Source organism: Leisingera sp. ABD4_442, assembly GCF_056160905.1.
This window is the reverse complement of the sequence record NZ_JBSWYB010000027.1, coordinates 1-55,570: the sequence shown is the minus strand read 5'-3', so window position 1 is coordinate 55,570 and position 55,570 is coordinate 1. Positions and strand designations below refer to the sequence as shown.

At 58.5% G+C, this 55,570-nt stretch carries 54 protein-coding genes and 1 tRNA gene; 24 read left to right on the top strand and 31 right to left on the bottom strand.

The annotated features are described in order from the left end of the window. Positions 1 to 35: 35 nt before the first annotated feature. Entirely contained in the window at positions 36 to 299 is a 264-nt protein-coding gene (locus ACXAHG_RS17275) for a spike base protein, RCAP_Rcc01079 family (protein ID WP_475043607.1), read from the bottom strand. 140 nt (positions 300 to 439) lie between these two features. After that, the gene (locus ACXAHG_RS17270) at positions 440 to 1,759 is read right to left on the bottom strand and encodes an ATP-binding protein (protein ID WP_475059286.1); all 1,320 of its coding nucleotides are present in this window, start codon (positions 1,757 to 1,759) and stop codon (positions 440 to 442) included. A gap of 97 nt (positions 1,760 to 1,856) precedes the next feature. Here ACXAHG_RS17270 and ACXAHG_RS17265 point away from each other — a divergent pair, with 97 nt between their 5' ends. From ACXAHG_RS17265 to ACXAHG_RS17250, 4 genes are all read left to right on the top strand, one after another. Next, positions 1,857 to 2,774: an MBL fold metallo-hydrolase gene (locus ACXAHG_RS17265; RefSeq protein ID WP_475059284.1), complete on the top strand. Its 918-nt coding sequence runs from the start codon at positions 1,857 to 1,859 to the stop codon at positions 2,772 to 2,774. A gap of 70 nt (positions 2,775 to 2,844) precedes the next feature. Next, positions 2,845 to 2,919 (top strand) — tRNA-Asn (locus ACXAHG_RS17260). 1,164 nt (positions 2,920 to 4,083) lie between these two features. Then, positions 4,084 to 4,791, top strand: a complete 708-nt coding sequence (locus ACXAHG_RS17255) for an AAA family ATPase (RefSeq protein WP_475059282.1) — start codon at positions 4,084 to 4,086, stop codon at positions 4,789 to 4,791. After that, on the top strand, positions 4,791 to 5,045 hold the full coding sequence (locus ACXAHG_RS17250; RefSeq protein WP_475059279.1) for a hypothetical protein: 255 nt from the start codon (positions 4,791 to 4,793) through the stop codon (positions 5,043 to 5,045). The genes ACXAHG_RS17255 and ACXAHG_RS17250 overlap by 1 nt, the downstream gene beginning before the upstream one ends. Positions 5,046 to 5,072: 27 nt before the next feature. Here the strand turns inward: ACXAHG_RS17250 and ACXAHG_RS17245 are convergent, their stop codons facing one another. From ACXAHG_RS17245 to ACXAHG_RS17215, 7 genes are all read right to left on the bottom strand, one after another. After that, a complete protein-coding gene (locus ACXAHG_RS17245; RefSeq protein ID WP_475059277.1) occupies positions 5,073 to 5,624 on the bottom strand; it encodes a recombinase family protein in 552 nt (183 codons plus the stop codon). Between the two features lie 245 nt (positions 5,625 to 5,869). Next, entirely contained in the window at positions 5,870 to 6,946 is a 1,077-nt protein-coding gene (locus ACXAHG_RS17240; protein WP_475059274.1) for a hypothetical protein, read from the bottom strand. 6 nt (positions 6,947 to 6,952) lie between these two features. Further along, entirely contained in the window at positions 6,953 to 8,560 is a 1,608-nt protein-coding gene (locus ACXAHG_RS17235; RefSeq protein ID WP_475059272.1) for a restriction system-associated AAA family ATPase, read from the bottom strand. Then, the gene (locus ACXAHG_RS17230) at positions 8,557 to 10,071 is read right to left on the bottom strand and encodes a restriction endonuclease subunit S (RefSeq protein ID WP_475059269.1); all 1,515 of its coding nucleotides are present in this window, start codon (positions 10,069 to 10,071) and stop codon (positions 8,557 to 8,559) included. The genes ACXAHG_RS17235 and ACXAHG_RS17230 overlap by 4 nt, the downstream gene beginning before the upstream one ends. Before the next feature lie 67 nt (positions 10,072 to 10,138). Beyond that, positions 10,139 to 11,569, bottom strand: coding sequence for a class I SAM-dependent DNA methyltransferase (locus ACXAHG_RS17225; RefSeq protein WP_475059266.1), 1,431 nt, complete (start codon positions 11,567 to 11,569; stop codon positions 10,139 to 10,141). Positions 11,570 to 11,976: 407 nt separating this feature from the next. After that, positions 11,977 to 13,671 carry a relaxase/mobilization nuclease domain-containing protein gene (locus ACXAHG_RS17220; RefSeq protein ID WP_475059264.1) on the bottom strand — a complete coding sequence of 565 codons (1,695 nt, stop codon included), beginning with the start codon at positions 13,669 to 13,671 and terminating at the stop codon, positions 11,977 to 11,979. Next, the gene (locus ACXAHG_RS17215) at positions 13,668 to 14,174 is read right to left on the bottom strand and encodes a plasmid mobilization protein (protein WP_475059261.1); all 507 of its coding nucleotides are present in this window, start codon (positions 14,172 to 14,174) and stop codon (positions 13,668 to 13,670) included. Before ACXAHG_RS17215 ends, ACXAHG_RS17220 begins: the two co-directional genes overlap by 4 nt. A gap of 558 nt (positions 14,175 to 14,732) precedes the next feature. On the opposite strand from ACXAHG_RS17215, the gene ACXAHG_RS17210 reads away from it, so the two are divergent. From ACXAHG_RS17210 to ACXAHG_RS17200, 3 genes are all read left to right on the top strand, one after another. After that, positions 14,733 to 15,161 (top strand): hypothetical protein, encoded by a 429-nt coding sequence (locus ACXAHG_RS17210; protein WP_475059259.1) that lies wholly within the window; start codon positions 14,733 to 14,735, stop codon positions 15,159 to 15,161. A gap of 161 nt (positions 15,162 to 15,322) precedes the next feature. Next, entirely contained in the window at positions 15,323 to 17,020 is a 1,698-nt protein-coding gene (locus ACXAHG_RS17205; protein ID WP_475059256.1) for a type IV secretory system conjugative DNA transfer family protein, read from the top strand. After that, on the top strand, positions 17,007 to 17,891 hold the full coding sequence (locus ACXAHG_RS17200; RefSeq protein ID WP_475059254.1) for a hypothetical protein: 885 nt from the start codon (positions 17,007 to 17,009) through the stop codon (positions 17,889 to 17,891). The genes ACXAHG_RS17205 and ACXAHG_RS17200 overlap by 14 nt, the downstream gene beginning before the upstream one ends. Here the strand turns inward: ACXAHG_RS17200 and ACXAHG_RS17195 are convergent. The 3 genes from ACXAHG_RS17195 to ACXAHG_RS17185 form a co-directional block, all read right to left on the bottom strand. Next, positions 17,888 to 18,655: a LuxR C-terminal-related transcriptional regulator gene (locus ACXAHG_RS17195; protein ID WP_475059251.1), complete on the bottom strand. Its 768-nt coding sequence runs from the start codon at positions 18,653 to 18,655 to the stop codon at positions 17,888 to 17,890. The genes ACXAHG_RS17200 and ACXAHG_RS17195 overlap by 4 nt on opposite strands. A 90-nt stretch (positions 18,656 to 18,745) precedes the next feature. Continuing rightward, a complete protein-coding gene (locus tag ACXAHG_RS17190) occupies positions 18,746 to 20,071 on the bottom strand; it encodes a hypothetical protein (protein ID WP_475059248.1) in 1,326 nt (441 codons plus the stop codon). Between the two features lie 49 nt (positions 20,072 to 20,120). Next, positions 20,121 to 20,522: a hypothetical protein gene (locus ACXAHG_RS17185; RefSeq protein WP_271308392.1), complete on the bottom strand. Its 402-nt coding sequence runs from the start codon at positions 20,520 to 20,522 to the stop codon at positions 20,121 to 20,123. 318 nt (positions 20,523 to 20,840) lie between these two features. Between ACXAHG_RS17185 and ACXAHG_RS17180 the strand changes: the two genes are divergently transcribed. Beyond that, a complete protein-coding gene (locus ACXAHG_RS17180; protein ID WP_475059245.1) occupies positions 20,841 to 21,485 on the top strand; it encodes a recombinase family protein in 645 nt (214 codons plus the stop codon). Here the strand turns inward: ACXAHG_RS17180 and ACXAHG_RS17175 are convergent. After that, positions 21,482 to 21,997 carry an antirestriction protein ArdA gene (locus ACXAHG_RS17175; protein ID WP_475059241.1) on the bottom strand — a complete coding sequence of 172 codons (516 nt, stop codon included), beginning with the start codon at positions 21,995 to 21,997 and terminating at the stop codon, positions 21,482 to 21,484. The genes ACXAHG_RS17180 and ACXAHG_RS17175 overlap by 4 nt on opposite strands. Positions 21,998 to 22,264: 267 nt before the next feature. On the opposite strand from ACXAHG_RS17175, the gene ACXAHG_RS17170 reads away from it, so the two are divergent. Further along, positions 22,265 to 23,491, top strand: coding sequence for a replication initiator protein A (locus tag ACXAHG_RS17170; RefSeq protein WP_475059238.1), 1,227 nt, complete (start codon positions 22,265 to 22,267; stop codon positions 23,489 to 23,491). 613 nt (positions 23,492 to 24,104) lie between these two features. On the opposite strand, the gene ACXAHG_RS17165 is transcribed toward ACXAHG_RS17170, so the two are convergent. The 9 genes from ACXAHG_RS17165 to ACXAHG_RS17125 all read right to left on the bottom strand — a co-directional run bounded on the left by ACXAHG_RS17165 (position 24,105) and on the right by ACXAHG_RS17125 (position 32,849). Then, positions 24,105 to 25,205: a tyrosine-type recombinase/integrase gene (locus ACXAHG_RS17165; protein WP_475059236.1), complete on the bottom strand. Its 1,101-nt coding sequence runs from the start codon at positions 25,203 to 25,205 to the stop codon at positions 24,105 to 24,107. A 438-nt stretch (positions 25,206 to 25,643) separates the two neighbouring features. Continuing rightward, complete coding sequence (locus ACXAHG_RS17160; protein WP_475043611.1) at positions 25,644 to 26,039, bottom strand: response regulator; 396 nt, start codon at positions 26,037 to 26,039, stop codon at positions 25,644 to 25,646. After that, positions 26,036 to 27,283: a sensor histidine kinase gene (locus ACXAHG_RS17155; RefSeq protein ID WP_475043612.1), complete on the bottom strand. Its 1,248-nt coding sequence runs from the start codon at positions 27,281 to 27,283 to the stop codon at positions 26,036 to 26,038. Before ACXAHG_RS17155 ends, ACXAHG_RS17160 begins: the two co-directional genes overlap by 4 nt. Then, positions 27,280 to 27,921, bottom strand: a complete 642-nt coding sequence (locus tag ACXAHG_RS17150; RefSeq protein WP_475043614.1) for a SpoIIE family protein phosphatase — start codon at positions 27,919 to 27,921, stop codon at positions 27,280 to 27,282. The genes ACXAHG_RS17155 and ACXAHG_RS17150 overlap by 4 nt, the downstream gene beginning before the upstream one ends. Then, on the bottom strand, positions 27,918 to 28,334 hold the full coding sequence (locus ACXAHG_RS17145; RefSeq protein WP_475043616.1) for an anti-sigma regulatory factor: 417 nt from the start codon (positions 28,332 to 28,334) through the stop codon (positions 27,918 to 27,920). Before ACXAHG_RS17145 ends, ACXAHG_RS17150 begins: the two co-directional genes overlap by 4 nt. After that, positions 28,331 to 28,687 (bottom strand): STAS domain-containing protein, encoded by a 357-nt coding sequence (locus ACXAHG_RS17140; protein ID WP_475043617.1) that lies wholly within the window; start codon positions 28,685 to 28,687, stop codon positions 28,331 to 28,333. Before ACXAHG_RS17140 ends, ACXAHG_RS17145 begins: the two co-directional genes overlap by 4 nt. A gap of 1 nt (position 28,688) precedes the next feature. Further along, complete coding sequence (locus ACXAHG_RS17135) at positions 28,689 to 29,582, bottom strand: protoglobin domain-containing protein (RefSeq protein WP_475043619.1); 894 nt, start codon at positions 29,580 to 29,582, stop codon at positions 28,689 to 28,691. A gap of 263 nt (positions 29,583 to 29,845) precedes the next feature. After that, the gene (locus ACXAHG_RS17130) at positions 29,846 to 32,308 is read right to left on the bottom strand and encodes a hybrid sensor histidine kinase/response regulator (RefSeq protein ID WP_475059234.1); all 2,463 of its coding nucleotides are present in this window, start codon (positions 32,306 to 32,308) and stop codon (positions 29,846 to 29,848) included. A 46-nt stretch (positions 32,309 to 32,354) separates the two neighbouring features. Then, positions 32,355 to 32,849 carry a putative pterin-binding protein gene (locus tag ACXAHG_RS17125; RefSeq protein WP_475043622.1) on the bottom strand — a complete coding sequence of 165 codons (495 nt, stop codon included), beginning with the start codon at positions 32,847 to 32,849 and terminating at the stop codon, positions 32,355 to 32,357. Between the two features lie 318 nt (positions 32,850 to 33,167). On the opposite strand from ACXAHG_RS17125, the gene ACXAHG_RS17120 reads away from it, so the two are divergent. Continuing rightward, a complete protein-coding gene (locus tag ACXAHG_RS17120; protein ID WP_475043623.1) occupies positions 33,168 to 33,782 on the top strand; it encodes a response regulator in 615 nt (204 codons plus the stop codon). 24 nt (positions 33,783 to 33,806) lie between these two features. Here the strand turns inward: ACXAHG_RS17120 and ACXAHG_RS17115 are convergent, their stop codons facing one another. Beyond that, on the bottom strand, positions 33,807 to 35,036 hold the full coding sequence (locus ACXAHG_RS17115; RefSeq protein ID WP_475059231.1) for a cytochrome P450: 1,230 nt from the start codon (positions 35,034 to 35,036) through the stop codon (positions 33,807 to 33,809). A gap of 162 nt (positions 35,037 to 35,198) precedes the next feature. Here ACXAHG_RS17115 and ACXAHG_RS17110 point away from each other — a divergent pair, with 162 nt between their 5' ends. After that, the gene (locus tag ACXAHG_RS17110) at positions 35,199 to 35,561 is read left to right on the top strand and encodes a TfoX/Sxy family protein (RefSeq protein ID WP_475043625.1); all 363 of its coding nucleotides are present in this window, start codon (positions 35,199 to 35,201) and stop codon (positions 35,559 to 35,561) included. A 64-nt stretch (positions 35,562 to 35,625) separates the two neighbouring features. Here ACXAHG_RS17110 and ndk read toward each other — a convergent pair whose 3' ends face one another. Beyond that, positions 35,626 to 36,048, bottom strand: a complete 423-nt coding sequence (gene ndk, locus ACXAHG_RS17105; protein ID WP_019298521.1) for a nucleoside-diphosphate kinase — start codon at positions 36,046 to 36,048, stop codon at positions 35,626 to 35,628. A gap of 201 nt (positions 36,049 to 36,249) precedes the next feature. Here ndk and ACXAHG_RS17100 point away from each other — a divergent pair, with 201 nt between their 5' ends. The 5 genes from ACXAHG_RS17100 to ACXAHG_RS17080 all read left to right on the top strand — a co-directional run bounded on the left by ACXAHG_RS17100 (position 36,250) and on the right by ACXAHG_RS17080 (position 40,231). After that, positions 36,250 to 36,525: a hypothetical protein gene (locus tag ACXAHG_RS17100; RefSeq protein ID WP_475059228.1), complete on the top strand. Its 276-nt coding sequence runs from the start codon at positions 36,250 to 36,252 to the stop codon at positions 36,523 to 36,525. Between the two features lie 83 nt (positions 36,526 to 36,608). Beyond that, positions 36,609 to 38,465 carry an ABC-F family ATP-binding cassette domain-containing protein gene (locus ACXAHG_RS17095; RefSeq protein ID WP_475059226.1) on the top strand — a complete coding sequence of 619 codons (1,857 nt, stop codon included), beginning with the start codon at positions 36,609 to 36,611 and terminating at the stop codon, positions 38,463 to 38,465. Next, positions 38,462 to 39,082: a MarC family protein gene (locus ACXAHG_RS17090; protein WP_475059223.1), complete on the top strand. Its 621-nt coding sequence runs from the start codon at positions 38,462 to 38,464 to the stop codon at positions 39,080 to 39,082. The genes ACXAHG_RS17095 and ACXAHG_RS17090 overlap by 4 nt, the downstream gene beginning before the upstream one ends. 44 nt (positions 39,083 to 39,126) lie before the next feature. After that, positions 39,127 to 39,708, top strand: coding sequence for a retropepsin-like aspartic protease family protein (locus tag ACXAHG_RS17085; protein WP_475043635.1), 582 nt, complete (start codon positions 39,127 to 39,129; stop codon positions 39,706 to 39,708). A 106-nt stretch (positions 39,709 to 39,814) separates the two neighbouring features. Then, on the top strand, positions 39,815 to 40,231 hold the full coding sequence (locus ACXAHG_RS17080) for a globin domain-containing protein (RefSeq protein ID WP_475059220.1): 417 nt from the start codon (positions 39,815 to 39,817) through the stop codon (positions 40,229 to 40,231). Positions 40,232 to 40,249: 18 nt separating this feature from the next. On the opposite strand, the gene ACXAHG_RS17075 is transcribed toward ACXAHG_RS17080, so the two are convergent. The 3 genes from ACXAHG_RS17075 to ACXAHG_RS17065 all read right to left on the bottom strand — a co-directional run bounded on the left by ACXAHG_RS17075 (position 40,250) and on the right by ACXAHG_RS17065 (position 42,876). Next, a complete protein-coding gene (locus tag ACXAHG_RS17075) occupies positions 40,250 to 40,795 on the bottom strand; it encodes a CHAP domain-containing protein (protein WP_475059217.1) in 546 nt (181 codons plus the stop codon). A gap of 140 nt (positions 40,796 to 40,935) precedes the next feature. Continuing rightward, complete coding sequence (locus ACXAHG_RS17070) at positions 40,936 to 41,394, bottom strand: DNA polymerase III subunit chi (protein ID WP_475043640.1); 459 nt, start codon at positions 41,392 to 41,394, stop codon at positions 40,936 to 40,938. Positions 41,395 to 41,400: 6 nt separating this feature from the next. Next, on the bottom strand, positions 41,401 to 42,876 hold the full coding sequence (locus tag ACXAHG_RS17065; protein ID WP_475059214.1) for a leucyl aminopeptidase: 1,476 nt from the start codon (positions 42,874 to 42,876) through the stop codon (positions 41,401 to 41,403). Positions 42,877 to 43,078: 202 nt separating this feature from the next. On the opposite strand from ACXAHG_RS17065, the gene lptF reads away from it, so the two are divergent. The 7 genes from lptF (at position 43,079) to ACXAHG_RS17030 (ending at position 51,415) form a co-directional block, all read left to right on the top strand. Continuing rightward, the gene (lptF, locus tag ACXAHG_RS17060) at positions 43,079 to 44,206 is read left to right on the top strand and encodes an LPS export ABC transporter permease LptF (RefSeq protein ID WP_475059211.1); all 1,128 of its coding nucleotides are present in this window, start codon (positions 43,079 to 43,081) and stop codon (positions 44,204 to 44,206) included. Next, entirely contained in the window at positions 44,203 to 45,306 is a 1,104-nt protein-coding gene (gene lptG / locus ACXAHG_RS17055) for an LPS export ABC transporter permease LptG (protein ID WP_475059209.1), read from the top strand. The genes lptF and lptG overlap by 4 nt, the downstream gene beginning before the upstream one ends. After that, positions 45,290 to 47,470: an LPS-assembly protein LptD gene (locus ACXAHG_RS17050; protein WP_475059206.1), complete on the top strand. Its 2,181-nt coding sequence runs from the start codon at positions 45,290 to 45,292 to the stop codon at positions 47,468 to 47,470. Before lptG ends, ACXAHG_RS17050 begins: the two co-directional genes overlap by 17 nt. Then, positions 47,455 to 48,714, top strand: a complete 1,260-nt coding sequence (locus ACXAHG_RS17045) for a peptidylprolyl isomerase (protein ID WP_475043647.1) — start codon at positions 47,455 to 47,457, stop codon at positions 48,712 to 48,714. Before ACXAHG_RS17050 ends, ACXAHG_RS17045 begins: the two co-directional genes overlap by 16 nt. Beyond that, on the top strand, positions 48,711 to 49,682 hold the full coding sequence (pdxA, locus tag ACXAHG_RS17040) for a 4-hydroxythreonine-4-phosphate dehydrogenase PdxA (RefSeq protein WP_475059203.1): 972 nt from the start codon (positions 48,711 to 48,713) through the stop codon (positions 49,680 to 49,682). Before ACXAHG_RS17045 ends, pdxA begins: the two co-directional genes overlap by 4 nt. A gap of 84 nt (positions 49,683 to 49,766) precedes the next feature. Beyond that, a complete protein-coding gene (rsmA, locus tag ACXAHG_RS17035; RefSeq protein WP_475059200.1) occupies positions 49,767 to 50,609 on the top strand; it encodes a 16S rRNA (adenine(1518)-N(6)/adenine(1519)-N(6))-dimethyltransferase RsmA in 843 nt (280 codons plus the stop codon). Positions 50,610 to 50,647: 38 nt separating this feature from the next. Then, the gene (locus tag ACXAHG_RS17030; RefSeq protein WP_475059197.1) at positions 50,648 to 51,415 is read left to right on the top strand and encodes a pyridoxine 5'-phosphate synthase; all 768 of its coding nucleotides are present in this window, start codon (positions 50,648 to 50,650) and stop codon (positions 51,413 to 51,415) included. A 79-nt stretch (positions 51,416 to 51,494) separates the two neighbouring features. Here the strand turns inward: ACXAHG_RS17030 and ACXAHG_RS17025 are convergent, their stop codons facing one another. The 3 genes from ACXAHG_RS17025 to prfA form a co-directional block, all read right to left on the bottom strand. Then, positions 51,495 to 52,181: a DUF4167 domain-containing protein gene (locus tag ACXAHG_RS17025; protein ID WP_475043654.1), complete on the bottom strand. Its 687-nt coding sequence runs from the start codon at positions 52,179 to 52,181 to the stop codon at positions 51,495 to 51,497. 213 nt (positions 52,182 to 52,394) lie between these two features. Beyond that, positions 52,395 to 53,246, bottom strand: a complete 852-nt coding sequence (gene prmC / locus ACXAHG_RS17020) for a peptide chain release factor N(5)-glutamine methyltransferase (protein WP_475059195.1) — start codon at positions 53,244 to 53,246, stop codon at positions 52,395 to 52,397. A gap of 2 nt (positions 53,247 to 53,248) precedes the next feature. Beyond that, the gene (prfA, locus tag ACXAHG_RS17015; RefSeq protein ID WP_475059192.1) at positions 53,249 to 54,304 is read right to left on the bottom strand and encodes a peptide chain release factor 1; all 1,056 of its coding nucleotides are present in this window, start codon (positions 54,302 to 54,304) and stop codon (positions 53,249 to 53,251) included. Positions 54,305 to 54,364: 60 nt separating this feature from the next. On the opposite strand from prfA, the gene ACXAHG_RS17010 reads away from it, so the two are divergent. Continuing rightward, the gene (locus tag ACXAHG_RS17010; protein WP_475059189.1) at positions 54,365 to 54,664 is read left to right on the top strand and encodes a hypothetical protein; all 300 of its coding nucleotides are present in this window, start codon (positions 54,365 to 54,367) and stop codon (positions 54,662 to 54,664) included. 46 nt (positions 54,665 to 54,710) lie between these two features. On the opposite strand, the gene ACXAHG_RS17005 is transcribed toward ACXAHG_RS17010, so the two are convergent. Next, on the bottom strand, positions 54,711 to 55,367 hold the full coding sequence (locus ACXAHG_RS17005; protein WP_475059186.1) for an imm11 family protein: 657 nt from the start codon (positions 55,365 to 55,367) through the stop codon (positions 54,711 to 54,713). Positions 55,368 to 55,570: the final 203 nt, after the last annotated feature.

The window sequence follows — 55,570 nt, the reverse complement described above, 5'->3', positions numbered from 1 at the left end:
CTCCCCGCTGCAGATTGGATGGACCGGACGCGGCATCAGTACCACCCCGCCACGGTTGCGGTTGTGCCGGTCGCTTCGACCCCCGCGACGGAAAGGCCGATCACATCGCCCGCTGACACGGAATAGGTGATGACGGTTCCGGCCTCATCCCGCAAAGACAAGTCGCCCGAGCTCAGCACCCGCAAAACCCGCGGCCGGACCGGCAGGTCGACACCATCCTGCGGCGTGATCGCCAGATGGTGGGTGGCAGGGCTTTCCAACCCGCGGCGGTGGCTGGAGAAAGGATCAATCTGAGGCATGAAAGGTCTCCCAACAGAGTTTCAGTCCAGAACAAGCTGCCCGGGGACAGAGTTATAACCGCAAAGTAAGAAGATCCGGCAAAGGCAGCGTGCGCCGCTCACCGCTGCCGCGCAACACCCTGATCCGGCCCGCACCGGGCCTAGCGGGCAATCACGATATCCGCTTTCAGCCCGCCCAGATCGGTGCTTTCACCCAGCCGCAGGGTGCCGCCGTGGGCGCGCGCAATGTCGGCCACGATTGCCAGTCCCAGGCCGACGCCAGACCCGCGGTTCTGGTTGCGCGCCGGGTCCAGCCGGGTAAAGGGGCGGATTGCATCGCCGCGCTGTTCTGCGGGTATGCCCGGGCCGTCATCTTCCACCCGGATCCGCATTGAACGGTCCGTCACCGCCACAGACACCCGCGCCCGGGAGCCATAGCGCACCGCGTTGGAGATCAGATTTTCCACTGCCCTGCGCATCGGCTGGCGCCGCAGCATGACCTCGCCCGCGCCAGTCATTTCCCCCAGCGTGACAAGTTTCTCCTGGCGCTGCCAGTCGCCGACGATGGTGCGGACAAGCTCCTGAGGGTCCACCTGCTCCGGCTCGCTGACTGCTGCACCGCGGGAGAAATCCAGGAACGCGTCCAGCAGCGCCTGCATTTCATCGACGTCACGCAGCATCGGCGCCGCGTCCTCCTCATCCAGCATGGCCAGCTCCAGCTTCATCCGGGTGAGCGGCGTGCGCAGATCATGGCTGACACCGGACAGCATCAGGGTGCGCTGCTCGATCTGCCGTTCGATCCGCGCCCGCATGTCCAGGAAGGCGCTGCCTGCTGCCCGCACCTCCATCGCGCCGGCAGGAGAATAAGGCACCGCCCGCCCCCTGCCGAACGCCTCTGCCGCATTGGCCAGCCGCTTGATCGGGCGCAGCTGGTTGCGCATGTAGAGAAAGGAAATCAGCATCATCAAGAAGCCGAACAGCAGCATGGTGACAATCAGCTGATGCGGCGCCGCAGCTGTCAGGCGGCGGCGGTCGAAACTCAATTCCATCAACCCATGCCGGGTGCCGAAGTAAACCTGCACCGTCCGGTCTGCGGGAAACCGCGCCGCCAGGAACCCCGGCAGGGTCTTTTCCAGCTCCTCGCGCACCACCCGGCCGGAGAACTCAATCAGGCTGAACTGATCCTCCGGCAGCGGCGCTCCCGGCGCCAGATAGCGCGCCTGCATGTTCAATGGCTGCAGCAGCGGCGCCATCTGCGCCAGCGCTGACGCCTGGTCCGGCGTCCCGTCGGCAACCTGGCGCAGCAGCTCCAGCTCCCGCTGGATGGTGGCGGTCATCTGCACCGTCACATCCTCCAGATCGCGTTTGATAAAGACGACAGAGACCACGATCTGCAGCGCCACGATGGGCACCACCAGGATCAGTGCCGCACGGGCATAGAGGCTGCGCGGCATATATCGTTTGAGCCATTTGAAGAACATGGGCTAAGCCTATAGGGCGCTTGGGAAAGAAGGAAGACGCTCCGGGCGCGCACAGGTCCGGAAAACACAGGCTGGAAAACAGCAGCGGAGCAAGATTATGCAAGCACCAGATGATTTTAATCCGCCAGCCGGGTCTGCCGAGGGCCTGGAGCCGGGCCTGCGCCGTATCCTGGCGCCGAATCCCTCGCCGATGACGTACCGCGGCACCAATACCTACCTGCTGGGCACTGCCGGGCTTGCCGTGATTGATCCGGGGCCGGACTCACAGGTTCATCTGGCGGCGATTCTGGCTGCCGTGCAGCCCGGTCAGCAGATCACTCATATCATCGTGACCCACAGCCACCTGGACCATTCGCCGCTTGCGCGCGGGCTGAGCCGGGCCACCGGCGCACCGGTCTATGCCTTTGGCGGGCCGGAAGCGGGACGCAGCGCGGTGATGTCTCACCTCGCGGCGAACGGCCTGGCCGGGGGCGGCGAAGGCATAGACACCGGATTTGCCCCGGATATCACCGTTGAAGACGGTGAAACCATCCAGGGAGACGGCTGGCAGCTGGACGTGATCCACACCCCCGGGCATCTGGGCAACCATATTGCACTGGCCTGGGGCGATGCCTGTTTCACCGCCGACCACGTCATGGGCTGGGCCAGCTCGCTGGTGTCGCCGCCGGATGGCGATCTGACAGATTTTATGGCCTCCTGCCGCCGCCTGCGCCAGCGCCAGTGGCGCGTCTTCCATCCCGGCCATGGCGCCCCTGTCCTGGATCCTGCTGCCCGTCTCGACTGGTTGATTGCGCACAGGTGCTCCCGCGAGGCCGCCATTCTCGAGGCCCTTGCCCGGGCCCCGGCCACGGCCGCTGATCTGGCCCGGCAGATTTACACCGAGACGCCGGCCTCCCTGCTAAAGGCTGCCGAGCGCAATGTTTTTGCCCATCTCGTGGACCTGACGGGCCGCGGTTTGACCCTGCCCCAAGGGCCGCTTTCAGCCCAGGCAGTCTTTGCCGGCACCGGCCGCTGAACTTTTTTCAGAAAATTGCCACCCGCCCTCTGGACGCCCAATCCGGAGGGCGCTATACGGCACAAACCGTTCCGGCGTAGCTCAGCGGTAGAGCAGTTGACTGTTAATCAATTGGTCGTAGGTTCGATCCCTACCGCCGGAGCCATAAAAAGCCCTTAAGTCGCAAAGACTTAAGGGCTTTTTTGGTTTTCTGGGTCAGGGTCAGATTTTGGGTTTAGGGGCAGTTTAGGGGCACTTCCTCTCAACACCTCCCAATAGACCATGCAACCCGCCAACGCTCATGCATTCACACATTCATGCCTGGGTGAAAGCATGCAAGCATGTGTTGCGCCAAGCATGCAGGCTTGCCTGAAAGCGGAAAATCTATAAGCTCGGTCGGGATAGTTATCTTTTCTTCTTCTTATAGAACAAGGTGCTATGCAATGAAAGCTAGCTATGAGGACCTGCGGACTGTCAAACAGCTTGTGAGCGAAACCCCTTTTCTGACTGAGCAAAAGCTCCGTTGGTATATCTTCAATGCGGAGACGAACGGGCTTCTCTTCGCGATCGTGAAAATCTCTAATCGGGTTTACATCGACCGCGTTGCATTTGCGAATTGGGTGGAAAGCCATCGAATGGCCCCAGCCAACTATTGAACTGAAGCGATCTACATTCCGTAGCAGCTTGAAGGGACAGCCCTGCCGAAAGGCGGGGTTGTTTCTTTTATAAATAGGGCCACTCAAACGAGCGGCCCTTCGATTGGAAGGTCGCCTGATCGACCGAAGCCTAACAGGCGATACAGTTTTTTCGACAAAACGTCGAGGTATCTGCTCAATCTGGTGAGCATCTGTAAAGCTTATGTGTTGCCGCTCAAACCAAGGTTCAATGCCGGTTTGTAACATTCCCAAGCATTCCTTTCCGATTGGTCAGTTCGAACTGAAAGGACGCCTCTCTGTCCCCAAGCCAGGTGCCCGCACCAGCCGAGTGCCTGGCGGGGCGATCGTCTTTCCTTCCACGGGACATTTCGAACAAGCGGAAAGGTCAGCCAGATGAACACAAAATACCAACATTTCGAAAATCTGAGAGACGCAAAAGCAACACTGGCTCAACAAATCGGCACAGTTGAGATCAGCTTTTTCAGATCACGAGAGGATTTCTCAATCTTCCGCGTCAGACGTGCCGGAGACCGCCATTACGTAGGCACCCTCTACGAAGGGCCGGATTGCTTCCTACTGATCCCGCTAAACCCATAATTCATTGATTTCATAAGGTTTGCACACTGCGCTTTGCATGAATTCACGCAAGGCGCTTAAGCGCAAAGCATGGGCACATGTTTCGCGCTTTGCGTGAATTCATGTTAGCATTAAAGAAAAGATCAAAGAAATTGACATATATCGTTGGTTTGGTTTCCCAGAAAGGTGGCGTCGGGAAATCAACACTATCGCGCATGATTGCTCGTGAGTTCGAGAAGGGTGGCATGCGCACCAAAATCGCCGATCTGGATACCCAGCAACAGACATGCACATACTGGGCGGGGCGTCGCGCCGAGTGCAATATTGAACCTGAAATCCAAGTTCAGAGCTTTGCGACTGTGAAAAGCGCTTTATCGGATGCGCCTAGATTTGATGCTCTGATCATGGACGGGAAGCCAAATGCTTCGGAACAAACGCTGGAAGTGGCCAAAGCTGCCGACGTGGTTGTGATCCCCACTGGGCAGACAGTTGACGATCTACACCCCGGCGTTTTGCTGGCGCATAGTCTTGTTCGTAAGGGCATTCCCAGTCCCCGCATTGCTTTCGCAATGTGCAAGACGACCGGCAGTGCCCGTGAAAATGACGCCGCTCGTCGCTACCTGGAAGAGGCCGGTTATTCTGTCCTCGAAGGAGAAATTCCGGTTTCAACTGCCTACGGATCGGCATCCGACAATGGCAAGGCTATTACCGAAACTTCTTATGTAACGTTGAACCGCAAAGCTTCGAATCTGGCGCAGAGTATTGTTGATCGCCTAACCGAGCTTGCTGAAAGGAGGGTCGCCTAATGACAACAAATATTGCGAAGCTAAAAACCCTGAAGGGAAATCCACCGAAAGCACAGAGCCAAACTGATGTGATCAGCAACGACAGTCGAGCTGAAACGATCGAATTGAAGCCCCTGCAAGTACGAATTCCCAAAGCTGTCTTCGAGGAATTTTCAGAATGCGCGGGCAAAGAGTTTGGCTTCAGCCATGGCGCGAAGAAAAAACTCTTCTTGAAGATGTGGGAAGCATTCAAAACGCAAAACAAGAATACATGATTGCATGCATGTTGCGTTGATTTGGACCTATTCATAGGCGACACGGGATATCGTGGACCGCGACCCCCCCATCAGACGCCCTATCTCAGCGTTGCTCATGCCTTGGAGGCGCATTTTGACAACCTGGGAGCGCTGATACCGGGACAGCTTGGAAGGCCGCCCCATCTTGCGACCGGCGGCCACCGCACGCACCCGTCCCTCGGCTGTTCGTTCGGCGATCAAAGACCGTTCGAATTCCGCCAACCCGCCTAAAACCGTGAGAACTAGCTTTCCCGTGGGCGTAGTGGTGTCCGCCCAACTATCTGAAAGCGACTTCAGCTTTGCGCCTTTGGCTTCAACAATATCGACAATTTCAAGGAGATCGCGTGTTGAACGAGCCAATCTGTCAAGGCGCGTTACCACGAGGACATCTCCCGAACTCAGTGCGTCCAGAGCCCTATGCAGCTCAGGACGGTCGCTTCGAACCCCACTCTCTTTTTCTCGAAGAACCAGTTCACAACCAAAAGCGCCAAGCTGATCCAGCTGAGCGTCCAATGTTTGGCCCGACGTCGATACACGGGCGTAACCGATAGATTTCATGGAACAATTATGCACGCAACATGCGCACGCGCCAAGCAATTGTTATCTTAAGAAAAACTCAGGCGTTCAGAATTCTTGATTTTTGCACGGTAGACGAAGTTGCGAACGGCCCAAAGTGGAAACTCACCCCACGATATTGATGCTACAGTGCGGCCTGTCGAACTTGCCGTTCGCAGCGCACATGAAACCACCAACAAAACGATCCTGCAAATCGCGCAATAGAGTGAGCACTCGCTGCCGGTGGTTCAACACTGGGACCAAGTCTCTTTTAGGAATGCATGCGTACGTTCGCGCGTTTCATCCGATCCTAAGTCATGAATGAACAGGGAGGCTATTTCTGCCTTTAAGCGGCCTATTCCGGACAGCGTTTCTGTGCCACAAATCTCGCGGTATCGGATTAGGCCCGCCGACACTTCTTCAGCTGCATTCAGGTTGACTCCTAAGCCTTTGAGAATTCCACCTATGTCTTCAGCCCAGCCTGTGAACTCTGCCTTGAGACTCTGTTCCAAACGCAACTTTATCCGAAAAATGCGATCCCAGTTAGCGGTCTTTTCTGTTTCAGGCTCCAAGCTCAGATTCCAAACGGGTTCCCCGCCTGGAGTGCCCAAGACGGTACTTCCCGTTAGCGAAAACTGCGCCGTAGCGTCGCCGTAAGGATCGTAGCAAGGTAGCCGATTTCCCTGTTGATCAAACAGAATATCCTTAGCCAGTTTATAGGACGAATTGCATCTGTCCCCCATCGGCACTAGGTTTTTCAAATTTACTCCGCAGAACGGATACTGCGATACCATGAGGTAGTGATCGAGGTCAGGTCTAGGTATGTCTGGATGGGGTGGCTCTAACCTCTCCATGCCACAGCACGGGCAACACTTCTTTGAGAGGCGACTGTAAGCAATTTCAAAGTGAACATCACGAACTGAGGTTTGGACACCAGGAGATTTGATACTTGAAAGGGCTTTAAAGCTAAATTCGAAGAGCTCTTTCGCCAAATCGTGTATTTCGGGTAGTGTATCTTTGCAGGTAATACACTCTGTAGTACTCTCAAAAATTTCAGGTATTTTGTTCTGTGTTTCAATGGAAGTTCGAACCGCTTCCCTTTTTCCCGCATCCAAGCCTGCTAACGCTTCCGATAGCCTATTGAAACGTTCTACGATACCCCTGAAACGTGAGATTGTTTCTCTATACGCTGCCGATACATCGGCTGGAAAGACGTCAAGCGCTTGGCCTTCGTCAAGTTGTCTTAATCTTCTCAGGATAGCCGTGGTTATGCAGGTGCTCAGCCAGTTTTCTTCTGTAGCCTCGATGGCATAAGTTTCTAACATATTGTTTTAAGTATCGTTTTTTAGGCTTAATAATCGGTCGGCGAGCAAAGCTCGTTCGACAGAGCTTCCGATGCTCGACAGAGCATTCTCAATTTCTTCTGCAGTGCCAAATAATTTTAGCCGCTCAATTTCTTCGCGTGCCACTTGCGAAATAGGAGGTTCCACGCTGAAACAGTGGCCCAATATTCTATCGAAAGTCGCTCCAAACGTCTCAATTTCGGGCTTAGATGCTCTCAACTGACCTTCAGACTTTGCGAAGATCCTTACATGATCACGTGTCAGGTCAGAGGCAACAAATGGAGCATGCGAAGTGAGTAATATCTCCTGATCGAATAACCCTTCTACAGGCAGTTTCGTTAACCGAGAAATGAACTTGACCCGCCATTGCGGATTGAAGTGAGATTCCGGTTCGTCCAACAAGAAGAGCGTTCTGGGATCACGCATCATTGCAAACATCCCAAACACTTGCGCCTGTTGGTGCTCACCATCTGACAAAGACACGTAGTCCACAGGTTCAGGTTTTCCATCTTTGTTGAGTTTGTTGAAACGTACCTCTTCAAACCTGAAGACCTTGCTTTCTTCTTGGGGCTCGGGAAGGCGTGCCGCGAAATGTCTCTTTTCGATGTCGCGCTTGATGCGGGTTCGCGCTGTCTTAGGGATCATCAGGTCATTGAGCATCGCCAGCTTATGGATCGACCGATACAAATCACTTGGGGATTGCCAGAATTCTCTGAACGCTTCACGGGATGCATCATCGACCAAAAAATCAAACGTGTATACTTCTGGGTCCTCTTGGTAATCCCAGCAAGTGGCGCAGCGCTTCAGTTGATCAATGTATCGCTCGAGCTCTTCAGTGAGTTGGATGCCCTTTCGACCACTCTTTGCGCCGCTTGGCGCATTTGGGGAACCTGGATGGTTCAACTGAATGATGCACCGCCATGACGACAAATTTTCGAGCTTTGCGTGTTCGATTAATGCAGATCGCAGGCTCGGTTCTCCAATCATGAGGTTCGCAATGAGTACTTCAAGGTGGGTGCTGTAGTCGATCAAAAGGAGGCGATTGTCTGAAACAGTCGTTCTTGGCGCTGCGTCCGGCATCGCGGCATTCCGCACCGCTTCTGCATATTCCGAACGGCTGACAGCAAACGGCAGACTGAGCGTTTCGTTATCACCGGATGTGTATCCAACTATCCAAGAAGGTAGGTGTTTTCCGTATTTGGGCGAGTTTGTGTCTTTGACTACTTTGAAGTCATCTCCGTCGTGAACCTCCATCTGAACGGGGCCACCTGCCTTCGTTGCTGACAATCGAGAAATTCTGACGCGCTGTACGTTTGTGCCAGCTGCATTCGATGTTTCGTAAGTGAGCTTGAACAATAGTCTGGGATTTGCCTCAGCTCGTTCCTCTTTTGGCTTGTGCGTGTGCCACGCCGCCTGAAAAATCTCTGCGACAACCTGCAAAAACTGTGATTTCCCAGATCCATTGGGGCCAAGCAGACATAAAGGGCGCAATGCTTGGTTGGTGTCGGTGGCGGGGCGATAAAGGTCCACCTCGAAGCCATCGAGAAGTCCTCCGCAACTCGACGCCTCTATTATTTCAAGGTGGACAAGCCTCATGAGGCCACCTTGACGAGGCGCATCCTCTTCTGAATTGCATCGAACTCCTGGCGTATCTTCGGCTGGTCACCTATCATCAAGGCCATAAGCTCTTCCTTCACTTCTTCATATGTCCCTGATGCTTTCCCCTTTAGCTCTTCGAAAGTCATACCTTCCGATGGCCAGCTATCCAAAAGACTCACCAATTTAGGTTTCTTTTTCATCATTCGCGGTTTCCTGGGCTGTCTTTTGAGTTTGGGCTCTTTGGCGCGGGCTTCGCGAATGCGATCAAGTAACAAGCTGGCGGGTTCATCATTCGGGTCTTGAGAAACAAGCTCTCCTGCGAAGGCCTTTGCGAGGATGCGTTCGTCCAACTTGTCTGTCAAGCTCAGGGCTTTCTCAGCTTCAGCAGAAAGACGATCTATCTTTTTGAAAGCGCTTCTTATTTTGTCGATAACTCGCCGTTGCTCATCAATGGTCGGAACTACAAACTCAAAAGATTTTAGTTTTTGGGCATTTATGTTTGACTGGTTGACGCTATCTGATTTCACGCGCCAGCAATACGCACGACCTATTGAGCTGTTGAGCGCGTAGTTGAGGTACTCTGGCAACAGCGTTTTGGCGCACTTAATCCGGATCAAATAGCCGGCATAAATTGCTGGCTTGTCACCTCTGTAAATCGCCGTCTTTCCAACCAACTCAGGACTATTAGTTCGATTGAAAAGAACATCCCCCGGTTCGAGTTTGTATTTCTCGATCTCTTCGGGGCGATCAGTATAGACCAAGTTGTTCCAATCAAGTTCCATAGACTGGATGTTGCCCATTCTCAAAACGGGGACGGTCCCGGTCTTCGATGACTTAGCAGAAGAGCCGTAACGGACATCTAGGACGTGTTTGTTAAGTTGTTCTGGCAAACCCCAGATGACGCCGTGCTTAGTACGCCACTCAACTGTTAGCTCACCTTGCACGCCAAGCGTGAGCACCTCAGCCTTGTACTTTTCCACCAGTTTTGCGATTGCGGCGAGGTGAGTGCGGGCAGAAGCAGTGCAAGCGCTGAGGGTGTCGAGCTTTGTAACAATACGCTTTTGTTCGGCCAAGGGCGGCAAAGCAAACTCGAAATCTCTTACGCTTTCAAACTTGACACGTGGCCGGTCACCCGTGCTGCGTTGATCCGCAAGCGTTCGAAATTTTTGGCTGCGTAGCAGGCTTTGTAGGAAACGTTGTTCTATGGCGTCAGATGCTGGATAAATAATGAACTCCGCTGATGCTGCACCGTCGAACTCAGCCAAATGAACCTTGTTGAGGTATGGTCGAAGGCGACCATATAGCACATCGCCTTTCTTGAAAATCACAACCGAGCTTTTTAGTTCACTTGCGGGCTGATTTCCTAACAACTTTCCGGTGTGCGCTTCGACATGGTCCATGCCAAGGAACGGCATATTCCCAAGAGTTTGTGGGTCGGCTCTTTCGCCACGAGGTGCTGTCACCTGTTCAAGGGTTGTTTCAGCCCATCCATTAGGAAGCTCGTTCATGACACTGCCTTCTGTTTACAGTCAACTAAGTAAACCTGGATAGCGCGCTCAAATGAAACGTGCGCACTTATTTAGCGGCCTCGGATTCAGCCGCTTCTTCCAGTTCTTCGCTGAGCGCTTCAATTTCTTCGAAAGCCGCGCGTAAATGGCCCATGATCGCGACCGCTATTTCATCGGGGACGGATATGCCGTCATTGGGGTCATCATTTTCGTCGCGTAGCCAGGTCCAATCAAGGTTATGGTCACGCTCTGTGATCTGCTTGTGTGTCAGTTTGCGCCAACGACCGTCTTCCTGTTGCTCCTTGCGATCCGAACAACCAAAAGGATCTTCACCATAGAATTTCTCAAACTCTGCAAAGTGCATATCTGTGATGACATTTGCCTTCCCGAATGAAGGCATGTTGGCTCGAAGGTCGTAAAACCAAATCTCCTGTTCTTCTTTGCCTCTTTTGCGATTGAAGAACAGCACATTTGTCTTCACGCCTGTGCTTGAGAATATCCCCGTCGGAAGTCGAAGGATGGTATGCAGCCTGCATTTTTCTAACATGTCCTGCCGCACTAGCTTTCCCACGCCAGAATCGAACAGAACATTGTCCGGTAGAACCACGGCTGCGCGGCCATTTTCACTAAGACTCGAGTATATGAGTTGAAGAAACAAGAGCTGCTTGCTAGCGTTCGGAAACGGTAAATCGTCCCTCGCTTCACGCCTGCCACCCGCTTTGCTTCCAAAAGGGGGATTAGCCAGAATTAGATCAGCTTCTGCTAAGGCTTTCCCATCTTCAGTAAGTGCGTCACCGTATATAATTCCGGCGTTAAGCCCATTCAAGAATGTGTTCATCAAGCAAATTCGGCGCGTGTTTTTCTCGATTTCTGCGCCTTGGTACACTGGTGGGGTCTTCGAGTAGGCGGTCTCTGAAGAATTTGAGCGAATGAAACGGTCTGCTGCTACAAGAAAGCCTCCACTTCCGACAGCTGGATCTTGAATTACTTCACCTGCTTTTGGTTTCATGACGCGAACAATTGAGTTAACAACTGCCCGGGGTGTAAAATACTGACCTGCACCAGATCGAACATCCTGGGATATTTTCTCGACAAGCCCTTCGTAGATTTCGCCGAAACGATCACCACTTACATCGGCCCATGCTATCTCATCAATTCCATCGATGACTGCGCGCAAATTGACAGAATGAGAAAAAACCGTAGTCGGAAACGTATAGATAGAGCGAACAGTTTCGCTTTGGGCATTTGTTCCTAGTTGAGTAAGCGCCAACTGGTAGAACTCAAGTAAGTCACCATCTTGATGTTCAACAAGGTCATTCCAACGGCAGCCAGATGGTAGGAGATGCTCTACTCCATTCTCTTCCGCAATCTTCAGAAAGAGGAGATAGGTCAGTTCCGTTACATATTGATGATAGCTAACTCCATCTCCACGGAGGATGTGGCATAGCTCCCACACTTTTTGAACGACGTTCTCATGGTTGAGGTTGCGATAAGTCATTGTTTTCACGTTTATTTAGCGCCAGCCGTAGTTTGGCGATTTTCTTCTTCCGACCTCATTAGACGATAAATCTCGCAAACTCCATCACCCAAAAGTTTACCTATCGCAAGCAGATCATGTCGTACCTTCTCAACCGTTGCAAAGCTGATTGTTGAAAATTATAGCCCAATGACAGCATTTCCGGCTTCGGTCGCTAAAGCAATCTACTTACTTGGGCCAATCATCGTAGAATGTACGGTTCCCGCCCTGTCCATCAACGATTAGGCTAATATGGCTAGTCACGCGCAACATGCATCCCCTCTGTCAGCTCGGAGCGAGAAACGATCACAACCACACAGGAGGACCGGCGTAGGTAGCGGCCCGACGAGATCAACACAACCGCCTGCGGGTGCCTGCCGACGGTTTATCTATCGCTCCAGATCGTCTTGCGCACCGCGACTGCGGTCGTGCATCAGTGCATAAAAATCACGTACCGTCTCATTACGTTGCGCCTTCACATCGCGGCGGCGATCTGTCTCTAACGCTTCTTCCCAGGCTTTCGCGAGATGAGCTTTTTCCATCTCTGTCAGATCTGATTGCCAGATGTCTTGCTCGGTAAGCGGCTCCATTGCTGTTTGGCGCGCGCGCCAGAGCTCCAAACCGCGTTTGCGGCGTTGCTCCCTGTCGCCCGTTTGGGCAACAGCATCATTGTATTCAGCCTCGGATGCACCAAGGCGTGCATGCAGCTCCAGTTCGTCATGTTGGTTGATTTCCCACTGGTTTCGCAAGCGCCTTAGCCTACGATGTTCACGCGGTATTAGCTTCGCTGCTTCGTTAGCTTCCTTTCGGCCCTTGGTGCGAAAACCAAAGAAGCTCCATCCCTTTTTCTTGCCCACAGTATCTAGGTCGATCTCGTCAAAATTTTCGCCCGCTTTCAGGCGGCGGTCGATCTCGGCCCACGCGGCGCGCGGGTTGCGGTAGAGCTTTGAACAGGCCTCTTCGAAACTCCTGTTAGCTTTGCCAATGTCCTCGGCAACGCGTTCCTTGACCCATTGGACACGCCGGATCGTGCGCCGGTCCTTAGCGTGGCGCTGTGCGGCCTCGGTGGCGCGCTTTTCGCGGTCCCTGAAATAGGCATAACGATTGGTTGCCAGAAGCGCGAGTTTCACGCGGGCTTCCGATTCAGCTTTGGCCTGAGCCCGCTGACGATCAGCATCGTTGTCGAGTTCATCCAGGATGGACTCGGGGCGTTCCGCATCCGGTGGCTCCAGCTGATCGGCCACCTCACGCGCGAGCTCTCGATCGATTTCATAGCTCTCCCAGGCCTCCTCAAATCGCGCCTCAATTCGGTCCAGACGCGCATGTTTGCCAACCTTGGATAGGGTCATGTAGCGTTCGCCGTCAGTGATACGGAACCCTTGGCCTGCGCGCTTGAGATGCAGGCCGTGTGCCTCCAGTCTGGCCTCTAGATCAACCCAGCTGGTGGCATCCTTGAAGTGGGATGTGATGTCGCTGCGAATGCGGCGCATTTCTGTTTCAGACCACTTCGCGAGTGGCTTGTCGCCTTCACGGTCTGCCCGGAGTTTCTCCTCGCGGGATGCTTTCTTTTTCCGGTCAGGGTCTTTCTCGCCGTTGCGCAGTTCTTCCAGATCGGGTCTATCCACGATCCGGAACCCCAGTTCCTTTTCCTGGCGCTCAAGGCTTTCCATGATCCGGTAAACATCTCGCCACGGGTTCCAAGCCCGTCCTGACTCCGGATGCACCCTGTTGACGACGATATGGATGTGAGGACAGTCGCCATCGTCGTGCGCGACGATGAGTTGCTCATGCTCTGAGAGGCCAAGATCAGCAAGTAGCGACTCGGCCACTTGCATTTGCACCTCTTTCGGTGGCTGTTCTTCCGGTGGCCAACTGATCGGCAGATGGTACACCGGCTTCTTCACGCCACGAGAAAGCTCCGCTGTCGCCTGCATGACGCCAGCCACAACCATAGGGTCAGTGGCTGGTAGGTTGCGGGCTTCTGACCAGATCACCCGATGGGGGGTCTCTTCTCCGCGTCTGCCTTCATGCAGATACTTGAGAAGACCTTTGAACCCCCGCCCTTTGTAGGGGTTGCCGATCATGGGCAGAACGGACGGAGCTTGTCCGTCAGGTCATGGAGAACTTTGAGAAGTTGATCTTCGCTGACAAATTCTCCTTTGTTGGCCTGACGGGCGAGGCCATTGAGCCTGGTCCCTTCGTGGGCCAGTAGCGTGATGGCCTCCTCCGCGATCGCTTTGGATGAGGCTTCGCCCGATGTCCAAAATGTGAGAGCGCCGGACACGCGGTCAAAAACATGCTTGATGTTCTGGGCACCATCGATCTTTCCGTTTTGCGCGTGCTCCAGGAGCTGATTGAGATTGTTCCCGATGCGGGACAACTGCCGGATCAGCTCCCCAGCCTGAACGCTGGGTTTAGCCCTTTGCGGCTTACCCAAGGCAAGGCTGCGGATGAATGCAGACATGGTAACGCCCGCACGTTCCGCACTAGCGGATATACGTGCGCGCTCAGAGGTTGTGACCCAAAAGGTCAACTGCTCTGTGCGACGTTCATGTTTGGGTTTCTTGGAACCCTTCGGTCGTGCCATTCATCCAAGCCTTCTGTGGCGCTTGAACAGACGAGGTGATTCCCTTGAGACGAAAGCGTTAGCGGGTCGAATGGGAGATCATATCTCCTGTACAGAACAGTTTTTTCTGTACAGAGATACTTCCTCGCTCCTCAAAAGAACGCTACCGCTATCCCCGATGATGTCAACTTATGGAGTTGGGCAAAACGGTTCAGAATGTGTTTCTGACACAGTGCCTTATCCAACAATCTTCAATATCTCGGGCTCTTTGTCAATTACTCTCAACACGCGTCAAAGCCCCACAACAACTGCCAAAATGGAATTGGTTAGATTTCACTTGCGTCTTGCGCCATAAACCGGAGCGGGACTGAACATGCCAACCAAACAGAAAGGCGTGGTTCGGATCGCCAATTCGCAGTTCCGCACCCCACCACATATCCGTGCAAGATTGGGCCGTTTTCACAACTGTCAGTTTTAGGGTTTTCATGTCCGCCATAAGGAAATGTGAGGCTGGTCAGAAAGAACAAAAACGAACGTGATCCTCCCAGACACTTTCCCAGCCTCGCAATTCGATAGAGTATGAAGGGCATTATCATGAGCAACTGGGCAAGCTTGAGTTACAGCAATACCGCCACATTCGGTGAGCGTGTTTTTGTTAACATGCCCTGGCGGGCAAACATGGACCGCAGCAACAGATTGATCGCCTGGATCGCGCCCATAGTGGGGCGCGAAGACGATCCAGGTGCGTGGCGATTTCGGGCAATGTCTGGAAAATCCGACCTGCCAGAACATCAAACAGCAGAGCTTTTGGCCAGTGTCTTCACCCTGATTGCTGGACATGGATATGTGCCCGAGAGGATCAGCTTTGCCGCCTTGGCCGTTCTGGCGCAGAGGCCACAGCATCAGATTTCAGCGGCCCATCGCGAAGCCGCAAAACACCACATCGCGAGGCAAAAGGCGGATAAATTCGAGCCAATACTGAGCCTGAAAGATGGCCTCTCGCAGTGACATCCAACAGATAGCATGCCGCCCATTTCCCAAAAGGCCGACACACAACTGCTAAGAGAAGCATCTTCTTCTAGCCAGGTCGATGACGCCCAGTTAGGCTGGACATTATTGAGCGAGCGCGGGGCGGTTTATTGTCAGACAACAGGTCACTATTGACGCGATTGATCTACCAATTCTCGAAGTCATTTCGGAAGACTGTGGATCAGACTTGGGAAGAGCAACACGGCACGCCGCCGCCCTGGACGGCCACCGGCAAGCGGTATCGTGCGGCAGAGGCTGAGCGCGTGGCGCTGATTGCCAATCCTCCACCCATTCACGGCGATGCGCGCTTTCTAGGGCGTGAGGAAATTCTGACCCTTGAAGACGCGGCTCTTGGGGCTAACCACGACCGATTTAGTGGGCGCAATGGATGTATGATCCTGGGCAACGGCATAGATCTGATCTCTGGCGAAGTGGTCACCACTGTCGCCGCGCCGCCACCGGGGCATCTGCTCACGCTTGCCGCCACGCGTTCTGGCAAGGGGGTGAGCCAAATCGTGCCCAATCTCTTGCTATATGCCGGGTCGATGGTGGTGATCGACCCAAAGGGCGAGAACTATGCGCTGACCCATGAAACACGCCGCCAGTTTGGCCGCGTTTTGCGGATCGATCCGTTTCGAGTGACCAAGGGATACGACCCCGTCTCACCATTTGCCTGTTGTAATCCGATGGAGGCGGTCGAGGGGGAAAGCGAAGCGCGGCGGCTGGCCTCGCTCATGCTCGGGGATGCACCGGGCGGCGAAGGCCGGTTTTGGCACAATGAGGCGGTGAACTTGCTGTCGGCAGTCGCTCTTGCTTGCGCCTCGATTGGCCGCAATCAGATCGGGGATCTACGCGATGTGTTGACCGCCCCTAACCTGGCCAAAGGCAGCGACCCGTCCCCTCTGGCCAAGTACCTGCTGACACTGGCCGAGAAGACGTCTGAGCCGGGCGCGCGACGGCGTTTGCAGAGCTTTGTCGGGTATTCCGACAAAATGCAGTCGGGCATTCTGGCGACGATCAATGCCGGAATGAGCATTTGGGACACGCCAGAATTGGACGAGGTCGCGCGCCGTACCGATCTGCCGTTCGATTGCCTCAAATCCGAGGTGGCAACGATCTATATAATCCTGCCATTTGATAAGATGGGGGATTACGGCGCGTTCCTCCGGCTGATGGTGGGGCAGCTTTACCAAGCTATGATCAAGGGGCCACCAGTGGCGGGTATTCCTGTGGCCTGTGTTATTGATGAGTTTCCCGCACTTGGCCCGATGCCCGAACTGGTTCGCGCCTTGGCCGAGGTGGCAGGCTACGGCGTCCGTTTCTGGCTTTTTGCGCAAAGCCTTTCACAACTCCAGGCGCTTTATCCCGATGATTGGAGTACGATCCTGTCGCAATGCAGCACACTGAGCGTCTTTGGCGTGGCTGATGGCGTCACTGTCGAGTGGTTGGGCAAGGAACTGGGAAAGCGAACCGCCGCGCTCTCTACACCCGGTGTCAACACGAGCGGCGGCGGGCGCGATGCAGACGGGGCGCTCAATGTCACGGGAGGGGCCAGCTATGGCGTGCAACTGACGGATATGCCGCTGCTTTCGCCCGGTGAAATCCGCGAATTTCTGGGTGTCGGGGCACCTTGGCAGGTGGTTTTCATGTCGGGGCACCGCCCGCTTCTGGCCGTCCGGATCGAGTATTTCAACGATGAAAAGCTCAAAAATATGGCCGGTAGTCTCAATGCCGAACCGCGCAAAGTCGCTCACTATGACATGCGCAACACCGAGCTTTGGAAAGGTGTGCCGGAAGGCTTCAAATACGGAATAAGGGATGCCAATGATGATGTTTGAAGAACGCGATAGCCATCTGAAACTGACGACTAGCGCCAAAAAACGTACAGTCGCCGCGCCCTGGTTTCTGACGGGTATGGGTGATCCTTATCAAATGGAAATCCCCGAGAACGCAAAAGCCTGCTACGATCCGAAGCAAAAAATACTGCATATCCGGGAACCTGAACGAGGGTCGTCCACCACTATCACACCCTCGGTCCGGGTCCGGATCGACCATGCCGAAGATTTCCACGACATTGAATTTATCGACCTCGAAGATCCAACAAAACTACTGGCTGGGATTTATATCAATGAAGGCGTTTTGAGCTTTGAAGACAAACAGCTCTTTGCCTTCTCCAACACGCTAATGTTCCAATCTTTGTGCCGCTTTCTGGCCTCGCCCGTGTTCAATCCGTGGGCAAAACTGCCCCAAATCCGGAATGATCGCTCTTTCTATCAATGCGACCTTGAGGCTGGAGAGTTTTGGCTGAACCCGGAGGTCGAAGACGCAAACGTCGTAGATCAAGTCCACAGCCATATCACATATCTGACGTTTGAGATTTCCACGCCACTGCCAGCTTGGAACAAGGACACGCGGCAGGACGATATGCTGCCGCCGGGTAGATATGACGCGGAGGTGATCAAAGCCGATCACGATACGGGCGATGTGATCACCGTCCGCGCTGATGGCTGGATCAAGGACGGGACAGAGCTTTGCACGTTCCACATCCCGTTTGCTCCGCTCTATGAGCGTATGCAGGATGGAACCGCACCGGCTGGCGCGTTCGGCTACCGCATTCCCTTTGATCCGCGTGAGCATACCGATCTGGCGCTTAGGGCAGCAGCGCCCCAAGTGAAAACAGGGATTTTTCGCAAATTATTGGGGAACTAGGGAGAAATTACGCCGTATATCAGAGCCCTAGAAACCGCATGTGCCCTATTGCGGGCGTTCAGTCGCTTAGCGGCATTTTTGATATGCAACTCAACAGTTTTGTCGGACAAAGACAGCTTGAAGGCTATTTCCTTGTTCGTCAGGCCTGCCGCGACCCAAAGCAAACACTCCTTTTCACGGACAGAAAGAGGAAAGAATTGCCTCATCATATCGCCTTCCTGAACGCGCGAATGAAAGAGCATCGCCGCACTTTCTACAAACGGAGTAGCTCGTGCGACAATTTCATCTCCTTCCTTGTCATTGCTGGCCTCGAAACACACCCCTGTTCCGCCCAACTTCCAGTTTGATGCATCCCGAACCGGAATGGTTACACCATAATCCATACCAAAATCTCGGAGGGAATTCTGGAAAAACTCCGATTTTTCAGTGCGATATTTACCTGCGCGCGGGTCCTGCCACGAGATTGGGCGCTGATCTTCAGTCAACGCATACTGAGCAAACGGGTCATGGTCGATGTACCCTTGATCCAAGTATAGCGTATTGAACTCTTCTGGATGGGACGACATGGCCACGACCTCGGAGGCAATTGAGCGACCGACCGTTTTTGGAAAAAAACCGTAAACCGCACTCTTCGCTCCAAGCTGCGTTAATGCGTTGGAGTAAAGCGACCACGCAAGGTCCACAGTTGCTGCATTGGTCAGCTTTTCCGAAAAATCCAAGACGCGGTTCGTGCGCGCGCTATCTATAAAAGTAATTTTCTTCATTGGAATACTTCGATGTAACGCTGAACCCTATTGACCTATGCTACCGCATGATCACCGGCAATCGTAGATTGTTCAATGAAAAGATGTTCATCACGACGAGTTCAACAAGTGAGAAACAGGCAGAAACGACCTCCTCGCCTCCCTAGGCAACTCTTCACCCTCTGTATTTTCTAACGCTAGTTGGAATAGTTTGCGAAGGGCGTCTTGTGTCTCTTCGCCAGGATTGGCCAGCCCAGTCCAAGCAATTATTGCAATCCAATCCCAATGCGCGCTCTCTGCCCCAAAAGTTTCCGCAGAGTTATCAATATTAGACAAGATCAATTCAGCAGCGCGTTTAGCGTTCCCCGAAGCAACAAGATATTTGACATGGTCCTCCGAAACGTGAGTTTCAGGATTGAAATCCGGGGATTCCTTCTGCGCAGCGGCCAATAGCTTTCCATACTTCTCTTCAAATTCAGGGTTAGCGGTAAGAGCAAGATATTGGAGACGCCCGCCCAACCCATGCGAGTGGTACGTTTGGGTAATCTCCTCATTGCGAGCGACTTCGATTTCATCCCATGGTGCTCCAAAGACCAGTGAGAAAACCTGATTACGAGCGGAACTAACATCCTCCAACAACCCAGCCTCCACTGCGGCAGCTAAGTAACCATCAACCTTTTCTTCATCACTTGTCCTCAGAGCAATTTCCGCTGGGGTTAAAATACCTTCTCTCCAAAAACTCTTATGTTCTTTGGATAGGTATTCCGTTTCGAACATGGTGAAATACTCCAAGACCACCTGCGGTTCTTCTTTTAGAATGCCGGGAGAAATCATGTACCAAAAAGCGGGCAAAGCACGGCCAAGATCGTCTTCTGTGGGAAACTGTTGAAGCGTCTGGTTCAAAAAATCGTCAAACCGTTCCGAGAAACCGTGTCGCTGAGCCTCGGTTCCTCCAACTTCTGACAGGGCTCTCACCGTACTCACCGATTGTTGTAGTTCGGCGAAAACCATGTCTTCTGCACATTGAAAGTTGTCTAGGCAATCCATGACCTGTTGAACCCATCGCGCATGCCCTTCCTTGGCTCCGGCTTCCACGGCACGCTGCGCCAGAATGTCATCAACCTCGGCTTTTATGATGTCTCGTTGTTTCCTGAGCTGCCCAGGATCGACATTTCCAATCGACTGCCCAGTGATGATCGAAACCGCGAGGTTCGAAGAGGGATGCTCGGAAACAATCTTGTCGAGTTGGCCAAGAGCATCGTCAATCGCCTGAAGTTTCTCAACCGGGTCTTCAAGACTCTCTGCCACACTTATTGCCTGCACCGCTTCAACGAAAAGCGTGTTTGCTTCCGCGTCGCCAGCTTCAGCGGGGGCGGAGGCAGAAAAAAATGCACAAATCGTCAGAACATGCGCAATCGTTTTGGACGGACTATTCATGTGATTTCCTTCAAAAACCTTACGACAGACAAGAGCAACGCAACCCAGTTCAACGCGTCATTTCGGACATGACACCCTTGGTGCGGAAGTGGCTGAAGATCAGGAAAAGTGGCACGATGATGCCGATGGCAGCAATATACTGCAAAAAGGTTATCCAAATTCCAAACTTCACTGTGGAACGCCGTACGTTAATGTACCCTGCACCTCCCGCCAGAGCGACTGTTGTGATCCACAAGGTGAGAGCGTTGGCCGGGTCGTATGATTGAGCTGTTTCATCACCGAATAGAGCTGCAAATAGCATCGTTCCCAGACTGATCGCGACCAACACAAAGGTCCAATTCACGACGAGGCCAAAACCATAGGTTTCTCGAGCCTTTTTTGCCTGACTCGTCAGCAAGAAAATCGTGCCCAGAATGAAAGCGATAAACAGTACGACACCAAGTGCGCCCATGGTATTATTTCTCCTAATTATTACCCGCCCAAAAATTTGAGTTGAGTGATGGTCGCGCCTAGTACCGGCGACTTGCGGGCATTTGGGGTTGATTTTGGTCGAATGCCGCGCGTGAAAATATCTAGGAATTTCCCTACATTAACCTGGGAAGAGCAGGCGTTTTCCGAAGCGAGAAATTTCTGGTATGATAGGGGGAAGATAAGGTTCCCTTTTGTCTACACTGAAGTCGCTGCCGCACGATGTAGCTAAGTCTCAGATCAAAAAGGAACTTGAAACCTACTCGGAAACACAAAGCCGCACGGACGTAAGGGAACCCTTATGTCAACAATAATTCCGAGCGATTCCGCTGGTTTCGAAAAGAAAAGTTACAATGAAAGCAATGACATGCGCATCGGGTACGCCCGTGTTTCGACTTCTGAGCAAAATCTGGATTTGCAGCGCGCAGCGTTGAAACAGGCTGGGTGCGAAAAGATCGTCGAAGACGATGGCCTGTCAGGGGCGAACAGAAAGCGTCCTGGCCTGGAGCGCGCAATACAGCTGACCAAAGCTGGTGATACGCTTGTCGTATGGCGGCTTGACCGGCTGGGCCGGTCGCTGGTTGATCTGATTGATATTCTGGGCGCACTGGCCGAACGCGGCGCGGAATTCCACTCTCTGGCTGAGGCCATCGATACCAACTCTTCCGGCGGGAGGCTGGTGTTCCACATGATGGGCGCGCTTGCCGAGTTTGAGCGAAACCTGATCAGTGAACGCACACGGGCAGGCATGGCCGTGGCCAAAAACGCCGGAAAACCTATCGGGCGTCCCCGAATTCTCACAGACCAACAGATTGCAGACGCTGAACAACGGATTGAAAAGAATGATCAATCCCTTGCCGATATTGCTGATGAACTTGGGGTTCACCGCAGGACCCTGAAACGGGCCCTTCGAAGGTCAAAGGGGGGATGCCCCCCAATTACCTAGTTGTTCCAGAAAATATGTACTTCCTGGTAGCTGGACTCGATTGTGAACACGTCGCCACCAAGCTCAAGATCGCGGCCCATCGCCTCGTAATCAATATAGAATGCCAAGTTCTCGGGCACTTCGCTCGTTTCTTCCGTCAGTTCTTGGGCGAAGTCCGCGAGGCTTTCATATTGCCCTGCATAATCTTCCCCCAGCGCCTTGGTGGCCTGCACTACATCGCCGTGGAAGTTGTCCAAAACCGCCGCGCCCAGCTCGCCGTACTCTTCCACAAAAACGGCCAGTTCGTGCGCGCTCTCGATCCCTTGATATTCACTGATCCGTACGGAGCCAAATCCCACGTAGTCGTGTATGGCCCATTCTTCAGCTTCCGACCCCAGCGGAGACGCTTTCAACATCTCCTTCAGTGCCTGCCAGATATCATCGATATCAAGCGTGGCATCAATCCAAACTCCGTGAAGAATACCATTGTTGTAAGCTGCCAGGTCAGCAACGTAGATTGACGGGTTTTCCATTTCCTTTCTCCTCATATTTTCGGTTGCGCATGTTGCAACCGACGCCTCGACGGCGAGTTGTGGGGAGGCAAAGGCACAGGCCGCGAATGGCGGAGGGGGATCACCCGACCTGCACGGATCGAAGAGAAGGAAGGACGGGGACACCGGCAGTTGCGCCAACGGAAAGCCTTGACTGCGCCAGGGGCGAAGTCCCTTAGCAAACAGAGGAAAGAGAAAAAATCCATTTTTTGTTTTATAGGCAGATAATTACGTGGTATTATTCATGTAATGAAAAGCCAAAAATTCGAGCTTCTAGATCGCAGCGCCTTTTCGGCGCTGACTTTGCATCAGAAGAATGACTATCTCCAAAAACTCACTGCATGCTACATGCAAGCCAACGGGCGATCTCCGATCGAGTTATCGCGCGAAGCACTCAGCAGATTGCGACGCTTCTACAGCCGCCGTTCACTGGCGGACTTGAAGCTAGAAAAGATGGCGGACAGGGAAATGGCCAACGCCCTTTTCAGAGTGGCGGACGCCGTCGGACGAGGAGACCTTGAAAAGCGCATAGAAAGTGAAATTCCGCCTACATCTGAACTCAGAGCGCCACCTATCGATGATGACCAGCTGATGTTCTTTGTTCCCAATATTCATGACGCGCCCATCAAAGATGATATAAACGTCATGGACGTAGCGCCGTTTTCGCTCAGCAAGACAAAGCGAAAGGGCAAAATTCGTTATGACCTGAAAGATTGCTCCATAACCGTAACTGGTGGCTCTGAGTGTGGTATGGCGAATGCCTACGACTATGACATCTTCATCAACATGGTGTCCTATCTAGCTGAAGAGATGCGATCATATCGCATTGCTCGAAAGAAGGGGCGAAGCCCGTCTTTGCCACCGAAGGTATACTGCCCGACCGCGTCGCAAGTGCTCAAGTTTTGCCGCAGAGGCAATGGAGGCCGACAATACACGGAGCTGGAAGCCGCGCTCGATAGACTTCAGGACACCAGGATCAAAATCACGAACTTCAAACCCGGGGCTCGCCGTGAAACTGAAACCTTCTCGCTGATTGATCGTTACAAAGTTCTCAGCAGAACAACCAGTGACAGAATTGATCACATCGAAATCGTGATCCCGGATTGGGTTTACCATGGTATCGTCAGTGACGATGGCCGAGCGAGCATACTCACGCTCAATCCGGACTACTTCCTAATCAAGAAGCCAACAGCCCGGTTTATCTACAGGTTGGCGCGCAAAGCCGCAGGGCAAGACGAGGCTCATTATTCACTTAAAGATTTATACCATCGAAGCGGTACGTCACTTCCTTTCCACAAATTTCGCAGTGCAGTTGTTGGAATTGTCGATCGAACAGCAAGCGAGCGGTTTCCCGACTACGATCTGGAGCTGTTGAGCGGACGCGAAAGCCCGGTCCTCCGGATAAGTCGTCGTTGTGAAACACCTGAGGGCGAATTGCTAGAAGCCAAAGACGACAAGACGGCCTCAGTCAGGTAGGCAGATTTTGTCAAATGCCGTACATCATTCCCTTTTTCATGACAAAAATCAGACATTTCGTCCGAAGAAGACCGGTCAAAACTCAAACCGTTGATCTATATGCCGTTTTCCAACTTATGCACGCTGTCCACAGGGTAAGATCGCGGGGTTTTGTCAAAAATCGTCTATCGTTCCGTCGAGGCCGTCTATTAATCCGTCGAGGCCGTCCATCATTCCGTCAGGACCGTCTATCACTCCAAAAACTTGTCGTAAGCTGTTGATTTGGTAAAGCTATTTCGCCTTAAAACTAGTAAAACTTCTAAAACTAGCAAAACGCACCTGGCGGTGCTCGATCAATTTTGTCGAATTATTTTGGTTTTTTGTTCCCCATGATCGCCGGGCTGATGACGAAACACCTTGCACTCCAGAACGGCCTTTCGGGGGATTTGGAAGAGGCCGCAAGCCATAGATCATACCTGCCCACAGTCAAATCGGCGGCACGATAGACTTTGAAAAGGGAAGAAAGGCATCTGTAAGGCTCACCAGATGCGTTTTTAGCTTCCTCTAGAGAGGTGGCGCTCAGCAATACTTGAAATGATCTGAGAAGCCGTTTGCGCGGCCTTCTCATTCAATGTCAAAACATCTTGCCGTCGAGCTCTTCTGCCAGGCCCTTTTTGTGATCGGCTGACAGGTGCGAATAGCGCTTCACCATCTGGAGGGTCTTGTGTCCTAGCATGTCGGCAATCTCGATCAGGGACTTTCCCTGCATGGCCAGATAGCTGGCGGTGCTGTGTCGCAGATCGTGAAACCGAAAATCGGTGATCTTCGCCTTCGACACTGCGTTCTCCCAGGCTTTGCGAACATCCATTGGCGCGGCCAGATCACGCCTAGGGAATAGGTAGCGCCTGGGCGCATGTGAAAATTGCGCATCGTACAGGTCGTTCACAAGATTTATCTGCGCGTCCATAAGTTCGGCAAGGTGCCCGACAATCGGAACAGAACGCGTATCGCCATTCTTGGTGTCTCGGAGTACAGCCATGTGCCGAGCCAGATCGATATCTGGCAATGTCAGCTCCATGATTTCCCCCCGGCGGCAACCGGTGGACAGGGCAAACACAACGATCGGATAAAGCTGCTTGTTCGGACTTTCACGGCAAGCGTCTAGGAGACGCCCTCGTTCATCGTCTGACAAATACCTTGTCCGCTCATTCCGAAGCTTGGTTACTCGCTCAACGCCGTCCATCGGATTGACGCCAAGCCACTTCCAGGAGCACGCTTTCTTGAAAAGCATATCCAGCGCGTCGCGATAGTATTTCAGCGTGCGCTTGCTCTTGGGCTTTGTCTTTTCGCCAAGGCCACGTTCAACCGGTGTTGCGGCTAGTTCGCCCATGAGTTTTGACACCTGCTCGGTCGTGATGAATTGCAAGCTGTAGTGACCAAGTTGGGCACGCCAATACCGCAACGCCGTCCCTGAGCTACGCTGCGTACTCTCAGCAAGGCCCGGTAGAACTTCGCGCTCATAGCGGTCAATCACGTCCGCAAATGTCTTACGTTTGGACTGAGTGCTGATCGGCTGGAACTGACCAGACTTGATATCGCTCTCGGTCTTTGCCGCCCATGCTTTGGCGTCTGTCAAGCGCTTGAAAGTCTTCTTCTGACGGGGGTAGCCTGCGATGCGAACGTCAACCTGATAGACGACACCTTTCTTGCGCTCACGCTTCTCGATTGTCGCCATATCTGCCTCCAAATTTCGCGTCGCGCCTAGTCAGCCCAAACGCAGGGACAGATTTTGGGGGCGATTTAGGGGCATTTTCTATCGAGATTTGCCCCCAAATGTCAATAAGCGCCAACAGGAGAAAATGCCCAATACACTGTTTTCATTATTTATATTTGTTGACCGCTGTTGAGATCAATAGGCTTCCCTCCGACTGTTAATCAATTGGTCGTAGGTTCGATCCCTACCGCCGGAGCCAACTTCCCTAAAAGAAGTTGGAAAATCTTCCCTGATCCGGTATCAGATGCCCCCTGCAACCTGTAACTCTGCTGCCTTTGCGGGCAGGCTGAGGCAGCCCTGCCTGATCTGCATCCGTATTCCGCCCTGCCGTCCCGCGGCAGCTGCGGGCCTGGCCCCAAATTGCCGCCGTGCGCCGGCCGCGCCAGCGGTTCCCGGGATCTAGGCAATTGAGAGGGCCGCCAACTGCGCCATTTGCTCCTGTGTCAGTGGCTTGCACAGGAACGATTTGACCAGCGGCATCGCCTCTGCCCGCTCCAGATCAGCAGGGTTCACCGTCGTGCTGACAATCACAACCGCAGGCACCGGATCCAAGGCACTGATCCGCTCGCCGTGCCTTTCAAGAAACTCAAAGCCGGTGACCGGCGGCATGTTGATGTCCAGCAGAATCAAGCCGGGCGGGGTGCCGCCGGCAGCGAGATGGCCGAGCGCCTCTTGCGGCCCCTCAAACAGTTCCACTTGGCCAAACAGGTTGGACTTTTCGATGATGCGCTTTGCATATTTTCTGTCCATCCTTTCATCGTCGATCACATAGACAACCTTGTCCTTATTGCTCATACTTTCCTCACTGCCTTCAGGTCGACGCTGAAAACGGTGCCCTGGCCCGCCTCAGAGACAACTTCGATCCGGGCCCCATGATTTTCCGCGACCCGCTTGCACAGGGCCAGCCCGATGCCCGAACCGGGATATTCGTCGTGCCGGTGCAATCGTTTGAACAAGCCGAATATCCGCTCTTGAAGCTCCTCCGGGATCCCCAGCCCGCGGTCTTTGACAGACAGGCGCACCATTCCCTTGCGGTCTGCTGGTTTGCACTCCAGCCGCACCTGGGCCGCCTCGCCTTCTTGTTTGTATTTCAGAGCATTGGAGAGGAGATTGGTGATCAGGACCCGCATCTGAAACGGGCTGCCCAGGATCACTGGCAGCGGGTCCACATGCACTTCCGCGCCGGTTCCGGAAATCAGCGCGTCCATGTCCTTTAGGATCTGATGCACCATCTGATCCAGGTCGACCTGCTCAGGCGTGAACTGGTGTTTTACAACTTTGGAATACTCAAGCACGTCGTCGACCAGCTGCCGCATCCGCTGAGACGTGCCAATCAAATCCCCAATGAGTTCCTGCGCCTGTGGGTCCAGGCTGTTTCCGTGGTCTTCCAGAAGAACCTCAAGAAAACTTTGAATGGTGTTGATCGGCGTCTTCAGATCGTGGGACAGCGCATAGCTGAAGTTGGACTGATCCTGATTGCTTTGCATCAATTGCCGGTTCATGAGTTCCAGCTCATCTGCGCGCTGGCGGATTTCCGAGGTGCGCTGGCGAACCTTTTGATCCAGCTCGTCCCGCTGGCGGGCAAGTTCAAAGGTGATATCGCGCAATTCCTGCTCAACACGGCGGCGCTCAGCGACTTCCTTTTTCAGGCTTTCCATCGTGCTGACATAGCCACGCAGCGCCATGTCATAAACCGCCATGCCCTGCAGAAAGAAATCCTCCACCCGGCGCAGGCTGGCAGTAGGCTGCATACCCGTTTTCAGGCAGTCGCGCAGCACGCTGAAATGATAAACACCGAAATCCGCCAGCGGCACATTGGCCTGCAGCGCCTGCCGGGCAACCTCATAGGCTTCGCTCAGCTGGCTCGCCTCGCCGGAGCCGACATAGGCGCTCAGCGCCGACTGCAGGCGTGCAACATCGTATGCCTTGCCCATGTGGGCGGCGTGGCCGCTTTTGATAAAAGCCAGCAAGGCAGCCTGGTATTGCTGGGCGGCCTGGGATTTCGCCGCACGCAAGGGGGGCGCGCTCAAACCGTTCACAACAGCCTCCGCCGGTGGGTCACAGCCAGAACAGTGCGGTCATCATGCGACTTGCCGTAAACCTCAAGACAGGACGCAGCAAAATCCTGCGGCTGCAGCTTGCTATACAGCGCCGCATCCCGGAACCTGCGCGAAACACCGTCAGATGCGAGGATCAGCATGTGATCCGGCGGGAAAGGCTGCTGCTGCACATGAATTCCCGGGTAGTGCACGCCAAGGGTTCCGCCCTTTTGCATGATGCCGGCCTTGTCGCGGCCCTGCGGGTCAAGCGGGCAAATCACCCCTTCGACATCCCCAAGTGCTGCCCAGCCAAGGGTTTCCCGGGCCGGATCGACAAGGGCAAGAGCCAGCGCCGCCCCGCGGGTTCCGCGCAGGCGCCGGTGCGCTGCTTCGAACAAGGTTTCCAGATCATCGCTGTCCGCTGCAGACAACTCCTGCAGGCAGGCGCTGGCCGCGGCGCTGGCCGGACCGCCGCTGCCGACCCCATCTGCCAAAGCCACCAGCAGCCGGTTGCCCGCGAGCCTGAAAAGATAGCCGTCTCCGCAATCGGCTGCCGCCATCTTCGCGGCCTGTGCCGCGGCCCAGTGCAGCCGCGCACCCGCCGCGTCAAACGCAATTATCCCGCTATCTGCCCTCATCGCCATTTCACCGCCATCACAACCAGCCCCTCACCGGGCACCGAGTTGACTTCGAAAGCATCAACAATCCTCCGGGTGCCTGGCAGCCCAAGCCCCAGGCTGTTGCCCGTGGAATACCCGTCTTGCAGCGCCAGTTCGACATCCTCCAGCCCAGGCCCCTGGTCCCGGGCGGTGATGCGGATGCCGGTCCTGGAGCGCTCTGTCACGGTGCCAAGCTCAATCTCCCCTTCCTGCGCGTATTTTACGATGTTGCGGGCCAGTTCCGACACCGCCGTAGCAACCAGGGCCTGATCAGGCCTGCTGAAATCCAGATCAGAAGCCAGCTGGCGCGCCTGCTGCCGCGCAGCCACGACATCGCTGTCGCGCCGGACCGGCTGAACCAGCATGGCAGTGTCCCGGGCCGGAGCGTTCATGCCTCCACCTGCAGAACCGCCATGCCGTGTTCCAGATCCCGCGCCGTGGGAATGCCGTTCAGCTGCAATCCCAACAGCACCATCGCCATGGCGATTTCCGGCTGGATGCCAACGATCGCCATTCGCGCACCGCGCAAGGCAACCGAGGCGGCAATATCGCTCAACATCCGGGTCCCGAAACTGTCAATAACATCCAGCAGGCTGACATCCAGAATGACCTTCTGCGCGGACAGCCGGGAAACCTCGTCCAGGATACTGCGCTGCATCTCAAGGATATCGCTGTCCGAAAGCTCCTCCTGCACCGAGGCGATCAGCAGATCACCCTGGCTGATGATGGGCACACGCCGGGCCATTTCAGCGTTCCAGCAGCTTGCAGGCCGTGGCGACACCCCGCTCAAGATCGCCGGCCGGGTTCAAGGCCTCTCCAGTCACGCCGATTTTGACCAGGGCCTGGGCAACCTCCGATGTGATGCCCGTCAGCACGGAACTTGCCCCCATCAGGCGGGCAGCGGTCATCGTTTGCATCAGGTGGTTCGCCACAGCGCTGTCGACGGCCGCAACACCGGTAATGTCCAGAACCACCGCGCGGGCATTCTGATCCCGGATCGCGTCCAGAATCTGCATGGTCAGCAGCCGCGAGCGATGGCTATCCAGCATTCCCACCACCGGCACCAGCAACAGCCCCTCCTGCAACCGCAAAACGGGAGTCGGCAGCTCGCTCATCTCACGCTCCCGCTGTTCAATCATATCGGACCGGGCCGCCGTAAAAGCCTCCAGCGTGATCGCCTGATGGCAAACAGCGACCCGCCGCAGCGAACCTTCAACCGCCTGCGCCTCTGCCTGATCGTCTGAGGTCTCCCGGATCAGATCGCAGATCCGGTCAATCGCGAAACTGTAGAACCCTAAATACAGGCTTGGCGACACGCCGTAGTTTTCGTTGAAAATACCGGCTTCCTTGCGGCCTTCGAAAAACTTCTGGTCCAGCCCGCCGTCAAACAGTTCCAGCAGATGGCGCCGCTGTTCGCCGCGCACTTCCGCCATCCGGTGCCGGGCATCTTCGCTACCGGGAACGTCAAAGCCGCCGTCGCGGCGGTAATACGCCTCCAGAATGGCATCAACGTTCTGTTCTGCCAAAGAAGACATATCCGACACCCGCGCCCGGTCATCCTGGCTGATATCGAACCAGCTCCAGGCCTCGCGCAGCCCTTCACCCGGCGATTGGATGGTAGATGAAATGACTTCGTTCATTGCGCGCCCTCACCGAAAATTACACACGCCAAGGTTTAGCCGCCTTCCTTAAGAGTGCCTTAACCACCCCAATCATGGGGCGATAAATCGGCGCAAAAACAGCATCTTGATCGGAACAGAGGCGGCACTCTCCCGGGACGGGCGGCCGACGGCATCGATTGCCGGACGAGTTTCAAGCGCTGAGCTGCGCTGCCAGCCGTTTTCCGCCGCGCTATGGCAGCTGGATGATCGGGCAGAAGTCCCCCCTTGGCCGGCCAGAGCCGCTATCCCTTTAGATGAGGCGCCAAAGCTGCCACCGCATCGGACCAGGCCTGCCGGAATGGGGCATCCGGAGGCCTTTCCGGTCCCGCCGCCGTTTCGATGGCCAGCAAGGCCGCGCGCAGGCCGGACAGTCCCAGAACCGCAGCCGACCCCGCCAGCCGGTGCGCCTCCTTGCGCTGGCCGTCTTCCAGCGGCCCCGCCTGCTGCAGCTCATCCTGGAGCTGGTTCACCTCATCGCAGAACGACGCCAGGAAACTGCGTGCCCGCTCCGGCCCAAGCGCCTCAAAGAACTGGTGAATGTCAGATTGTGCCCGCGGCAGCACCTTAACGCCGCCGCCGGCCCGGCGCGCGATCACATCGGCAAGCCCGGCCTTGTTGGCCGGCTTGGTCAGAACCTCGGCAAACCCCGCCTCCAGGATACGGGCGTGATCCTCGGCTGCGGCATGTGCGGTCAGCGCCACGATGTCGGTGCCTTCCGCCAGCTGGCCGCTGCGGATCCGGCGCAGGGCTTCGATGCCGTCCACCTCCGGCATGCTGATGTCCATCAGGATCAAATCAAAGCGGTTTTCCGAGGCCGCCTGCACCGCCTCGGCACCGCCGGGCACCGCCAACACCTCATGCCCCTCCTGACGCAGCATGGTGGCCAGAAGCTCGCGGTTAATATCATTGTCTTCCGCAATCAGCAGACGGCTGGCGCCGCTTTTCCGCGGCCTGCCCTGCTCTGCCTGGCGCGGCGGCGGCTTGGCTGCCGGAAGCGGCAGTGAAATCGTGAACAGGCTGCCCTCGCCCGGCTCGCTTTCGCAGGCAATTGTGCCGCCCATGGCCTGCACCAGGCGCCGGGTGATCGACAAGCCCAGCCCGGTGCCCTCGCTGCCCCGCCGGTAGCTGGCATCCAGCATGATGAAATCTTCGAAGATCCGCTCAATATCCTCCGGCCCGATCCCCTGGCCGGTATCGGCGACGTTGAATTCAACGGTTTCACCATCCGGAAGCCGCATCACATCCACGCTTACGGCGCCTTCGCTGGTGAACTTCAGGGCGTTGCCGATCAGGTTCAGCAGCACCTGCTGCACCGCCCGCGGCCGCCCCGCCACCACCGGCTTGCCGCCCAGGCTGCAATGCAGCGACAGCTCTATGCCGCGCCCCTTGGCACTGGCCTGCTGGCTTTCCACCAGGCCGCTGACCAGCTCATCCAGATCAAAGATCCGCAGTTTTTCGGACTCGGCGCCTGCTTCCAGCCGCGACAGCTCCAGCACGTCGTTAATATGGTGCAAAAGCAGCTCGCCGGACACCCGCATGGCCTGCAGGTAACGGCGCTGCTCGGGCGTTGGCGCGGTGCCCTCGATCAGGTCGATGGCGCCCAAGACCCCGGTCAAAGGCGTGCGCATTTCATGGCTCATCACCGTCAGCAGGTTCTGCTTGGCCCGCTCCCCCGCCAGCGCATCATCCCGCGCCCGCCGCAGTTCCTCCTCCACGGCGATCCGCTCGGAGATGTCGCGCAGGAAGCTGACAAATACCATCTCCGTCCCTGACTGGCTGATCGAAACCGAGAGTTCCACCGGGAACAGCTCTCCGGACTTACGCCGGGCCTCGAGCTTCAGCCGCCCCTTGCCCGCGACCCGGGTTTCACCGGTTTGCAGAAAGCGTTTCATACCCGCCTGATGCGCTTCCTGCAGGTGGTCCGGGACAATCAGGCTGACCATCGGCTGCCCGATTGCCTCTGCGCGGCTGTAGCCGAATACCGATTCCGCGGCACCGTTGAAAGCCTGAATGCGCCCATCCGCACCAACCACCAGAATGGCATCCAGCGAAGAGGAAATCATGGCCTCCATCCGCGCCGCGGCCCGGCTGCGTTCCATCGCCAGCCTGCGCCCTTGACGGTAAAGACGGCCGAGCAGCAGCGCCGCCAGCGCAAGTGCAAGTACCAGCGCCAAAACCACCCAGCCCAGGCGGCTTAGGATGGTAAAGAGTTTCAGCCGCTTTTCCTTGCTGTCCTCGACCTGCAAGACCACCCCGAACAGGGCCAGTTCCCGCACGTCCGCGCTGTTGCCTGAAAGCTCTTGCGCCAGTTCAGGCAATCCGCCCAGCAGCACAGTGTCCGGGCTGTCGATGAGCAAGGCCATGCGGTCCAGCCGGTCCTGCATCTGCTGCAGCAGGCCCGCCCCTGCCGCGCTGCTGCGCAGATCGCGAAACAGCGGGCTTTCCCGGAAGGTGGCAATCCGGCTGTAGTAGATATCGAATTGCCGCCGCAGGCGCCGCAAATCTCCCGGCGCGCGTGCAGCCTGAACTGCAACTTCCAGCTTCAGATGCTCAACTTCGGCTTGGGACAGGTTCCACTGCATATTATCGGTCGCAGCCGTCGACAGCCCGTCCAGCTGCTGAAGCACCTGGTGGCCCAGCCGCACGGATTGCGCCGCCAGCGCCGCTACGATGGCCAGAACCAGCGCCAGCACCCAGCGCGGCATGGATGGAAACCCGCGCAGCACTACCCGGAACGCTCCCGACGGCAGCTCACGGCTGGATCACGATCCGATCCAGCTGCCAGATGCTGCGCGAATAGACCTCCTCGGTCCGGTAATCCGGGTTGCTGTCATAAGGGTAGACCACCCACAACGGCCCCTTGTTGCGCAGCGACATTTCTGCGCCATTGCGCTCATACGCGACAATCGGGCCGCCCTCGACCGCATCTGACACCGGAATCTCCACCGAGTAGTCATTGACCGCATGGGCCACCATCCGGCCGCTGCCGGCCCCCATCTGCCCCACCAGGGCGGCCAGCGGCACGCCAGTGAACTGCTGCGGGCCGGTGGTCCAGATGGTTTCTGTTTCAAAGGTGACGGCAGCCAGAGCGCGGAGATCATCTATTGTGTATTCCGCAGCAGGTTCAGTACCGTTCTCAACTGACACGGACAAAAGCACCGGCTGATCTTCTGCAAGCGCGCCCCCGGCCCAAACCAGCACCGCAACCGCTGCCGAAACCGCGGTGCGCGACATCAATCCTCTCATCCCGGCACTCCTTTTTTCATGCCAAACATAAACAACCGTACGCAGAATGCCACATCCGCGCCGCCCGGAAACCGGCACCGGAGGATAGGTTCCTAACCTTCCGTATAGGGCGCCCAACCGCCAGAGTAGCTCCAGCACCCTAATGTTGGCTTACCAGGCTCATATTCACCGCGGTATTATCTGAAAAATGCTAACGGATTTCAGGAGACGCCCGCCATGATGATGCCTGCTGCCAAAACGCAATCGAGGGTTGACGGTTTTGAAACACTTGTCGCGGTAGACTGGGACAGGGAATTCAGAAACAGGTCCAAGGGTTTTATGCGTATTCTGCTGGCAGACGATCATGACATGGTCCGCGAAACCATCTCCGCTTATCTTAAGTCTGAAGGGGGTGCTGAGGTTTCCCTGGCGACAGATCTTCCCGGGGCCCTATCGCAGATTGGCGAGCAGGGGCCATTCGACCTGGTTCTGCTGGACTACAACATGCCAGGCATGATGGGGCTGGACGGCCTGGCCAAGGCGCTGGAGGCCAACGGCGGAAAAGGTGTCGCCATCTTGTCGGGGAGCGCGCCGGCCCGCACCGCCCAGGATGCCCTGGATGCCGGTGCCATCGGCTTCATCCCCAAAACCATGGGGGCGCAATCTTTGCTGAATGCCGTGCGTTTCATGAGCGCAGGCGAAATCTACGTGCCCGTCGACCTCATGCGCGAGGAAGCCGCCGCCAGCACCCATCCGCTGGCCGAAAAGCTCAGCCCGCGCGAACTCGAGGTGCTGGACGGTCTGTGCCGCGGCCTCTCGAACAAGGAAATCGCCCGCGAGCTGGAGCTGCAGGAGGTGACCATCAAACTGCATGTGCGCACGCTGTGCCGCAAGCTGGAGGCCAAGAACCGCACCCAGGCCGCGCTGACTGCCAAGGCGGCAGGGCTGTTCTGATCCGCCCGGGCGCAGCCCCGGCCTTCAGCCCAGATCCGCGGGCAGCGCCGCGTATCCGCGAAAGCGGATGCGCCCGCCCGGCACCCTGCCGGAACGCAGCCGGTAGCCCGGATAGTGGCGCAGGAAGCGTTCTATCGCAATTCTCCCTTCCAGCCGTGCCAGGGTCAAACCAACGCAAACATGCGGCCCGCCGGCAAAGGCCAGATGCCGGTTTGGCGTGCGGCCAATGTCGAAGACCTCCGGATTTTCAAACACCTCCGGGTCCCGGTTCGCGGCCCCTATGACCAGGTGCAGGTTGGTGCCTGCAGGGATCCGCACACCGCCGATCCGGGTCCCGGCGGTGGTTTCCCGGTTGCCCAGCTGATTGGGGGAGCGGAACCGCAGGATTTCCTCCACCGCCGGCTTGATCAGCTCCGGATGTTTCAGCAGCCGCTGCCGCTGCTCCGGGTAATCGTGCAGCAGTGCCAGCCCGTTGCCGATCAGGTTGGTGGTGGTTTCATGGCCTGCATTCAGGATGAAAATGCAGTTCTGGATCAGCTCAATCTCACTAAGCACCCCGTCCGCGCCCTCACCGCGGATCAGCCGCGTCAGCACGTCGGTTTCGATATCCCCCGGCCTGGCCCGGCGCCGTGCAATCAGCTCCTGCAGATAGCTCTTGAACTCTTCCACTGCGCGATGCCCCGCCGCCAGCTGCGCCGGGTTCAGCGCAGGCTCCAGCGCGCCGAGGATTGCCAGTGACCAATCCCGCAGCGGCGCCCGTTCCTCCATCGGCACATCCAAAAGATTGCCAATGATCTGGATCGGAATCGTAGAGGCAAAATCGGCAATCAGATCCGCGCTGACCTTGCCTGCCATCGCTGCCAGCAGGTGATCCACGGTTTCAATCAGCCCAGGTTCCATCTTCGCAATTGCCCGCGGTGTCAGCGCCGAGGTCATGATCTTGCGCACCCGGGTGTGCAGCGGCGGGTCGGAAAACACCAAAGAAGTAGTGTGATGCTCAAACAGCGGGGAGCCTTCGCCGTATTTGGGCGCAAACACCCGTTTCTTGTCCGAGGAAAACAAAGCTGTATCACGGTAAATCCTGTCCAGATCCGCGTGACGGCAAACCAGCAAGGACCCGTCCGGCTGCGGCAGCACCGGAGCGCCGCGCAGCAAGGCGTCGTAAAAGGGAATAGGATCCTCCACAAAGCCCTCCGGCGGGTTTGCCAGATCAAATCCCTCAATATTTACAAGCGCATGCGCCCCACCGTTCATCCGTCATCCTCCCGCCGGTTCCGCAAGACAGCGTTTCCGCCGCAAATGCGACTGTCAATTGCCCATGCCGCCCCGGAACCCAGCGTCAGTCTTTGACTGCAGATTTACGGCGATGCTGGATTCCTGCGTGACATGCGCCCGCCGCGCGGATAGAAACAAACCATGAACACAGCAATCTCCTCCATCCGCAACCTTGGCCCCGCCTATGAGGAAGCCTGCCACAGGGCCGGGATCACTTCGGCCGAGGACCTGCGCGCCATTGGCGCTGATGCGGCCTATGCCAGGCTGCTGCAAACCGGCACCCGGCCGCATTTCATCGGCTATTACGTGCTGGTGATGGCGCTGCAGGGGCGGCCGTGGAACGATTGCAAGGGCAAGGAAAAGGAAGAGCTGCGCAAGCGGTTCGACATGATCAAGGCCGATGTCCGCCCTCAGCACAGTTCGAAACTGCTGTCGGAACTGGATGCCATCGGCGTGCGCGCCACACCTGCGGATCTGAGAATTTCCGGACCTGCGCCGCGCTGACCGCCCCAAAAGAAAAGGCCGCCCCGAAACGGGACGGCCTCAATTCATCCGGAAAGCTGACGGCTTAGCCGACCAGCTCGAGGCCGGAGAAGAAGTAGGCGATTTCCACAGCAGCGGTTTCCGGTGCGTCGGAACCGTGCACGGAGTTTTCGCCAACCGATTCAGCGAACTCGGCGCGGATGGTGCCAGCAGCTGCGTCTGCCGGGTTGGTGGCGCCCATGACTTCGCGGTTTTTGGCAATGGCGTTTTCGCCTTCCAGAACCTGAGCAACGATCGGAGCGGAGGCCATGAATTCGCACAGTTCGTCGTAGAACGGACGCTCGGCGTGCACCTTGTAGAACTCGCCCGCCTGCGCCTTGGTCAGGTGGATGCGTTTTTGCGCAACAACGCGCAGGCCTGCTTCTTCAAACTTGGCGTTGATTGCGCCGGTCAGGTTGCGGCGGGTTGCATCGGGCTTGATGATCGAGAAAGTGCGTTCCAGTGCCATGGGGCAGACTCCTGTGCTGAAAAGCCGGACGTCATGCCCGGCCCGTTACGAATTGCCGCCCCGATAGCATGGCTCTGTGACAGGATAAAGAGGGGATTGCGCAGCTTTGACGCAGCTGCTGTTTCGGGGTTGCAATTACCCGACCATTATTATCAGGTAATTGCGCGCGAACAGGGTTGAAACTCGAAACAAGGTTGAATGATGAAACCTGCTCTTGCTCTGATCGCCTGCCTCGCAGCTGCTCCGGCCTATGCCGCTGAAACGCCCCTGCCAATGACCTACGGGCTATTCGAAACAGCCGTAGCCCACACCGACCTGGACAGCTGCCCGCCGCAGCTTGCCAAACCGGACACCTTCTGCCGCGCAACCCTGCGCCACGACGAGATCCATGTGTTTGCTTTCAGCCGTGAAGACGGCAACCCGTTGGTCGGCTTTGCCTCCTATTCCTTTGACGACATCGCGCAGCATCTGAACTAATTCCTGCGCCTGTCGGGGCCGCCAGCCGCCGCCAGCGCCCTCCCCCATTGACAACACCGCAGCACTGCCGCAGTGCTCCGTCCATGTTACGCATTCAGGACATCACCTATTCGGTTGAAGGCCGCCCCCTGATCGAGGGCGCCTCCGCCACTATTCCCACCGGCCACAAGGTCGGGCTTGTCGGGCGCAACGGCACCGGCAAGACCACGCTGTTCCGGCTGATCCGGGGCGAATTGGCGCTGGAGACCGGCAGCATATCTCTGCCCTCCAAGGCCCGCATCGGCGGTGTTGCGCAGGAAGTTCCCTCCTCCGGCGTGTCGCTGACCGACACCGTTCTGGCTGCCGACACTGAGCGCGCCACGCTGCTGGCAGAGGCGGACAGCGCCACTGATCCCGCCCGGATTGCCGAAATCCAGACCCGCCTGACGGACATCGACGCCTGGTCGGCTGAGGCGCGCGCCGCTTCGATCCTCAAGGGCCTGGGTTTTGACGATGAGGACCAGAAACGCCCCTGCTCCGCCTTCTCCGGCGGCTGGCGGATGCGGGTGGCGCTGGCAGCCGTGCTGTTTGCCCAGCCCGACCTGCTGCTGCTGGACGAACCGACCAACTATCTCGACCTTGAAGGCGCGTTGTGGCTGGAAAGCTACCTGGCGAAATACCCGCACACGGTGGTGATTGTCAGCCACGACCGCGGCCTCTTGAACCGGGCGGTGGGCGCTATCCTGCACCTGGAAGACAAGAAGCTCACCCTTTACCAGGGCAATTACGACACATTCGCCGAAACCCGCGCCGCCCGCATTCTGGCGGCTCAATCGGAAGCCAAGAAGCAGGAGGCCCGCCGCGCCCACCTGCAAAGCTTTGTTGACCGGTTCCGCGCCAAGGCGACCAAGGCGAAACAGGCGCAGGCCCGCCTCAAGATGATCGCCAAGATGAAGCCGATCACCACCCCGCAAGAGGCCGCCCTGCGCGCCTTCACCTTTCCGGAGCCAGAGGAAATGTCCCCGCCGATCATCCATATCGAGGGCGGCATCACCGGCTATGGCGACACCGAGGTTCTGAAGCGGCTGAGTTTGCGGATCGACCAGGACGATCGCATCGCCCTGCTGGGCAAGAACGGCCAGGGCAAGTCGACCCTGTCGAAACTGCTGGCCGGCCGGCTGCCGCTGATGGCGGGCAAGATGACCCGGTCCTCCAAGCTGCGCATCGGCTACTTCGCCCAGCATCAGGTGGATGAGCTTTATGTCGATGAAACCCCGCTCGACCACCTGCGCCGCCTGCGCCCGGATGAGGCGCCTGCCAAATGGCGGGCGCGGCTGGCGGGCTTTGGCCTTGGCGCCGCACAGGCCGAGACCGAAGTCGGGCGTCTGTCCGGCGGCCAGAAGGCGCGGCTGTCGCTGCTGATCGCCACCATCGACGCGCCGCATATGCTGATCCTCGACGAGCCGACCAACCACCTGGATATCGAAAGCCGCGAGGCACTGGTGGAGGCGCTGACCGCCTATTCCGGCGCGGTCATTCTGGTCAGCCACGACATGCATCTGCTGAGCCTGGTGGCAGACCGGCTGTGGCTGGTCTCGGACGGCACCGTCAAACCCTATGACGGTGATCTGGAAAGCTACCGCGCCCTGCTGCTGGCACGCGACAGGCCCGCGGCCAAGGCGGAAGCGCCCAAGCCGGCCAAGCCCAAACGCGCCTCCCGCGAGGTGCTGATTGCCCTGCGCTCAGAGGTCCGCAAGTCCGAGGCTCGGGTCGAGAAGCTCAGCGAAATGCGTGAAAAGCTTGACGAAAAGCTGGCCGACCCTAGCCTGTACGAACCGGGCAAGGCTGGCGATATCGAAGTCTGGCAAAAGAAACACGCCGAATGCATCGAGGCGCTGGAGCGGGCCGAGGGCCTGTGGATGGACGCGCTGGAGAAGCTGGAGCAGGCAGAGGCACAATGATCGACACCGCATTCCTGATCACATCCTTTGTGACCTTGTTTGTCATCGTCGACCCGATCGGGCTGACGCCTGTCTTCATTGCCTTGACGCAGGGCACGCCCCCGGCGCGCCGCCGCTCCATCGCGCTGCGGGCGACGATCACGGCGGCTGTGCTGCTGGCAATCTTCGCCGCCCTCGGCGAGGCGGTGCTGGGCTTCATCGGCATCTCCATGCCCGCCTTCCGGGTGGCCGGCGGCGTGCTGCTGTTCCTGACCGCGCTCGACATGCTGTTTGAGCGCCGCAACAAACGCCGTGAAGACCGCAGCGAGGAAGATGATTTTGACGACCCGTCCGTTTTCCCGCTGGCTATCCCGCTGATCGCTGGCCCGGGGTCGATTGCCACCGTCATTCTGCTGTCCGGCCAGCAGCCCGGCATTGCCGGTTTCTTTATGGTGATGGGTGTGGTGGCCGCGGTGCTGGCGATCCTGCTGGTGATGTGCCTGTTCTCTGGCCTGTTTGAACGGCTTCTGGGCAAGACCGGCATTACCGTTGTCACCCGCCTTTTGGGGATGCTGCTGGCGGCGCTTTCGGTACAATTCGTGCTGGACGGATTGCGCGCTTTTGGCTTTGCCAGCTAGCATAACGCCCCGGCCCGCCTACATTATAATCAGGAGGTGAGCATATGGGCGAATATGAAATCGGGCGGTTTATCTATCTGATCATCCTGCTGGTGGCAGTCGGGTCCTGGGTCTTTGTCCAGAACCGCCAAAGCATCGGAAAGACGCTGCAGATGTTTGCCGTCTGGGGTTTCATCTTCCTTGGCGTGATTGCCTCCTATGGGCTGTGGGACGACATCCGCCAGACCGTCCGCCCGCAGCAAAGCGTTGCCCTGGATGCAGGCCGGGTCGAAGTACCGCGCGCGCCTGACGGCCACTATTACCTGACTTTGGACGTTAATGGCGCCGCCATCGAGTTTCTGGTCGACACCGGTGCCAGCCAGGTTGTGCTGAATGCGGCTGACGCGCAGCGCGCGGGCATTGATACGGGAAACCTCGCCTTCCTTGGCCGCGCGCAAACGGCCAACGGCGAAGTGCGCACTGCTTCTGTCTGGGTCAATGAAATGTCACTCGGCGGGATTACCGACACCGATGTGCGCGTCTGGGTCAACCAGGGGGAACTGGATCAATCCCTGCTGGGCATGGGCTACCTTCAGCGCTGGTCCAGCATCGAAATCCGCAACGGCGCGCTGGTGCTGACCCGCTGATCCGACCTTCCCGGGCAGCAGTCCTTGAGACGGATCAAGGACGCGCCACGGCGCTGTGCCTAGTCTGGAGGGGATCACTCCACTCAGAAAGGAGCGTGGCAAACCCGTGACCGAAGCAGAACTTGAACAACTCAGAGAAAGCTACAGCAAGCTGACAGAAGACGCTGGCCGCACGCCGGCGTATTTCTATGATGCGCTGTTCCGCCATGCACCCGGCCTGCGCCAGATGTTCCGCGAGGATCTTGAGGGCCAGGGGATGAAATTTATGACAACGCTGGGGGTCATTCTGGCCCGGCTGGACGATGAATCCGCCGTTGATCCGCAATTTCAGGAGCTCGGCAAGCGGCATACCAGCCTCGGCGTGCTGAGCACCCATTTCGCCCCGATGGAGGAAGCGCTGATTGACACGCTGCGCCATGCGCTGGGCAGCGGCCTCACCCCGGAGCTGGAAAAACTGTGGCGCCGGGCCTTTGGGGAAATCTCCAGCCGGATGATCCAGCGCGGCAATATTCCGGACCGCTGAGCGCGGACCGGACAGCCCTCAGCCTTCGTTCTGGGACGGCAGGATGAACCCGTTGACGGGATAAACCCGGCCAAAGGCGCCCGGATTGCTTTCCAGGCGCACGGCGGACCAGTCGTTATCCTGGGAGACGTCGACCACCGCCATCCCCAGCGAGATCCTGTTGCGGTGCCAATTGGCGTGGTTGACCTCAATGCGGCGGGAATCCTCGACCTTGGAGACCACCGCGACATGCCCTAGCGGGTTGGAGCGCGTGGCGCTGAAGGCCATCACCGCCCCGGTTTGCGGTTCGTTGCCGCGGGCGAACTGCCCCTTTGCCTGCGCCCACCAGGTTTTAGCATTGCCGTATATTTCAATGCCGCTGGCGTTGCGGGCAAAGGGCACGCACCAGACACGCTTGCCGCTGGACTGCAGGTTCTCCACCTGGCTCACTGCAAACTCCAGCCGCTCTGCCTCGACCTCCGCCCGGCTCACCGATCCGTTCGGCGCCCCGGCACAATTGGCCAAAACCAGCAGCCCTGCTGCAACAAGCGGCAACCGCCGCGCCCGCGCAAACGCACGCTTCATGGTGATCCATCCCCCGGTCGTCTTTTCTTATGGCCGGGAGCAATACTGCGAAATGCGCCGCCGCGCGAGAATTTCCTGCAGAGTTGAAACAAATCCGGAGCAGATTGGCAAAAAACCGCCGAAAGCGCTGAAACGGCAGGCTATTTCTCTGCCTTCTTCTCCCAGCGCCCGCTTTCCTCGGACCAGTACTGGGCCGAACATCCCGCTTCTGTCAGGCTTTTCCACTGGGTCCGGGCGTGCTGAACGGCCTCCGGATCAGTGCCGTCAAACAGAATGCAGACACGGCTCAGCGCCTGCACCTCCTCTGCGCTGACGGCGGCGCCATCCACCGCCATCACGCATTCCGGGTTATTGGCGGCTTGCGGCCCTGCCGTCAGCAGGATGGGCTGCAACGCATCATGAGGGCCGCCTGCCAAACCATGGGCCAGAAAGCTCTCCTCCGGTCCCAGCCACAGACGGTCATCCAGCCAGGCCATGCGCTCAGGATCACACCCGCGCACCGCAATGCGCCAGCCCGCCCCGCGCGCCTTATCCAGGAGAACCGGCAGGGTCTCCTCCAGCGGCCTGCGCGTCAGATGATAGAAATAGGCAGCCCCCATCAGATGTTATTCCGTCTCGAACTTATCCGCGACCAGACGGTTCAGCGCCATCACGCCCCAGCCGGTGGCTCCCTTCGGCGCATAAGAGGTATCGGATTTAACGGAGGCCACACCTGCAATGTCCAGATGGATCCAGGGCATACCGTCCTTGATAAAGCGCTGCAGAAACTGCGCCGCGGTGATCGAGCCTGCCGGACGGCCGCCGACGTTCTTCATATCGGCAATGCGCGATTTCAGCTGGTCGTCATAGGCCTTGCCCAAGGGCATCCGCCAGGCGCCCTCATCCTCGGATTTGGCGGCCTTCAGGAATGCATTGCACAGATCATCGTCATTGGAGAAGACACCGGCATTCTCATGTCCCAGGCCGATGATGATGGCGCCGGTCAGGGTGGCCAAGTCAATCACGCCTGCAGGCTTGAACCGCTCCTGCGCGTACCACAGCACATCACACAGAACCAACCGGCCCTCAGCGTCGGTGTTGATGATCTCCACCGTGTCGCCCTTCATCGACTTCACCACGTCGCCCGGGCGGGTGGCATTGCCTGATGGCATGTTTTCAACGAGACCCACCAGCCCCACCACATTCGCCTTGGCCTTGCGCAGCGCCAGCGCCTTCATGGTGCCGGTGACAACACCTGCGCCGCCCATGTCCATGGTCATCTCTTCCATGCCGCCTGCCGGCTTCAGGGAGATGCCGCCGGTGTCAAACACCACACCCTTGCCGACCAGCGCCAGCGGGGCCGCATCCTTGGCGCCGCCTTTCCACTGCATGACCGCCACCTTAGAGGGGCTGTCCGAACCCTGCCCCACGCTCAGCAGCGTGCGCATTCCCAGCTTTACCAGTTCCGCCTCTTCCAGCACTTCGACCTCCAGGCCGATCGCCTTCATCTCTTCGATACGGCGGGCGAATTCAGTGGTGGTCAGCACGTTGGCCGGTTCATTGATCAGATCGCGGGTCATATGCACGCCCTCGGCGACCGCCAAAAGCGGCGCACAGGCGGCTTCCAGATCCGCAGGTGATTTGGAGGCAATCACAACGTCGCCTTCAGGTTTTTCGTCCTTGGGCGATTTGTGGTTTTCAAATCCGTAATCCCGCAGCGCGATACCAAGGGTCAGGTCCGCAGCCTTGTTCATACTGCCGGCCATTACTGTCAGCCGCTTGCCTGCCGCGCCCTTGATCAGCTTTGCACCCGCCTGGCGCGCCTCAACCGGGGTCAGTTTGCGCGGCAGCACCAGCACATCCAGCGCCTCCGCCTGCATCCCCGCAGGCCAGCCCAGCGAAATCACATCCCCCGCCTTGACCTTTTTGAAGCCATCCGAATCGATCAGCCGGGCGATTGCCCCCTTGCTCAGCCTGTTGGCCGTGCGCGCAGCCTGATCCATGCTGCCCTCCGGCGTTACCATCACCACCACGCGGCCGGTCATCGCGGACAGCGCCTTGGGGTCGTATTCAGCAAAACGGATCGGGGTAAGGCTGCTCATTTTCGGTGCGCTCCTGCTGGTTTCATCCGGTTCTTTGCCTAAGAGGTATCCTGCGCGGAAGCGCTTGACCAGACCTGGGCACACCGCGGCCATATCCGCGGTCCGCCGCCGATCGCAGCCCCTTGTGAGAATGCAGTTTTCCCCGCCGGGCAAATCCACTAAGGTCCGGCAAAATAACAATGGCAAGATCTGGGGGGATCGGGTGTCACGCTACGACAGGTATGTGCTGTCACAGTATCTGCTCTTCTTCAGCTTCTTCGCGCTGATTCTGGTGGCCGTGTTCTGGGTCAACCGAGCCGTTGTGCTGTTTGACCGCCTGATCGGAAACGGCCAGTCCGCCCTGGTCTTTCTCGAATTCACGGCGCTCACCCTGCCAAACCTGATCCGCATGGTGCTGCCGATTGCCGCCTTTGGCGCCTCGGTCTGGGTCACCAACCGCCTCAACAGCGAAAGCGAGCTGACCGTGCTGCGCGCCACTGGCACCAGCCCCTGGCAGATGGCGCGGCCAGCGCTGGTTTTCGGTGTCATCACTGCGCTGATGATGTCGGCGCTGACCCACTATCTGCTGCCCGCCTCGATCAGCCAGCTGGAGGTGCGCGAAGGCGAGGTATCCCGCAACATCACCGCCAAACTGCTGAGTGAGGGCGATTTTCTGCACCCGGCGGATGGCGTCACTTTCTATATCCGCCAGATCGACCCGGATGGCACCTTGAACGATGTCTTCCTGTCGGACCGGCGCGATCCGGAATTGACGGTGACCTATACCGGCGCGCGCGCCTTTCTGGTGCGGGATGAGACCAGCGCCCATCTGATCATGGTCGAAGGCATGGCGCAGCGGCTGGACCATAACACCCAGCGGCTGTCGACCACGTTTTTTTCTGATTTTTCCTATGACATCAGCGCTTTGGCCCGCCAAGCTGAAAACCCGGCCCGCAACATCCGCGCCATCCCCAGCCTGGAGCTGATGACCCGGAGCGCGGCCATCACCCGCAGCGACGGCTATTCCGCAGGCGCCCAGGCCGAAGAGCTGCACCTGCGCTTTGCCCGCGCGCTTGTCTGCATTGCAGTCACGCTGATCGGCTTCTCGGCGCTGATGCTCGGCACGTTCTCCCGCTTCGGGGTCTGGCGCCAGGCGATGCTGGCCTTTGTCATTCTGATCTTTGTCGAGGGCCTGCGCGGCGTGGTATCTGAACCGGTGCTGCAGGATGCCAGCCTGTGGCCGCTGATCTATGTCCCGACACTGTTGGGGCTTGCGGTAGCTCTGATCTTCCTGATCCTTTCCGCCCGCCCCAAACGCATCCGCGCCCGCGCTGAGGAGGCCGCGGCATGAAGCTGGATCTCTATTACGCCCGCCGCTTTCTGCAATGGTTCATGGTCATCGTTGCGGTTCTGATGACGCTGGTAGTGCTGATCGACCTGAACGAACAGGTCCGCCGGTTCGAGGCCGCAGACCTCAGCCTGGCGCAGCTCGTGGGGCTGACGCTGCTGAATGTTCCGGCGGCCCTCAGCGAGTTCCTGCCGCTGATCATGATCCTCAGCACCATTGTGCTGTTTGTCGGCCTGGCCCGCAGCAGCGAACTGGTGGTAACCCGCGCCATCGGCCGCTCCGGCATCCGGGCGCTGGCAGCGCCGGTGCTGGCAGCCGCCGCGATCGGCGGCTTGGCCGTTACCATGCTAAACCCGATCGCAGCGGCCACGTCCAACCGGTACCAGGATCTGGCAGAGACTTATCACAATGGCGGCCCCTCGGCCCTGTCGCTCAGCGGTGAAGGGCTGTGGCTGCGCCAGGGAGGCGCCCGCGGCCAATCGGTCATCCATGCCAAAGGTTACAGCGGCGACGCCGCCGACATCACCCTGTTTGACGTCTCCATCCACGCCTATACCAATGCAGGCGGCCCGGTGCGCCGGATCATCGCCGAAACCGCCCGGCTGGACGGCAGCAACTGGGTGCTGGGCAATGCCAAATCCTGGACCCTGGCGGCCGGCATCAACCCCGAAGCCAGCGCGGCGGAACATCAGGAGTTGCGGCTGCCGACCACGCTGACCACCGACCGGATCCGCGACACGCTGGGCACTGCCAGCGGCATTTCGATCTATGACCTGCCCGCCACCATCCGCGAGCTGTCCGCCGCAGGTTTTACCACCAAGCGTTACGAGGTCCGCTATCAGGCGGAACTGGCCCGGCCGCTGTTCCTGATCGCTATGGTGCTGGTCGGTGCGTCCTTTACCATGCGGCATGCGCGCTTTGGCGGCACCGGCCTGGCGGTGCTGATGGCTGTACTGCTTGGATTCGGGCTTTATTTCATCCGCAATTTCGCGCAAATCCTTGGCGAGAACGGGCAAATTCCGGTGGCTTTGGCTGCCTGGGCGCCGCCTGCTGCCGCAATACTTTTGACCTTGGGACTGCTTCTCCATGCCGAAGACGGGTAATCTGCGCCGGGCGCTGCTTCTTTCCGCCGTGCTGCCCTGGCTGGCGCTGTCCGCCCCGGCGCCGCAGGCGCAGACCGCGGCGCCGCCGGATGCCTCGCAGCCTGCGATGCTGGTGGCCGACCAGGTCTTCATCACCCCGGACCGCCTGCTGATCGCTGAAGGCAACGTTGAAGCATTTCAGGGCAACACCCGCCTGCGCGCCCAAAAGATCACCTTTGATCAGACCACTGGCACCCTGCAAATCGAAGGTCCAATCCGCATCGATCAGGATGGCGATATCACCATTCTGGCCAATGCCGCCGAGATGGACAGCGATCTGCGTAACGGTCTGCTGACCGGCGCCCGCATGGTATTCCAGCAGCAGCTTCAGCTGGCCTCACTGCAGATGACCCGGGTCAGCGGCCGCTACACCCAGCTTTACAAAACCGCGGTAACCTCTTGCCACGTCTGCGAAGACGGCCGCCCGCCACTGTGGCAGATCCGGGCGGAACGGGTCACCCACGACCAGCAGGAACGCCAGCTTTATTTCGAAAGCGCACAGCTGCGGGTGCTGGATGTTCCCGTGTTCTACTTTCCGGCCATCCGCCTGCCCGACCCCTCGCTGGAACGCGCCAGCGGTTTTCTGATCCCGTCGCTGCGCTCCACCTCGAACCTCGGCACCGGGATCAAGGTGCCCTATTTCTTTACCCTTGGACCGCACCGCGACCTGACACTGGCGCCCTATATCTCCTCCAGCACGCAGACGCTGGACGTGCGCTACCGCCAGGCCTTCCGCCGCGGCCGGATCGAATTCAACGGCGCCTATACCCGCGATGACCTGTTTTCGGGCGAGGACCGCGGCTACATCTTCGGCCAGGGCCAGTTCGATTTGCCGCGCGATTTCCGGTTCACCTTTGACGTCAAGGCAGTCTCTGATGATGCCTATCTTGAGGACTACGGCCTCCCGGACCTGGACCGCCTGCGCTCAGAGGCGGTGCTGTCCCGGGCCAAGCGCGACAGCCTGTTCCGCACCTCGCTGACCCATTACAAAACCCTGCGCTCCAGCGAAAACCAGGCAGACATCCCTTCCGGCATTGCCGAGGCCTACTATCAGACCCGCCATTTCCCGGCCCTGACCGGCGGCGAACTGCGGCTGACACTGCAGGGCCACGGGCACCGCCGCAGCTCCAGCCTGGAAGGCACGGCAACCGACAGCAACGGCCGCGACCTGGCCCGGCTCTCTGCTGACATCGACTGGCGCCGCAGCTGGCGCCTGGACTACGGCATCCTGGCGGAATGGGAGCTGGGCGCCGCCGCCGATGCCTTCCGCGCCTATGACGAGGCGTTCTTCACCGAGGAAATCACCCGCCTCACCCCGCGCACCGCGCTCACCCTGCGCCTGCCGATGCGCCGCCGCGAGGCGGGCGGTGCCACCCAGTACCTGGAACCGATTCTGCAGCTGGGCTGGCGCGACGAGGGCGGCGGCAATGTGGTCAGCGAAGAAAGCCGTTTTGTCGAGTTTGACCAGGGCAACCTGCTGTCATTGTCGCGTTTCCCCTCGACCGACGCGCGCGAGGACGGGGTTACCCTGGTCTACGGCGCAAACTGGGCCCGGTATGCGCCAACAGGCTGGCAGGCCTTTGCCACCATCGGCCAGGTGCTGCGCAGCGACGGCGACAACCGCTTCACCAAAAGCTCCGGCCTCGGCGGCACGTCATCGGATCTGCTTCTCGCAGGCCAGATCAAATTCGGCGACGGTCTGGCAATTTCCACCCGCGGCCTGCTGAACGGCTCCCTGAATTTCTCAAAGGCAGAGCTCCGCGGCGACTGGCGCACGGACCGCTCCAGCCTGTCCGGCACCTACCTGTGGCTGGGCACCGATCCGGACGAGGACCGGCCAGAGGAAAGCTCAGAGCTGTGGGTCAACGGCAGCTACGACATCAACCCCAGCTGGTCGGCCAGCGCCCGGCTGCGCTATGACATCTCTGGCGCCCAGGCCACCCGCGCAGGCCTTGGCGTGGCCTACAGGAACGAATGCGTAACGGTCGACCTTTCGGTCAACCGCCGTTATACCTCAACAACAAGTGTTGAGCCGACAACAGATTTCGGCTTTACCATCTCACTCAGCGGATTCTCCGTAAAGAGCGGCAGCAAACAGTACAGGCGGTCATGCAGCAAGACGTGAATACCCGGTTCCGGGCTCCTTTCCTTTCCCGTGCTCTCAAATCCGCAGCCGCGCTGGCGCTGGCCGCGGGGCTGTCCTGGACCGGCCTGCCGGCCGGGGCGCAGAACCTGTTCGCCCCAGCGATCACCGTGAATGACGAGGTCATCACCCGCTACGAGCTGGAACAGCGCGCCCGCTTTCAGGCCGCGCTGCGGGTGCCGGGCGATCCGCTGGAAACCGCCCGCAAAGAATTGATCAACGACCGCCTCAAGCTCGCCGTCCTGGAGCAGGCGGGGATCACACCGGCAGACGAAGATGTCACCGCCGGCATGGAAGAGCTGGCAGCACGGGCCAACCTGTCGCTGAATGACTTTCTTACAGCCCTGCGCCAGCAGGGGGTCGAGCCGCAAACGCTTCGGGACTTCACCCGGATCGGCTTGGGCTGGCGCGAATTCTCCCGCGCCCGTTTCCTGTCCCGTGCCCGCCCGACCCAGGATGAAATCGACCGTGCAATGGGCGCAGCCGGCACCGGCAGCGTCCAGGTGCTGCTGAGCGAGTTCATTGTCCCGATCAACGAACAGAACGCCGCCCAGGTCGAAGAGCTGATCGAACAGGTGGCGCGGCTCAAGGGCTACGACAGCTTCTCCGCTGCTGCCGCCCAGTATTCCGCCGCTGCCAGCCGCAATGACGGCGGCCGCCTGCCCTGGATGCCGCTGACCAAACTGCCGCCGCAGCTGCAAGAGATCGTTCTGGCCTTGAAACCGGGTGAGATCTCCGAACCCCTGCCGCTGCAAAGCGCGGTTGCCCTGTTCCAGATGCGCGGTGTGCGCGAGGTCGAAGGCGCCGCCCCGCGCTATACCGCGATCGAATACGCCGCCTACTACGTGCCCGGCGGCCGCACGCCCGAAGGCCTGGCAGCCGCCCGCTCCGTGATGGACCGCGTCGACACCTGCGATGATTTCTATGGCCTCGCCCAGGGTCAGGATCCTTCGGTTCTGGACGTGCAAAGCCTGCCGCCATCCGAGATCCCGCGCGACATCGCCCTGGAACTGGCCAAGCTGGATCCGAACGAAACCTCCACTGCGCTCACCCGCAACAACGGCGAGACGCTGATGGTGCTGATGCTCTGCGGCCGCACCGCTGATCTGGGCGAGGATGCCTCGCGCGAGACTGTCGCCAATGCGCTGACCGCGCAGCGGATGACGTCGCTGGTCGACAGCTACCTGGAACAGCTGCGCGCCGATGCGCGGATTGACATCAAATGAGCAGACCCGGGCCGATTGCACTCAGCTGCGGCGAACCCGCAGGAATCGGCCCGGAAATCGCCGTCAAGGCCTGGCAGACCCTGCGCGGCAGCTGCCCGTTCTTCTGGATCGGCGACCCGCGCCATCTGCCTGCCGGCACACCGGTTTGCGAAATCGCCGCCCCGGCTGAGACAACCGCTGTCTGTGCGGACCGTTTCCCTGTATTACCGCTGGCCTTTGGCGGCAGCGCCGCAAAAGGCACCGCCGATTCAGCCAACGCTGCCGGGGTGATCCAGGCAATCGAAACCGCCGTGAAACTGGTTCAGGCGGGCGAGGCCTCCGCCATCTGCACCGCCCCCATCCACAAGAAGGCACTGATTGACGGCGCAGGCTTTGCCTATCCGGGCCACACCGAGTTTCTGGCCGCCTTGGCGGGTCGCAGCCGCGTTGTAATGATGCTGGCCAGCGAACAGTTGCGGGTGGTGCCTGCCACCATCCATATCGCCCTGTCCGACGTGCCTGCCTCGCTGACGCCAGAGGCCCTGCGCGAAACCATAGAAATCACCGCTGCGGGCCTGCGGGAGCAATTCGGCATCGCCGCGCCGCGCATCGCCGTTGCCGGCCTCAACCCGCACGCAGGCGAGGGCGGCGCCATGGGCCGCGAGGAACTCGATTGGATCAACGCCCTGATCGGCCAGCTGCAATCAGGCGGCCTGAATGTCACCGGCCCGCATCCCGCCGACACCATGTTCCACGCCGCCGCCCGTGCCCGCTATGACGCGGCGGTGTGCATGTATCACGACCAGGCGCTGATCCCGATCAAGACGCTGGATTTCGACCGCGGCGTCAACGTGACCCTCGGCCTGCCCTTCATCCGCACTTCCCCCGACCATGGCACCGCCTTTGACATCGCAGGCACCGGCCAAGCCAACCCCTCCAGCCTGATCGAGGCCCTGAAGCTCGCGCAGACCATGGCCGCCAGCCCTTGATTCTTCTTCTGGCGGGAAATATCCCCGCCGGAGGCAAAAAAACCTCTGCGCACCGCCCGCGCCCAGCCCCAAGGCCCAGATGACATGAGTGCTATCGACTCTCTTCCCCCGCTTCGTGAAGTGATCGCAACGCATCAGCTCTCGGCCCGTAAATCGCTGGGCCAGAATTTCCTGCTGGATCTGAACCTCACCGCTAAGATCGCGCGGCAAGCGGGAGACCTCAGCGGCTGCGACGTGCTGGAAATCGGCCCGGGACCCGGCGGCCTCACCCGCGGATTGCTGGCCGAAGGCGCCCGCCGGGTGCTGGCGGTGGAGAAGGACCATCGTTGCCTGCCCGCACTGCAGGAAATCGCCGCGGCCTACCCTGGCCGGTTTGATGTGATCAACGGCGACGCACTAGAGATCGACCCGCTCGAACACCTGACGCCGCCGATCCGCATCGCTGCCAACCTGCCTTACAACGTCGGTACCGAACTTCTGGTTCGCTGGCTCACGCCCAAAGACTGGCCGCCGTTCTGGCAGAGCCTCACCCTGATGTTCCAGCGCGAAGTGGCTGAGCGCATCGTGGCGCAACCCGGCTCCAAGGCCTATGGCCGCCTGGCGATCCTGGCCCAATGGCGGGCGGATGCAAAGATCGTGCTGTCGCTGCCACCCGGTGCCTTCACCCCGCCGCCCAAGGTGTCCAGTGCTGTGGTGCATCTGGACGCCCTGCCCGCGCCGCGGTTCGAGGCTGACGCCGCGATCCTGTCACGCGTCGTTGCCGCCGCCTTCAACCAGCGCCGCAAGATGCTGCGCGCCTCGCTCAAGGGGGTCTCTCCCGATATCGAGGCGCATCTGACCGCCGCAGGCATCCCGCCCACCGAACGCGCCGAGCAAGTGAGCCTTGAGGCCTTCTGCGCGCTGGCCCGCGAACTGGCCAAAGCCTGACCCATTCTCATCCGCCGCTGAACCGGAGCCCGCATTTTATGACCCAAGCCGTCACGCCCCGCCCCACCTTGTTGTCCGTCAACGTCAACGCGGTTGCCTACCTGCGTAACAGGCGCGAGGTGCCCTGGCCGAACCTGATCGACATCTCCCGCGCCATCCTTGAGGCCGGCGCCCATGGCATCACCGTGCATCCCCGCCCGGACGAGCGTCACATCCGCTTTTCCGACCTGCCTGCCCTGTCGCAGCTGATCGCCGAAGAATTTCCGCAGGCTGAGTTTAATATCGAGGGCTACCCGACCCGCCACTTCATCGACCTGGTGCTGGAAAACAAGCCGCATCAGGTAACGCTGGTGCCGGACACGCCGGAACAGTCCACATCTGACCATGGCTGGGATTTTGCCAAAGACGGCGCCATGCTCCTGCCCATCGCTGAGGAATTCAAGGCAGCGGGCATCCGGGTCTCCTATTTCGTGGACACCAATCCTGCCGACCCTGCCCTGGCGCAGCAAGCAGGCGCTGACCGGATTGAGTTTTACACCGGACCTTACGCGGACCAGACCGCACCGACCGCGGTTGCCAGCGAGCTTGCCAAGATCAAGGACACAGCGGATGCCGCCCGTACCCTTGGCGGGCTGATGATGAACGCCGGTCACGACCTGACAGTCGGGAATCTGCCCGGCCTGCGCCAAGCGGTTCCGGACCTGGCCGAGGTGTCGATCGGCCACGGCCTGACCGCGGATGCGCTGATGCTGGGCTTCCCCGAGGCGGTCCGCCGCTATCTGAAGGTGCTCGGCCACGCGATCTAAGACCCCCGGCGCCGTTTCAAAGAAAAACCCCCGGAGCCGCAGGGCCCGGGGGTTTACTTCATTCTCTGTTACGGAGCGGTTACTCAGCAGCTTCAGCCGGGCCTTCTTCGGCCTTCGGCTTGGGCTTGGCGCGCGTACGGGCGGGCTTTTTGGGCGCAGGCTCCCCGCCGCCTTCCGCAGCCGGAGCCGCCTCCTCAGCCTTAGCAGCCGGTTTGCGGCTGCGCGGTTTGCGGGCCGGAGCCTTCTTGGCAGGCGCCTCAGCCGGCGCGTCTGCTGCCGGACCTTCCGCCTGGCTTTCCGGCGTTTCGACCAAGCCGCTGTCCTGGCCATTGCCGTTTTCGCCGCGCGGATCAATAACCTCGGGCTGCGGCGATGCAGAAGGATCCGCGGCAGGCGCAGCATCGGCAGCCGCCGCTGCTTCGCGCTCCTGCCGCTCCAGCCGCTCGGCACGCTCACGGTCGCGCTCAGCCTGGCGCTCGCGGTTCTGGCGCTCTTGCTCTTCGCGGCGCGCCTCGATCTCGCGCTGCGCCTCATTCAGCATCCGCAGGTAATGCTCCGCGTGCTGTTGGAAGTTTTCGGTCGCAACCCGGTCATTGCTCAGCTGCGCATCGCGGGCCAGCTGATTGTACTTATCGATAATCTGCTGCGGGGTTCCGCGCACCTTGCCTTCGGGACCGGAGCTGTCAAACACCCGGTTGACAACATTGGCGCCATTGGGACGGTTCCGGTTCGACTTGGAACGTGAACGTGATTTGGACGATCTCATCTGCCTAACGTCAGCCTTGAGTTAATGCGCCGTAGACCCAATCATGCGCGCCTCAGCGCCGGATCATCAGCTTTTTTGGGCTTGGTGCCGCGGGAAGGCCTGCAAAGGGTACTTCTCAAGCGGCTCCCTTTGAGTAACCATGTTACGAAGCCCCACACAAGGGGCACAAGAGTGTTTTCCGGTATTTTTCTTTCGAATATGCGAATTTTCGCGCTAAGAACCGCGATTTGCGCCGGAATGCGCACACACAACCCGGTCGCGCCCGTCCAGATCCTGCAGCACCGCAATGCCGCTCAGCCCTGCCATTTCCAGCAGCGCACTGACCGCCTGCGCCTGCGACGGGCCGATCTCCAGCAGCAGCCGGCCGCCTGGCGCCATATGCTGTGCAACATGCGCCGCAATCCGGCGGTAGGCGCCCAGGCCGTCGCCGCCGTCCGTCAGCGCTATTCCCGGCTCATGGCCGCGCACCTCCGCCGACAGGCCATCCATCTCATCCAGTGCAATATAGGGCGGGTTTGACACGATCAGATCGAATTGGCCCTCAACCTTTTCAAACCAGTCGGATTGCTGAATATCCGCACGCGCCTCGACCCGGTGCAGCACCGCATTGGCGCTGGCCTGCAGGCAAGCGGCCTCGCTGATGTCGACCCCCAGGCCGGAGGCCTCTTGCCGCTCCGCCAGCAGCGTCACCAGGATACAGCCCGAACCGACCCCCAGGTCCAACACCCGCGCATAGGGTTCCGCTAGCGCCGCCTCGATCAGGATCTCGGTTTCCGGCCGCGGGTCCAGCACATCGCGCGAGACTTTGAAGCGGCGCCCGTAGAACTCCCGTTCGCCGATCAGATGCGACACCGGTACCCGCACCGCCCGCAGTGAAATCAGCTGCTCATAGCGTTCGGCCACTTCCGCCGCCAGTTCCTCCGGCGCGATCAGCGTCACCCGGCTGGCCTCGATCCGTGCTGCGTGGGCCAGCAGCACCCGCGCATCCCGTGCCGGGTCCTGCACCCCAGCCGCCCGAAGCTTGGCTGTTGCTGCTGCCATTGCCTGTGCCGCGGTCTCTGCCATGGTTACTGCCCCATCTCGGCCAGCAGCCGTGCCTGATTGTCCGCGGTCAGCGCGTCGATAATCTCCTCCAGGTCGCCGCCCATGACCTGATCCAGCTTATAAAGCGTCAGGTTGATACGGTGATCGGTCATCCTTCCTTGCGGGAAGTTATAGGTGCGGATCCGCTCCGACCGGTCGCCCGAACCCACCTGGCTGGCCCGGTCCGCCGAGCGCTCGCTGTCGATGCGCTGGCGCTCCAGATCATAAAGCCGCGTCTTCAGCACCTGCATGGCAATCTCGCGGTTGCGGTGCTGGGACTTCTCCGAGGAGGTCACGATCAGCCCGGTCGGCAGGTGGGTGATCCGCACGGCAGAGTCGGTGGTGTTCACGTGCTGCCCGCCCGCACCGGATGCGCGCATCGTGTCGATACGGATGTCATTCGGGTCGATGTGAATATCCACGTCCTCCGCCTCCGGCAGCACCGCCACCGTCGCCGCCGAGGTATGAATGCGCCCGCCGCTCTCAGTTGCAGGCACCCGCTGCACCCTGTGCACGCCGGATTCATACTTCAGCCGGGCAAAGACGTTCTCTCCCTTGATATGCGCCACCACTTCCTTGATGCCGCCCAGCTCGGTCGCCTGTTCCTCGATGATGTCGAACTTCCAGCCCTGCGCCTCGGCATAGCGCTGGTACATGCGCAGCAAGTCACCGGCAAACAGCGCCGCCTCATCGCCGCCGGTGCCGGGCCGGATTTCCAGCATCGCCGGACGCCCGTCAGCCGCATCCTTGGGCAGGAGCGCCAGCTGCAAAGCATGCTCCGCTTCCGGGATCGCCTCCTTCAGCGCCGGGATCTCTTCCTCCGCAAGATCCTTCATATCCGGGTCCGCCAGCATCAGCTCGGCCTCTTCCAGATCGTTCAGCAGCTTGCGGTAGGCGCCAATCTGTTCAGCCACCGGGCGCAGATCGGAATACTCCTTGGCCAGGGCGGCAATATCCCCGCCCCCGGCGCCATCCGCCATTGCGGCTTCAAGATACTGAAACCGCTGCAGGATCTGTTCCAGCCGTTCTTCGGGGACCATGGGCGCGCCTATGCTTGTTCATGTTTTGGCCAATTCTGCCCATTGTGATATGCTAGAGCCATGCGACATGCCAGAGCCCTTATTGCAACAATCCTCCTCGCCCTGCCCGGCGCGGGGCTGGCGGATGTGACCGGACCGGGCGGCAAGACCATTGATTGCTACTGCACCGACAAGTCCGGCAGCCGCGTCGAACTGGGAGAGCTGCGCTGCCTGCAAGTCGACGGCCGCATGTTCATGGCACAATGCCAGATGTCCCTGAACGTACCGATGTGGCGCGAGGTGCAAAGCAGCTGCCTGTCGGCATCTTTGGGGGATGTGCCCGGCATGTCGAGCGCGCCACCGCAGGTACCGTTGCTCTGAGGTTTCTAACCTGGCAGACCAGCACCCCCGGCTCGCCGGGCTGGTTTCAGACCTCAGAAATTCCCACTTCGTAAAACCTCATTCCCACGCAGCCGGCCACCTCGGCCAGTGCTTTGAACTCACTGGTGCACAGAACTTCTCTCGACTTAAGGTCACGCCAGAGCATCGCCCCCTTCAGCGAAGACCGGTGCACCCGGCTTTTGGGCATAAGTCCCGGAATGGTCGATCCATCGTGAAAAGAAATGGTCTGGGTTTCGCTATTTTCAACATCCAGCGAATCCTTTGTCTGCTTCACTGCAGCAAAGTAATACTTTTGCTTGTCGATCACCCTGCCATGACGCAAGTCATACAACTGAGATACAGCCACAAAACTGCACAACTCGGAATCCGCTGCAACAATAGCCTCCATCAATTCCCTCCGAAATGCGGGGAATACATCTTCGGCCCAACTAAATTCTCCCAAAACATCCGGCAACTCTCGGAAAACCGGATTGATAATTGTCCAATGTTTGGCAAGGTTGTGCTTCGTCTCGTCGCTAAACTCACCCTCTTTGAAATGCCGAATACGTTTTTTCCATTTTGCTTCAGGCCAAGGGCTGGGTGGCTCCCCCGCTGTTGGCGAAAATTTGAAGGTGACTGATCGCTCGTCGTCATGCGCCATTATTGGCCGGTAGCAAAGCATTTCTTTGTAATCAGTTGTCATATGTCGCGTCCTTAATCAGCAGCCCCTATTGCATAGGAGTTTCCTATTAGAGCTTTCAAGCACCGTCATTCTTTGCAAACCAACGCCGCCACACCGCCGGGTCAAGGGTGGCGCAGCCACCGCGCGCCAGCGCGGCTTGCCCTTGACGCGGTAGAAACAGGCACAATCGGACTAGCGCTTCAGGGGCAGCCCTGCCCCTGAAG

Coding starts and splice junctions, on each gene's coding strand:
- ACXAHG_RS17215 (WP_475059261.1), bottom strand. CDS start 14,174: ATGGCACGACCGAAGGGTTCCAAGAAACCCAAACATGAACGTCGCACA.
- ACXAHG_RS17265 (WP_475059284.1), top strand. CDS start 1,857: ATGCAAGCACCAGATGATTTTAATCCGCCAGCCGGGTCTGCCGAGGGC.
- pdxA (WP_475059203.1), top strand. CDS start 48,711: ATGAGCAGACCCGGGCCGATTGCACTCAGCTGCGGCGAACCCGCAGGA.
- ACXAHG_RS17140 (WP_475043617.1), bottom strand. CDS start 28,687: ATGGCCCGGCGTGTGCCCATCATCAGCCAGGGTGATCTGCTGATCGCC.
- ACXAHG_RS17045 (WP_475043647.1), top strand. CDS start 47,455: ATGCAGCAAGACGTGAATACCCGGTTCCGGGCTCCTTTCCTTTCCCGT.
- ACXAHG_RS17030 (WP_475059197.1), top strand. CDS start 50,648: ATGACCCAAGCCGTCACGCCCCGCCCCACCTTGTTGTCCGTCAACGTC.
- ACXAHG_RS17220 (WP_475059264.1), bottom strand. CDS start 13,671: ATGATCGGCAACCCCTACAAAGGGCGGGGGTTCAAAGGTCTTCTCAAG.
- ACXAHG_RS17025 (WP_475043654.1), bottom strand. CDS start 52,181: ATGAGATCGTCCAAATCACGTTCACGTTCCAAGTCGAACCGGAACCGT.
- ACXAHG_RS17210 (WP_475059259.1), top strand. CDS start 14,733: ATGAAGGGCATTATCATGAGCAACTGGGCAAGCTTGAGTTACAGCAAT.
- ACXAHG_RS17120 (WP_475043623.1), top strand. CDS start 33,168: ATGCGTATTCTGCTGGCAGACGATCATGACATGGTCCGCGAAACCATC.
- ACXAHG_RS17175 (WP_475059241.1), bottom strand. CDS start 21,997: ATGGAAAACCCGTCAATCTACGTTGCTGACCTGGCAGCTTACAACAAT.
- ACXAHG_RS17050 (WP_475059206.1), top strand. CDS start 45,290: ATGCCGAAGACGGGTAATCTGCGCCGGGCGCTGCTTCTTTCCGCCGTG.
- ACXAHG_RS17245 (WP_475059277.1), bottom strand. CDS start 5,624: ATGAAATCTATCGGTTACGCCCGTGTATCGACGTCGGGCCAAACATTG.
- ACXAHG_RS17255 (WP_475059282.1), top strand. CDS start 4,084: ATGTTTCGCGCTTTGCGTGAATTCATGTTAGCATTAAAGAAAAGATCA.
- ndk (WP_019298521.1), bottom strand. CDS start 36,048: ATGGCACTGGAACGCACTTTCTCGATCATCAAGCCCGATGCAACCCGC.
- ACXAHG_RS17235 (WP_475059272.1), bottom strand. CDS start 8,560: ATGAGGCTTGTCCACCTTGAAATAATAGAGGCGTCGAGTTGCGGAGGA.
- ACXAHG_RS17145 (WP_475043616.1), bottom strand. CDS start 28,334: ATGAACGCTCCGGCCCGGGACACTGCCATGCTGGTTCAGCCGGTCCGG.
- ACXAHG_RS17070 (WP_475043640.1), bottom strand. CDS start 41,394: ATGGGGGCTGCCTATTTCTATCATCTGACGCGCAGGCCGCTGGAGGAG.
- ACXAHG_RS17275 (WP_475043607.1), bottom strand. CDS start 299: ATGCCTCAGATTGATCCTTTCTCCAGCCACCGCCGCGGGTTGGAAAGC.
- ACXAHG_RS17230 (WP_475059269.1), bottom strand. CDS start 10,071: ATGAACGAGCTTCCTAATGGATGGGCTGAAACAACCCTTGAACAGGTG.
- ACXAHG_RS17095 (WP_475059226.1), top strand. CDS start 36,609: ATGTTACGCATTCAGGACATCACCTATTCGGTTGAAGGCCGCCCCCTG.
- ACXAHG_RS17200 (WP_475059254.1), top strand. CDS start 17,007: ATGATGATGTTTGAAGAACGCGATAGCCATCTGAAACTGACGACTAGC.
- ACXAHG_RS17125 (WP_475043622.1), bottom strand. CDS start 32,849: ATGAGAGGATTGATGTCGCGCACCGCGGTTTCGGCAGCGGTTGCGGTG.
- ACXAHG_RS17160 (WP_475043611.1), bottom strand. CDS start 26,039: ATGAGCAATAAGGACAAGGTTGTCTATGTGATCGACGATGAAAGGATG.
- ACXAHG_RS17170 (WP_475059238.1), top strand. CDS start 22,265: ATGAAAAGCCAAAAATTCGAGCTTCTAGATCGCAGCGCCTTTTCGGCG.
- ACXAHG_RS17110 (WP_475043625.1), top strand. CDS start 35,199: ATGAACACAGCAATCTCCTCCATCCGCAACCTTGGCCCCGCCTATGAG.
- ACXAHG_RS17165 (WP_475059236.1), bottom strand. CDS start 25,205: ATGGCGACAATCGAGAAGCGTGAGCGCAAGAAAGGTGTCGTCTATCAG.
- ACXAHG_RS17090 (WP_475059223.1), top strand. CDS start 38,462: ATGATCGACACCGCATTCCTGATCACATCCTTTGTGACCTTGTTTGTC.
- ACXAHG_RS17115 (WP_475059231.1), bottom strand. CDS start 35,036: ATGAACGGTGGGGCGCATGCGCTTGTAAATATTGAGGGATTTGATCTG.
- ACXAHG_RS17135 (WP_475043619.1), bottom strand. CDS start 29,582: ATGAACGAAGTCATTTCATCTACCATCCAATCGCCGGGTGAAGGGCTG.
- ACXAHG_RS17250 (WP_475059279.1), top strand. CDS start 4,791: ATGACAACAAATATTGCGAAGCTAAAAACCCTGAAGGGAAATCCACCG.
- prmC (WP_475059195.1), bottom strand. CDS start 53,246: ATGGCAGAGACCGCGGCACAGGCAATGGCAGCAGCAACAGCCAAGCTT.
- ACXAHG_RS17075 (WP_475059217.1), bottom strand. CDS start 40,795: ATGAAGCGTGCGTTTGCGCGGGCGCGGCGGTTGCCGCTTGTTGCAGCA.
- ACXAHG_RS17180 (WP_475059245.1), top strand. CDS start 20,841: ATGTCAACAATAATTCCGAGCGATTCCGCTGGTTTCGAAAAGAAAAGT.
- ACXAHG_RS17065 (WP_475059214.1), bottom strand. CDS start 42,876: ATGAGCAGCCTTACCCCGATCCGTTTTGCTGAATACGACCCCAAGGCG.
- ACXAHG_RS17005 (WP_475059186.1), bottom strand. CDS start 55,367: ATGACAACTGATTACAAAGAAATGCTTTGCTACCGGCCAATAATGGCG.
- ACXAHG_RS17010 (WP_475059189.1), top strand. CDS start 54,365: ATGCGACATGCCAGAGCCCTTATTGCAACAATCCTCCTCGCCCTGCCC.
- ACXAHG_RS17270 (WP_475059286.1), bottom strand. CDS start 1,759: ATGTTCTTCAAATGGCTCAAACGATATATGCCGCGCAGCCTCTATGCC.
- ACXAHG_RS17190 (WP_475059248.1), bottom strand. CDS start 20,071: ATGAATAGTCCGTCCAAAACGATTGCGCATGTTCTGACGATTTGTGCA.
- ACXAHG_RS17225 (WP_475059266.1), bottom strand. CDS start 11,569: ATGACTTATCGCAACCTCAACCATGAGAACGTCGTTCAAAAAGTGTGG.
- ACXAHG_RS17150 (WP_475043614.1), bottom strand. CDS start 27,921: ATGAGGGCAGATAGCGGGATAATTGCGTTTGACGCGGCGGGTGCGCGG.
- lptG (WP_475059209.1), top strand. CDS start 44,203: ATGAAGCTGGATCTCTATTACGCCCGCCGCTTTCTGCAATGGTTCATG.
- ACXAHG_RS17085 (WP_475043635.1), top strand. CDS start 39,127: ATGGGCGAATATGAAATCGGGCGGTTTATCTATCTGATCATCCTGCTG.
- ACXAHG_RS17130 (WP_475059234.1), bottom strand. CDS start 32,308: ATGCCGCGCTGGGTGCTGGCGCTGGTTCTGGCCATCGTAGCGGCGCTG.
- prfA (WP_475059192.1), bottom strand. CDS start 54,304: ATGGTCCCCGAAGAACGGCTGGAACAGATCCTGCAGCGGTTTCAGTAT.
- ACXAHG_RS17240 (WP_475059274.1), bottom strand. CDS start 6,946: ATGTTAGAAACTTATGCCATCGAGGCTACAGAAGAAAACTGGCTGAGC.
- ACXAHG_RS17185 (WP_271308392.1), bottom strand. CDS start 20,522: ATGGGCGCACTTGGTGTCGTACTGTTTATCGCTTTCATTCTGGGCACG.
- ACXAHG_RS17195 (WP_475059251.1), bottom strand. CDS start 18,655: ATGAAGAAAATTACTTTTATAGATAGCGCGCGCACGAACCGCGTCTTG.
- rsmA (WP_475059200.1), top strand. CDS start 49,767: ATGAGTGCTATCGACTCTCTTCCCCCGCTTCGTGAAGTGATCGCAACG.
- ACXAHG_RS17100 (WP_475059228.1), top strand. CDS start 36,250: ATGAAACCTGCTCTTGCTCTGATCGCCTGCCTCGCAGCTGCTCCGGCC.